This is a genomic window from Aeromonas sp. ASNIH2 (assembly GCF_002934795.1).
GTDB classification, from domain to species: domain Bacteria; phylum Pseudomonadota; class Gammaproteobacteria; order Enterobacterales; family Aeromonadaceae; genus Aeromonas; species Aeromonas caviae.
On the sequence record NZ_CP026406.1, the window covers coordinates 3,531,799 to 3,587,611 of the forward strand.

The following is a 55,813-nucleotide window of genomic DNA, read 5'->3' on the forward strand; positions in this document are numbered from 1 at the left end:
ACCGGATCCATCTCGCCGAGCACCTGTCCGGCCTTGACCTGGTCGCCTACATGCACCTCCAGGCGTTTGACGCGCCCGGCAAACGTCGGCCCGATCTTGTAAGTGTAGCGCGCCTCCACCGTACCGATGCCGAACAGCGCCGGTGTGATAGCCCGTGATTCCACACTTGCCACCGTCACAGCGACCGGGGCGAGCGGCCCTGATCGGAGACCGACATAAATAAAAAGCACCAACAAAGGAATGATGACGGCAAGCAGCGCCAGGGTGCGGCCTTGCAAGGGTAACTTTTTCATTGCGCACTCCTTATGCCACGCCGATAAATTGCAAAGACGCGCGGCGCATCGCGGTGCATACGTCCCACATCACCCGCCAGCAGCGATTGCATGACCAAGCCCTGGATCGTGCCAATGAACAGCGTTGCCGCCGCCTCGTTGTCAAGCGAGGGAGACAACTCGCCGCTGGCCTTGCCTTTCTCGATGAGACGATGCAAACGTTCGCCGTAGCGCTGAATCAAGGTTTGCACCATGCGCTTGGCCGGTGTCGATTCGGCACGCTGAAGCTCACCAAACATCATTCTTGGCACGCCTGGGTGCTCAGCTACGAATTCGATATGACTCATGAACATCGCCTCCATGGCTGCCAAGGGCGACTCGATTCCTTGTGCGGATCGATCGATTCTGGCTAATAGGCGCTCTGCTACCCACTCCATGACCGCCTGCCAAATGGCTTCCTTGTTCGGGAAGTGCCGAAACAACGCTCCCTGGGTCAAGTTCATGTGTTTAGCGATAGCCGCAGTGGTTATCTCGCTTGGGTTTTGTGAACCGGCAAGCGCCACGACGGACTCGACAGTTACGGCACGACGTTCATCGGCCGGCAGATGCTTTGGATGGGTGTCCACGAGCACTCCTTGTAAGATAGTAAATGATTACTATCTTACCACGAGAGGCAACTCAAACAAGAGAAAACCCGACGTACTCGTCAATATCTAGCGTCTGCAATGGGCTTAACGTGCTTTATTTTCCGTTTTCTGAGACGTCCCCTGGAAAGCCCTTCTGGATGAGTTCGCGCAGGCCTTTCCAAACTTCCATGAACTGGCCGAGCTGATGCGTGATCACTTCGCCTTGTCCAGTCTGGGCGATGGCCGGGTGTCCTGGCCTGCCGTGTTGCTGGTCGGCCCGGCGGGCATTGGTAAAACCGAGGCGGCACGCTGGCTGGCCGATCAGCTCGTGCTGCCGTTTCGGGTCTTCGATATGGCGAGCACGCAATCGAGTTCGCCGCTCGCAGGTTCCGAATCGTTCTGGAGCAATTCCGAGCCAGGCCAGCTTTTCGAGCTGCTGGCCTACCAGCCGCTGGCCAACCCGGTGGTGGTGCTCGATGAGCTGGATAAGGCCAGCAACGGGCGACCGCAATACGATCCGCTGGCGGCGCTCTATACCTTGCTGGAACCGCGCAGTGCGCGGAATTTCATCGACCTGTCGATCCGTGATTTCTCCATCGACGCCAGTCATGTCAATTGGATGGCGACCGCGAATGAGCTGGAAGCGATTCCAGGGCCGCTGCGCTCACGGCTGACGGTGTTGCACATTCAACCGCCCAGGCCGGAGCAGGTCAGAAGCATCGCGCAGTCGATTTACAACCGACTCCGCGACGAGTCGAGCTGGGGCACGGCCTTTGCCGAGCGACTGGATGATGATGTCCTGTCCCGCCTGCAAGCCTTGCCACCGCGCAGTGTGCGTCTGGTTCTGCAGCGGGCCTTGGGTTCGGCAGCTCGTGATGACCGAGGAATCGTCCAGGTGCAAGACATCAGACCGCTGGTCGAGATCAGCCGCCGTGGCGTTGGCTTTGTCAGCGAGGGATGGAATTGAGGTTGCTCAGCGTTGTCCGGATAGCCAGGCCGCACCGGCGGCCAGTGCATCGGCCTCGCTGGGGTAAGTGGTCGATGGGCCGCTGATGATGCAGGGCTGGGTTTCGCCGTCGCCTTCCACCGTCCACAGCTCCCAGGTTCCATCGTTTTTCCAGCTGGGGATGGCGGTGTAAGGTTTGTCTTTCAGCGCAGCCAGCGCGGCATCCACTTCGGGGCGAATCTGCAACTCACCCGAGTAGATATAGGGTGTCGCGCAGCGGGCATCAGATCGGCTCATGTTCCTTGCTCCAGAAAAGATCCAGTAGCGCGCTCGCCTGCAGGTAAATACCGGGGTTGCGTGCTTCACTCGGGCCAGCAATGTTGAGAATAGCGACGGGATGGCTAAGCAACCAGTCTTGCCATGCCGCCAACAGCTCTTCTGCAGGGTCATGCAAATCGCACAGCAGTAGCGGCTTGCCGTGTCCCGTCGCCAGATCGCGAGTGAGCAGGCTGCCACCTTCGATCCTGTCCCGGTAAATGATCAGTGTGGCATCAGCGTCCAGCACATTGCGTTTGGTGCGCTGGCGATAACCGCTGGATTCGGTCTCCATCAACTGGTAGCGAGCATCCAGTACGCCATCAGCGGCCCGTCGGCCTGCCGGGCACCAGCCGCCGTGCGGAATCTGCCGGGCAATGGCGAAATCAAGCGCCGCCCGGTCTACGCCGGTCTGGCCGCCGGAGAGGATGCGCTGAATGCTCACCCTTGCTCCGTTGCGGCGACCGTGCAAGTCACTTGAACCTCTGCGCTGGGCTGATCTGCCGAGAGCTGGCCGATGCGCCCGCGCTGGCTGGCAAGCTTCAGTTGCTTGCGCACCTGTTCCAGGCTGCGCTTTTCGATCACTGCGGTATAGCTCGCACCCAATTCACCATCCGGGTCGATGAACAGCTCGATACGCGTCACCGGCAACCCGAACACTGTGAAGCTGCGTGCCGGTGTCAGCGACCAACTGCCGGGAGCATTGGGCGCAATGCCGTCCAGTACGTGCAACGGCAAGGCTTGACGGCATTCCACGGCGGCGACGATGGCTGGCTCGATCCGCAACCAGTGGTTGAGGTCTGGGGCAGTGCCATCCATCAGCACCACCGGCATGGCTGCCAGTAGCAACGCTTTCATCCCTTGATGTTCCTGATCCAGAAGCGGCGGTCATCGACCGTGAAGTTGGGGTCATAGCCGACCAGCGTCAGCAACGAACCGACATAGTAAAGGCCGAACTGATTCATCAGCCAGCGCTCCATCGCCGGGTCGCTGGGCAGCTTGCTGTACGGTGGGGTTGGCCCGTCGCTGCGAACCTGACCGCTGGTCTTGCCGGAGATGGAAAAGCTCTTCCAGGTCAGCACGAAGTTGTTTGACTGTTTCGGCAGCTCCGGCGCGCAAAGCGACAGATTGCTGAAGCGCTCGGAGCGCTTGGCGTCGTGCCAGAGCACGGCGTCAAAGCGAATGCAATCACTGGCTTTGAGCGTGAGGCTACGGGTCAGGGTCATCTGATCCGCCGGAATTTGCAGATTGCTGATCACCACCTTGGGCCACTCTGGGGCGCGACCGTCGGTAGACAGATTCTGGCGCAAGGCGTTATGCAGTGGAGTGCCCAGCAAGCTGTTGCGGGTTGCCGCGCTTGCGGGCGTAGCCGCTTGCGACAGACTGGTTCCAATGGAGTGTCCTAGTCCGTTCAGGGAATCCAGCGCCCCCTGCATGTCGGTTGTGGCACAACCCGTCAATACAAAAGGCAGAAGCAGCAAGCTCCGGTAGTGTTTCATCGCAGTTCCTCGCGAGGTTATCCGTTGAAGAGGGCATTGAGCCGAGCACACCAGGTTTCCGCCGCCCGGCGGCTCATGGGAAAGCTGAGCTGCGGTCGTTGCGGGTCGGCGGTTTGCAGCTCGATGGCGAAGTCTTTCGCGCGTACCGTGCGCTCGAAGGTCGGCACGCTCATGCCACTGGCGTTGACCTGACGGCTACCGCCGTTCATCTCCATGCTCTCGACCTCGCGCCAGGTCATCCGCCACCCAAGCAGCCAGGAGAAGTCGTGGATACGCCAGGCTTCATCCACGATTGAGCAGACAGCCAGTTTGCGATGCTGCCGGTCAAACACCAGAAAGGCCGGCGCGGGGTAGCCCAAGAGATGTCCAGCATCGAATGACAGGCCCTGCTGGGCGTTGATTTTGGCGACAAGGGCCTGACAGCGAGCCTGCAAACGTGCCAGAAAGCGGAAGGACAGCGTGAAGATCGCCAGCGAAATCAGCAGATAGAGCATCAACTCACCGGTCAACAGCCCCCACAGCGATGGCTGTGACAGGCGCGCAGGCCCCACGCCGAACATCGCCAGTACAAGAATCAGCGTAAGACCAGCGGCAGCGAGCCCTGAAAGCCCAGCCACCGGAACAGCCAGCCCCGCAGCCGCTCCCATCCCAGCAGTCTTCCAGACGCTTGCCATACGTCATGATCTCCATTTTGTTACTCATAGAGGTCATTCTATGGCGCTTGAGTTAAATTGTCACTTATAGTGCGGGCACTCATCGGGCGTAGCCCTATAGAGGGGGTACTCATAGAGTCATTTCTCTTTAAGAAGAGAGAAATATGGCCCTTGATCCCCGACTACGCTTCGGCCTGAAGCTGATAGAAATCAGAAAGACCAGAGGGTGGTCGCAAGAACGCCTGGCACTGGAAAGTGGCTTGGCGCGCAGCTATCTGGGGGGTGTTGAGCGTGGGCAACGCAACATCGCCTTACTCAACATCTTCAAGCTGGCCGAGGCGCTGGGGGTGGAGCCTTCAGTGCTGCTGGAGGCACCGGCGGCTGGACAGGAACCTGCACCCTAACATCGTAGCGTTACGATGCCAGATAGTTGTCTCCTCAGGCCACATGGTGTAGCACCGTGAGTGCGTGGAGGTGGAGTCGTCTTGCCAATCGCTGACTGCAGGTGGTTGATGCGTCCCAGATTCCGGTTTTTCCACAGAATGCAAGGCTTTTATAGGCTACTCATTTAAAGGAAAAGTACTAAAGGCAAGAACTACAGGTTTTGGGGGGTGCCGATTCAGCATGGTGCAGGGTTCCGATTCGGCACGCTTTCTGGGGGGCTTGGGGTTCCGATTCAGCACGCGACAGGGGTGCCGAATCGGCATGAATAAGTGCGTTATCCACAGGCATATCTGGCTCCTTGCTCACAACCTTTACTGCGCGGCCACGTTGTCGTGCAGGTATTTTTCAAAACTCGTTCTCTCTGATTTTCGTCTCCCGCCACTACTGTCGCCTCATTGGTTATTCAGGTTCAGTGGGGAGCACGATGGACGATCAGCAAGGGCAAGAGGTTGCCATTCTTCGCAGGCCGCAGGTTGAGAAGAGAACCGGCCTTACCAAATCAGGCATCTATTTTCTAATCCGGGAAGGGGACTTTCCTCGCCCTGTACGACTGGGGAAGCGGGCTGTCGGGTGGATTGAGTCGGAGATCACGACTTGGCTGCGCGAGAAGACCAGCCTCCGCTCGATTGTCGTTCGGGGTTGAGTTGTTTCCGTATGCCGAACCCATCCTCCAACAGTGCTCGTCTTGCGCTGGCAGAGCTACGACGGATTGTTTATCCGAATCCCAGTGGTCAAGTAGCGAGGATTGTGCCTTCTGGATGCAGCAAGGAGTGCGTCCTCTCGATTCGTGACCGCAAGCTGCTTGACTCTGCCGCCGACATTGCTCTCGGCTCAACGTCTGAGAACGCGGTGTTCATGCACACAGTTCTCTGCCAAGTTGGCTTGCCGCGCCGTGCTGTTGATGGCACTTCATTTGAGCGGCGATCTGGAGGGGCGGCACTCCTTATCGAGGCTGGGAAACTGTGGGATGGCGAAAAATTTGTGCAGCAGCCGGTTCCGTATGGCGCAAAACCCCGGCTCATACTTGCCTACTTGAATACCTATGCAGTTCGCCATCGAACGAGGGAAATCGATGTGGGGAAAAGTGCGTCGGCATTTCTCAAGATGCTTGGAGTTCAAGCAAATGGGGGAAAAAGAGGCAGCTACACCGAGTTCAAGAAGCAGATGACTGCGCTGGCTGCCTGCAAGATGACTCTGGGATTCAATGCGGGGAATACTCCTACTACACGCTATGCGAAACCGATAAATGAGTTTCAGGCGTGGGCATCGAATGATGGCTGCCAAAACAGGTTATGGCCAAAAAAAATCATCCTATCGCCAGAATACTTTGACGCTCTGGTAACTGATCAGCACGCCGTCCCTATCGACATTCGAGCTTTTCACGCGCTGTCAGGCTCCGCGCTAGCGATGGATATCTATGTCATGCTCGCGGAAAGGCTGCACAGAATATCAGGAGGCAGACCCGTGAGGTTGAATTGGGCAAATTTGCGTGAGCAGTTCGGGCAGGAATATGCGGCCGACGCCAATGGAAAGAAGAACTTCAAGACGAAGTTTTTGAAGGCGCTTGTTTCTGTTTTGGCTGTCTATCCCAAGGCGAGAATCAGTCAGGTTACGGGCGGGATTCTGCTGTTTCCTTCGCCGCCTCCGATCCCCAAGCTGGTATAAATTACGCCTGCCCAAGGCTGATTTCCAGCTCTGGGTAGCGCTTTCTCAGGGTGGCGTATGAAGCCATCAACTTCGCATGTTCACGCTGCTCAATTGCTTCCAGTGCAGAGAAGAAGCTCTGTTTGGCTGCATCGAGCAAGGCAAAGCACTTCCCAGACGGCAAAACCTCACAGAAAGCCTCCCACGCGTTGACCTGCGACCAAAGCGGCATCAAGACCATTTCATGTCTTAGCAAGGCCCTGACGAGTTGTCGGCCACGATTCTGCTCGTCATTGATTCTTGCTGCGTCTTCAAGTGCCTTTTGAATGAGTATCGCAGACCAGCGCTTTACTATTTCCCGCAATAATCCAAAGCTCATGGCTCGGCCATCATGGGGCAGTGCCTTCATCAACGGTCGATTTGGCTCGGAGGGGGGCGGCATTGGTGGCGCGGCTTCCGTCGGTGGCAGCGGCGGAGCCTGAATGCCGAAAGCATCTTCTACCGGTCTTGGAGGGATGGTGTCTTTCTTTCCATGTCTTCCGTACCATGTTCGCCACAGCCTTTTCTCCGTGACGCTGCGATGTCGGTGAGCCACGTAAGCGCGCCATTCTGCACCTGCGTGGTCGCTCCCTAGCAACATTCGCTCCAACTCATACTGAGAAGTTCCCGCCATCGAATTCTCGATATGTCGAAGAACTTCGGCAACCAGCGCTCCGGGTACGCTTTTGTGCAGTCGGCTACGGCCTTCGTTCAATAGGGCCTGCCCATAGCGCAAGCCCTCAAGGAACCGCGCGTCGTCATTTCCCATCATCGTCTGCGCTCTTGATGTCATCAGCAGCTCTCAGATAATCGGCCCATGCCTGCATGATCTCGCGCCGCTCATTCAGCAGCAGGGCCTTGTTGTAAGTAGCTCGCACCTTGTTGCTTTCGACGTGGGCGAGCTGGCGTTCAATGGCATCTGGCCTGAACCCCTGTTCATTGGCCCACGTCGAGAAAGTGGTACGCCAGCAGTGAGGTGTTGTGCGCTCTCCGAGCTTCATGTCACGCATGGCGTAAGTGAGCCTATTCGGCGTCGTGAACCCTTCCCCGCTGCGATGAGGGAAGAGGTAGCGTCCAGCCCCTGTGATTGGTCGCAGGGTTTCCAGCAGTTCCAAAGCCTGCTCTGACAGCGGTGACACGTGGTCGCGGCGTGCTTTCATCTTGGCCGCAGGCCGTCGCCAGAGCTTCGCCTCGATGTCGAACTCGCTCCACTCAGCATCGGCAGCTTCTCCGGGGCGGCAAGCTGTGAATGCGATCAGGCGCAGGCATATAGCGGTCTCGGGATAGCCGCGATAGGCGCGAAGAGCTCGGTAGAAGGCGCGGATTTGATCAGCGGTCAGTACGGCTTTGCTTTTGCTGACCGGAATTTTCAGCAGGCCGCGAAGTCCCGGAATCGGGTTGGAATCGACCAATCCGCGGATAACCGCATACTGGAAAATAGCCGATAGGTCGCCTTTGACGTGGATGCCTGCCCACGCCCCGTGGTCTTCGCACGCTTCTAAGATCGGGCGGATTTCCTTGGGACCGATCTCGGTGATCGGGAGCGTGTCGAGCTTGGGGGACAGGTACTTTCTGATCCGTGATTCCTTCGACCGATAGGAGCCGGGGGTGTAGTCGGGCTTCACCTTGGCCAGATAGGCTGCTGACACCTTGGCGAAGGACAACTCCTGAGCCAGTGCCTCTGCATGCTTTCGCGCTGCTGCGGCTTTGATGTTCCGCTGCCGTTCATCTTTCCGGTGCTGAGAGGGATTGATTCCTTGCTTGACGAGTTCGCGGGCTGCATCTCGGGCCGCTCTGGCTTCAGCAAGGCTTACTTCGGGGTAGGAGCCAATGGCAAAAAGGTTCTCTTTCCCGTCGAGTCGGAACTTCCAGCGCCAGAGCTTGCTACCCGTCTTTTCGACGGAGAGAAAAAGCCCGCCGCCATCGCCGAGTTTGTATCGGTTGGCTGCGGGCTTGGCTGTCCTGATCTTGGCGTCAGAGAGAAGGTCTTTGGGCATCTGGGTATCCTGCTAACGAGCGGGATACCCCCACTCATAACATCACATACCCCGAATCCTACCCCATGTTTTTCTGGAATTCCATGAACTCTACTGAACCACCACTGAACCACCATGAGCAACATGGCATCTCTCAATCCATTGTGCAGCCTAGGAAAATCATGGGCTGCGGCTTGTTGGTTGTTCACCATGGTTCAGTGAGGTTCAGGCGGATAAGTCAGACGTTGAACAGGAAGTTCATGATATCGCCATCCTTGACGATGTAGTCTTTCCCTTCCGCGCGCATCTTGCCTGCTTCCTTGGCGCCTTGCTCACCCTTGTAGGTGATAAAGTCGTCGAAGGCGATGGTCTGGGCGCGAATAAAGCCTTTTTCGAAGTCGGTGTGGATCTTGCCTGCGGCCTGCGGGGCGGTGGCGCCTACCGGAATGGTCCAGGCGCGCACTTCTTTCACACCGGCAGTGAAGTAGGTCTGCAACTTGAGCAGCTCGTATCCGGAGCGGATCACCCGGTTCAGGCCCGGTTCCTCGATGCCGAGATCCGCCATGAACTCGGCACGGTCTTCGTCGTCCAGCTCGGCGATGTCCGCCTCGATGGCGCAGCAGACGACCACGACAACGGCGTTTTCGGCGGCGGCTATCTCACGGACCTGATCCAGGTAGGGGTTGTTCTCGAAGCCATCTTCCGCCACGTTGGCGATGTACATGGTGGGTTTGAGGGTCAGGAAGTTGAGGTGGCTGACGGCGTCCAGCTCATCCTTGTCCAGCTTCATGCCGCGGATCATCTGGCCGTTTTCCAGGGCAACCTTGATCTTCTCCAGCACTTCCACTTCCAGCTTGGCATCCTTGTCGCCGCCCTTGGCACGCTTGGACTGGCGATTGATGGCGCGCTCGCAGGCATCCAGGTCGGAGAGGGCCAGCTCGGTGTTGATCACCTCGATGTCGTCGGCCGGGGAGACCTTGCCCGCCACGTGGACGATGTTCTCGTCCTCGAAGCAGCGCACCACGTGACCGATGGCTTCGGTTTCACGGATGTTGGCCAGGAACTGGTTGCCAAGGCCTTCGCCCTTGGAGGCACCGGCCACCAGGCCGGCGATGTCCACGAACTCCATGGTGGTCGGCACGACACGCTGCGGATTGATGATGGCCGCCAGCTGGTCGAGGCGGGGATCTGGCATGGGGACCACACCCGTGTTCGGCTCAATGGTGCAGAACGGGAAGTTGGCGGCTTCGATGCCGGCCTTGGTCAGCGCATTGAACAGGGTGGATTTGCCTACATTGGGCAGGCCCACGATACCGCATTTAAAACCCATGGATTGTTACCTTGTTGATGGATGCTTCAAGGGGCCGCGCGGGCGGCCCGTGTCGTGTTGCTTGACCCCGAGGCGAGGGATCTCGCCAGGGGCCGGTCATCTTGAACTGCCTGGCGATGCAGGCTGAAGGCCTAGACTTTCTCGGCCTTGAAGCTGTGCAGGCGATTCATGGCCTTGGTCATGTCCTGCTTGAACAGAATGTCGGTGGCGCGCAAGGATTCGTCCAGTGCGGCCTCGATCAGACTCTGCTCACTGCTGGGCGCCTTGGTCAGCACGAAGCCGGCGACCAGCTCCTTGGCGCCCGGATGGCCGATGCCAAGGCGCAGCCGGAAGAAGTTATTGTTGTTGCCCAGTCTGGCGATGATGTCCTTGAGGCCGTTATGGCCGCCGTGACCGCCCCCTTGCTTGAACTTGGCGATGCCGGGAGGCAGGTCCAGCTCGTCGTGGGCCACCAGGATCTCTTCCGGGGCGATCTGGTAGAAGCGCGCGAGCGCCGCCACGGCCTTGCCGGAGAGATTCATGTAGGTGTTCGGGATGAGCAGCCGCACATCCTGCCCGTCCACCAGGAAGCGGGCGGTGTGGCCGAAGAACTTGGGCTCTTCGCGCAGGCTGACATTGTGCCAGCGTGCCAGTTGCTCCACATACCAGGCCCCCGCATTGTGGCGGGTCTTGGCATATTCGGGGCCGGGATTACCCAGCCCGACAATCAGTTTGATTTGACTTGTCACGCTTGATGTCTTCACTCGCTACTTGCCATGGGCGGATGGCCCGGGGCAATGGGACGCAATATTCTAGCCGCCGAGTGGCGATCACTCAACCAAAGTGCGGCAAGGTCGGGGAAAAGCCGGACAGAAGGGCTCGGGTGGGGTGGCTCGTCCGAGGTTTTCGTCTCTTGCCGAGTGAAGGCTGGCGGTTGGCGCCAGGCACCCAAAAAAACAAAAACCGCCATTCGGCGGTTTTTGTCACGACAGGGTCTATCAATGCTCGAACATGGCAGAGATGGATTCTTCGTTGCTGATGCGGCGAATCGCTTCGGCCAGCACGGAGGAGAGGGTCAGCTGCTTGACCTTGCCGACTGCCTTCATCTCCGGGGTGAGCGGGATGGAGTCGGTGATGATCAGCTCGTCGATGACCGAATTCTTGATGTTTTCAACGGCGGTGCCGGAGAAGACTGGGTGGGTCGCATAGGCGAACACGCGCTTGGCACCACGCTCTTTCAGCGCTTCGGCCGCCTTGCACAGGGTGCCGCCGGTGTCGATCATGTCGTCGACGATGACGCAGTCACGACCGGCCACGTCGCCGATCAGGTGCATGACCTGGGAGACGTTCGGACGGGGACGACGCTTGTCGATGATGGCGATGTCGGTGTCGTCCAGCAGCTTGGCGATGGCACGGGCACGGACCACGCCGCCGATGTCCGGTGACACGACCACGGGGGATTCGAGGTTCTTGGCCTTCATGTCTTCCAGCAGCACCGGGCTGCCGAACACGTTGTCGACGGGGACGTCGAAGAAGCCCTGGATCTGCTCGGCATGCAGGTCAACGGTCAGCACACGGTCCACACCCACGCTGGAGAGGAAGTCGGCGACGACCTTGGCGGTGATGGGCACACGGGCGGAGCGGACGCGGCGGTCCTGACGGGCATAACCAAAGTAGGGGATAACGGCAGTGATACGGCCAGCTGAAGCACGACGCAGTGCATCCACCATGACGATCAATTCCATCAAATTGTCGTTGGTCGGGGCACAGGTGGATTGAATGATGAAGATATCGCCACCGCGTACATTCTCGTTGATCTGTACGCTGATCTCGCCGTCGCTAAAGCGACCTACGGCAGCATTGCCGAGTTTGATAAACAGGCGATCTGCGATCTTCTGGGCTAGTTCCGGCGTTGCGTTACCAGCAAACAGCTTCATGTCAGGCACGGTTTGAAACCTCGGGGTTGCATCCAGTATGTGGGGAGTCTGATTTTAGACCCGTATCGTTTGGGGGCAAACGATTTAGCAAGATGACGGACAAGGTCTCTGGGCGATGTCGAGGATGGCGTCTCATCACCCGCGGGGTGGGTGGACGGGAATCCACCTTGAGCGCCATCGCGTCAGATTGGCCCAAGACACATCGACGAGGTCAACACCTCCCGATGCGGCCTCAACAAGGAGAGAGTTGGCTGGGGTACTAGGATTCGAACCTAGGAATGGCGAGATCAAAACCCGCTGCCTTACCGCTTGGCGATACCCCAATCACTCACTTGTTGCAAAGTGACGAAGAGTGGTGATATGTTCTCGCCCTTGGCGACAAACCCATCCCAGCCTTCCGGCACTCTTGCCAACACCTTCCGAGCAGCCATTTCGTCTTCAAATCGAGCAAAGACGCAGGCGCCAGTGCCCGTCATTCTTGACGGCGCGTATTCTAGCAACCAGCCGAGCGCATTGGCAACCTCGGGGTGGCGCTTTTTCACCAGCAGTTCGCAATCGTTTTTCCACTCTCCTGCCAGCAGATTGTCCAGGGTCATCTTGGGGGTGTTGCGGGGCAGGTCGGGATCCTGGAACACGGCGGCGGTGGCCACATGGCAATCCGGCTTGAGTACCAGGTACCAGGCATCCGGTACCGCGATCTGTTGCAACCGCTCCCCCACGCCCTCGGCGAAGGCGGCCTTGCCCCGCACGAACACCGGCACGTCGGCGCCCAGCTGTACGCCGAGCTCGGCCAGCTCGTCTTCACTCAAGCCGGCTTGCCAGAGGTGGTTCAAGGCCACGAGGGTGGTGGCCGCGTCCGACGAGCCGCCCCCGATGCCACCGCCCATGGGCAGTACCTTCTCCAGCCGGATATGGGCTCCCTGCGGACTGGCCAACCGGCTCTGCAACAGTCGCGCAGCCCTGATGATGAGGTTTTGTTCATCGGGCACGCCGGGAATGGCCGGGCTCAAGGTGAGCTGGTCGCTGCCGGGGATCGGCTCGAATTCGAGCCAGTCGCCGTGGTTGAGAAAGATGAAGAGGGTCTGCAGTTCGTGGTAGCCATCGGGGCGGCGGCCGTTGACGTGCAGGAAGAGGTTGAGCTTGGCCGGGGCTGGCCAGCGGATCGGCGCCTGGTCGTGCATCATGGTGCCAGGATCCACTCGTTGATCTGCAGCTTGAGACGGCTCTCCTGCCCGGTCATAGTGAGCAGGTGGGGCAGGCGATAGCCGTCTTGATCCCGATAGTCCCCGTAGACGATCTGCCACTGGCCGTCGCGCACGCTGGCGAGGCTGGCATCGGGGTTGAGCTCGAATTCGGCCTGCCCCGGCAATCCCTTGATCCACTCAGGCAGCCCGGCCACCGGAATGTGCCAGCCGGTGAGCTGATAGACCAGGAGCTCGGCATCCTGGCTCTGGTGCTGTTTTCCGTCGTTGTCGAGCAGAGTCACCTCGCCGCCGGTGCGGGAGAGTTCCAGAATATGGGTGCCGATGAGGCTGGTGAGGTTGAGGCGATAGTCGTCGCCGTTTTGCTGCCAGTTGAGGCGAGCGCTGCCCTTCTGGCGGGCGGTGATGATGGCCATTTTGCCCGACAACTGCCAGTGTGTGAGGCGTTCGAGGCGGGCGCGCTCCTGCTGCCAGTTGACCTGATCCCGCTGGGGTTGGGTGGTGGTACAGCCCGCCAGCACCAGCAGGCAGGCGAGGGAGAAGATACGCAACAACAAGGTGGAGCTCCGCAGATGAGGTTTGCGACAGTATAAGGGGCGGCCGTATTGCTTTTAAAGACTTACCCTTTCTCGTACAATTGTCGGCCTCTACACCCTGTGCATGAAACGATCATCACCCACCCATGAGTCTGCTTGCCCTCGGAATCAACCACAACACCGCCAGTGTCGCCTTGCGGGAGCGGGTCGCCTTTGGCCCGGACCGCATCGATCGCGCCCTGCGTGAGCTGGTGGAGCAGCCTGGCGTCAGCGAGGCGGTGATTGTCTCCACCTGCAACCGCACCGAGCTCTATTGCAGCCTGGAGCAGGGGCAGGGGGAGCAGGTGCTGAACTGGTTGCAGCGGTTCCACGCGCTGGAGGCGAGCGAGGTGCTCTCCGCCATCTACCGGCACCAGGACGAGGAAGCGGTGCGGCACCTGATGCGGGTGGCCTGCGGCCTCGACTCCCTGGTGCTCGGGGAGCCGCAGATCCTGGGGCAGATCAAGCAATCCTACGCCCACGCCCAGCAGGCGGATGCGGTGAAAGGATCCCTGGAGCGCCTGTTCCAGAAATCCTTCTCGGTGGCCAAACGGGTGCGCACTGACACCGAGATCGGCGCCAGCGCGGTGTCGGTGGCCTTTGCCGCCGTGAGCCTGGCCCGCCGTATCTTCTCCGATCTCTCCCAGACCAAGGTGCTGCTGGTGGGCGCCGGCGAAACCATCGAACTGGTGGCCCGCCACCTGCGCGAGCAGAGCGTGACCCGGATGATGGTGGCGAACCGCACCCTGCAACGGGCCCAGTTGCTGGCAGAGGAGTTCGGTGCCCAGGTAATGACGCTCGAAGAGATCCCGGACTACCTGCACGAGGCGGACATCGTCATCAGCTCCACGGCAAGCCCCCTGCCCATCATCGGCAAGGGCATGGTGGAGCGGGCGCTCAAGGCGCGTCGTTTCAAGCCCATGTTCCTGGTGGACATCGCCGTGCCCCGCGACATCGAAGCCGAGGTGGACGAGCTCTCCGATGCCTATCTCTACACGGTGGACGATCTGCAGGGCATCATCGAGCAGAACCTGGAGACCCGCAAGCGGGCGGCCGCCGAGGCGGAACTCATCGTGCAGGAAGAGCGCGACGAGTTCATGGGCTGGTATCGCAGCCAGCACTCGGTGGATCTCATTCGCGATTATCGCCATCAGTCACAGCAGGTCGCGGACGAAGAGTTGCAGCGGGCCCTGCTGGCCCTGCAACAGGGTGAAAATGCCGAGCAGGCGCTCAAGGCCATGGCCCATCGCCTCACCAACAAGCTGATCCACGCACCGACCCAGGCCCTGCGCCAGGCCGCCGCCCAGGGGGACAGCCACAAGCTGGCCCAACTGCGTCAGGTGCTGGGATTGTCACAAGAATCATAGTGTTGGGACGGCCCTTTGCCGTCCCGTCCTCCATCGAGAATCCAAGAGTCATGAACCCCTCATTGATCAGAAAGCTGGAAGGCCTCATCGAGCGCCATGAAGAAGTACAGGCCCTGCTCGGGGAGCCCGGGGTCGCCTCGGATCAGGACAGATACCGCGCCCTGACCCGGGAATACGCCCAGCTGGAAGATATCGTTCACGCCTTCCAGCGTTTCCGCCAGGCCGAAGAGAACCTCGAGACCACCCGGCTGATGCTGGAGGAAGAGGATGCCGAGCTGCGGGAGATGGCGCAAGAGGAACTGCAGCTCGCCAAGGCGACCTTCGAGGAGCAGGAGCAGGCGCTTCAGGTGATGCTGTTGCCGCGCGACCCCAAGGATGACAACAACTGCTATCTGGAGATCCGCGCCGGTGCCGGTGGCGACGAGGCGGCCATTTTCGCGGGGGATCTGTTCCGCATGTACTCCCGCTACGCCGAGCGTCAGGGGTGGCGTGTCTCCATCGTCAGCTGCAATGACGGCGAACACGGCGGCTACAAGGAGGTGATCGCCAAGGTGGACGGCGAGCACGTCTACGGCCGCCTCAAGTTCGAGTCCGGCGGCCACCGGGTGCAGCGAGTCCCCGAGACCGAATCCCAGGGCCGGGTGCACACCTCCGCCTGTACCGTGGCCGTGCTGCCGGAAGTGCCGGAAGCCGAGCAGGTGGAGATCAACCCCTCCGAGCTGAAGATCGACACCTTCCGCGCCTCCGGTGCCGGCGGCCAGCACGTCAACAAGACCGACTCCGCCATCCGCATCACCCACCTGCCCACCGGGCTGGTGGTGGAGTGCCAGGACGAGCGCTCCCAGCACAAGAACCGCGCCAAGGCGATGTCGGTGCTCTCCGCTCGCCTGCAGGCGGCCGAGGACGAACGCCACCGCGCCGCCGAGCAGAGTACCCGCCGCAACCTGGTGGGCTCCGGGGATCGCTCCGAGCGCATCCGCACCTACAACTATCCCCAGGGGCGTCTCTCCGAGCACCGGATCAACCTCACCCTCTATCGTCTGGGCGACATCCTGGAAGGGGATCTGGACTGCGTGATCACCCCCCTGGTGCAGGAGTATCAGGCGGATCAGCTCGCCTCCCTGGCCGAGAGCAACTGATGCAGATCCAGCAGGCCCGCGCCCATATCATGGCGACCCTGGCCTCCGGGGAATCCCCCCGTGCCGACGCCGATGCCCTGCTCTGTCATCTGCTGGATTGTCGGCGCAGCTATCTGATGACCTGGCCGGAGCACGAGCTCGATGCCGCCCAGCAGGCGACCCTGGCGGGCTGGCTTGCCCGTCGCCTCAATGGTGAGCCCATTGCCCACCTCATCGGCGAGCGGGAGTTCTGGTCGCTGCCGCTGAAAGTGAGCCCGGCCACCCTGATCCCGCGCCCCGATACCGAGGTGCTGGTGGAACAGGCGCTGGCCCGCCTGCCGGGCGGCCCCTGCGCCCTGCTGGATCTGGGCACGGGCACCGGTGCCATCGCCCTTGCACTCAAGTCTGAGCGACCGGATGCCGATGTATGGGCGGTGGACAGGATGCCGGCCGCGGCCGCGTTGGCCCGCACCAACAGCGCCGCCCTGGGGCTGCCCATCGAAGTGCGCGACGGCAGCTGGTTTGCGCCGCTCTCGGATGCACCGCGCTTTGCGATGATCGTCTCCAACCCGCCTTACATCGACGGGACGGATCCCCATCTTCACGAGGGGGACGTGCGCTTCGAGCCGCGCTCCGCCCTGGTGGCGGAGGAGCAGGGGCTGGCGGATATCCGCCTCATCGTCACCCAGGCGCCCGCCCATCTGGTGCCAGGTGGCTGGCTGTTGCTGGAACACGGCTGGGATCAGGGGGAGGCGGTGCGTCAACTCCTGCTGCAACAAGGCTACGTCCAGGTGGAAACCGTGCGCGATTACGGCGATAACGAGCGGGTGACCCTGGGGTGCCTGGCTCAGTGATATGACGGGCGGCCCGGTCTGCCCCTGTTCAAGGAAATCTTATGTATGTTGTTCTCAAGCATCTGCACCTCACCCTGATTGCCGGGGCCGTGCTGATGTTTATCCTGCGCTTTTACTGGTTGCAGACCGGCTCCGCGCTGGCAGGGGGCGCCCGCACCCTCAAGATCAGCGGCTGGCTCAACGGCCTGGTGGTGCTCTCCGGTGTGCTGCTCTGCATGGTGCTGGGTCTCAACCCCCTCAACAACGCCATCCCCTGGCTGGCCGAGAAGCTGACATCCATCCTGGTGGTGGCGTTTCTGGCCATGATGGCGCTGCGTCTGGCCCGCAGCAACGGCATCCGCTGGTTTGCCTTCCTGGGCGCACTGGGGTGGATCTTCTTTATCGCCAAGCTTGCGGTGCAAAAGCAGGCCAGCCTGTTCGGCTAGGAAGGATGACGATGATACGTGTGGATGAGTGGACCGACTTCGAGGCTCACGATCTTGCCGAGCTGGCGCTGTCGGTGAGCGACGAGATCCGGGGCCATGGCGGCACGGGAGAGGCCGAGCTTGCCCTCCTCGATGCCTGGCTGGACGAGACGATTGCCGAGGGAGACTGCGACGAGGTGCGCCGTCAGCTGTTGCAGGGTTTCTACCAGACCCTGGGCTTTCGTGGCGACTGGCAGGATTACTTCTCGTCCGCCAACTGCGATCTGGACCAGGTGCTGGCAAGGCGCAAGGGGATCCCGGTCAGTCTCGGCATCCTCCTCATCCAGCTGGGTCGCAAGATAGGGCTGGATGTGGAGGGGATCTGCTTCCCCGGCCATTTCCTCCTGAGTTTTGCCGGTCTGGACGGGGAGGTCTATGTGGACCCCTTCAACGGTGATGAACTGAGCCGGCACCGAATCGAACTGCTGCTGCGCGGTGCCCTCGGCAACCTGGCGAGTCTGAGCGATGATCATCTGCAGCCATCGGGGCAGTGGGAGATCATCGAGCGCTTGCTCAATGTCAGCAAGGGCGCCCTGCTGCGCGAGGAGCGCATGACGGAGGCGTTGCGCTGCAGCGAGCTGCTGCTGCGCATGAAGCCCGGCGATCCGCTGGAGACGCGGGATCGGGGCTTCATCTATGAGCAACTCGATTGCCCGCGCTTTGCCGCCGACGATTTCGAATACTTTATTGAACAATGCCCTGATGATCCCGTGGCCGATGTGCTGAAAACCCAGCTGGCCACCCTGGACCTCAGTCCCAAGCCCCTCCATTAAGGATCCCTGAGATGGAACAGAAGAATATCAAGGTCAACCAGATCGACGTCGCCAACGACAAACCTTTCGTGCTGTTCGGCGGCATGAACGTGCTGGAATCCCGCGACATGGCGATGGCGGTGTGCGAGAAGTACGTGGAAGTGACCAGCAAGCTCGGCATCCCGTTCGTGTTCAAGGCGAGCTGGGACAAGGCCAACCGCTCCTCCATCCACTCCTATCGCGGCCCGGGTCTGGAAGAGGGGATGAAGATCTTCCAGGAGCTGAAAGCGACCTTCGGCATGCCGGTGATCTCCGATCTGCATGAGCCCCATCAGGCCAAACCGGTCGCCGAGGTGGTCGACGTCATCCAGCTGCCCGCCTTCCTGGCGCGCCAGACCGATCTGGTGGAGGCCATGGCCCGCACCGGCAACGTCATCAACATCAAGAAGCCGCAATTCCTGAGCCCAAGCCAGATGAAGAACATCACCGACAAGTTCGAGGAGTGTGGCAACGATCGCCTGATCCTCTGCGAGCGCGGTGCCAACTTCGGCTATGACAACCTGGTAGTGGACATGCTGGGTCTGGGCGTCATGAAGAAGAGCACCGGCGGCTATCCGGTCATCTTTGACGTCACCCACTCCCTGCAGTGCCGTGATCCCCTGGGGGCGGCCTCCGGCGGTCGCCGCGAGCAGGTGACCGAGCTGGCTCGTGCCGGCATGGCGGTGGGCCTGGCCGGTCTCTTTATCGAATCCCACCCGGATCCGAAAATTGCCCGCTGCGACGGCCCGAGCGCCCTGCCGCTGGAGAAGCTGGAAGGCTTCCTCAAGCAGATGAAGGCCATCGACGATCTCGTCAAGGGCTTCGAGCCCCTCGATACCTCCGCCTGATCGCGATTTTTACTATCAAAAATGCCCCGCCATGCGGGGCATTTTTATTTCCGTCATTTTCATTTGGTGCTCTTCGGCGTCCATTGCGACCATGTTTCCGTGGTGTTAATGATGTTAAATATGTTGTGTGATTGATGTCTCTTATTTGCTTCTTATGACATGCAAAAGTAGCGACCGTCAGGATGGCAAAAAGGTATGAAGCGGGTGAGATAACCCTATTTCTCGCCGCAGACTGCTGCATGCGTTATTTGCTGTCAGTGGAGTCACACTTATTAACAGGACGTTGAACATGCACAAGAAAATTGTCAGTAGCCTCTATTTTCAGGTGATATTGGCAATCACCATCGGAATATGTCTGGGACATGTCTATCCGAGTCTGGGCGCAGATATGAAACCCCTTGGTGATGGCTTCGTTAAATTAATCAAGATGATCATCGCCCCCGTCATTTTCTGTACCGTGGTCACCGGCATTGCCGGCATGGAAAGCATGAAGGCGGTGGGCAAAACCGGTGCCATTGCGCTGATCTATTTTGAAGTGGTGAGCACCCTGGCCCTGATCATCGGTCTGTGCGTGGTCAACGTGCTGCAGCCCGGGGCCGGTATGAACGTGGATCCCTCCTCACTCGACGCCAGCGCCATCTCCGTCTATGCGGATCAGGCCCAGTCCCAGGGGATAATTCCCTTCCTGCTGGATGTGATACCGGCCAGCGTCATCGGTGCCTTTGCCGGCGGCAATATACTCCAGGTGTTGCTGTTTGCCGTCCTGTTCGGATTTTCCCTGCATCATATCGGGGAGAAGGGAAAACCCATCTTCAATATCATCGATGGTTTCTCCCAGGTTATTTTCGGCATCATCAACATGATCATGAAACTGGCGCCGATCGGGGCATTTGGTGCCATGGCATTTACCATAGGGAAATACGGTATTGGTTCTTTGGTGCAGCTGGGGAAATTAATTGCTAGCTTCTATCTGACCTGCCTGCTGTTTATTTTCCTGGTGCTCGGCAGTATCGCCAAAGCCAATGGCTTCAGCATTGTGCGCTTTATTGCCTATATCCGGGAAGAGCTGTTGATCGTGCTCGGAACATCCTCGTCGGAATCCGTATTGCCGCGCATGCTGGTGAAAATGGAGGCGCTGGGCTGCAAGAAATCGGTGGTGGGTCTGGTGATCCCGACCGGTTACTCATTCAACCTGGACGGCACCTCCATCTATCTGACCATGGCCGCCGTCTTCATCGCCCAGGCGACCAACACCCCGCTGGACCTGTTCCATCAGTTCACCCTGCTGGTGGTGCTGCTTATCTCCTCCAAGGGGGCGGCCGGAGTCACGGGGAGTGGCTTCATCGTGCTGGCAGCCACCATCTCGGCGGTAGGGCATCTGCCGCTGGCCGGGCTGGCGCTGATCCTCGGGATTGATCGCTTCATGTCGGAGGCGCGCGCCCTGACCAACCTCATTGGCAACGGGGTGGCGACCCTGGTGGTGGCCCGTTACTGCGATCAGCTCGACGAGGCCACCATGCAGGACGCCCTGGCGAAACCCGTGGCGGTCATGCCGGTGGACCTGCGAAGCTGACCCAGGTTCCGGCGGCGATCATCACCCATGAAAAAACGGCCCGAGGGGGCCGTTTTTTTAATCTCTTTACGCAGGGCGCCTTACAGGCTCTGGGTGAAGGTGCGGGTTACCACGTCACGCTGCTGCTCCGGGGTCAGGGCGTTGAAACGCACAGCGTAACCGGAGACGCGGATGGTGAGCTGCGGGTATTTTTCCGGGTTGGCGATGGCGTCTTCCAGGGTTTCGCGGCGCAGTACGTTGACGTTCAAGTGCTGACCCCCTTCGACCACAGGCTCTTGCTGAACCGGCAGTTCACGGTATTCGAATTGACCCAGGTCGGAGAGGCTGACTTCCTGATCGGCGGCAAAGCTGTCGCCCTTGGCGCAGATGCAGCGAGCCTGTTGTTTCTCTTCGTCCAGCAGCCAGAAAGAGTTCAGCAGAGCGGCGTTAGCGGACTGGGTGATTTGGATGCCCTTGATCATGATATGACTCCTCATAGGAAAGCGGATTCAACGGTAAGCACATTACCCTGATGTTTTTAAACCACCTCTTGGAAGGAATGATTTAACGGGGCCTTGCCTTACACCTTTACGTCGTTGGGGCCATATATACCACGACGGTAATATTGCGAAAATTGATCCAAATCAATAAAATCCCATTTTGCGTGCATTGAAAGGGATTAAATCATTGAGTTGAATCAAAAACAGATCATTTTTCTGTTTTTGTAAGATATATGAATTATGCATTTTTTATTATTCATATCTAGTAATTTAACTACACCTTTAGGGTTTATTTCTGGCGTCAGCGAAAACCGGCCTGTCCGAAGGACGTCCTGTTATTCCTGTGTCGACGCAGTACCGGTCATTGCCCGTGAACGCCGCCGCCACTTCCCAGGCTGGCAAGGCTGAGCCTGACCTCCATGCGGTTGCGTCTTGGGGGCGAGGACCCTATCCTGAGCCCCTTGCTCTATTGACCGAGGAGATAGCGGTGCCAAGCTGGACAGAAGGCGGGGAGTGGGGAGAGGGAGAGGCTGGCATGCCAGCCAGGATGGAAGGAGTGGATTCGCAACGAGAGGAGACGGGTGTGCTGACCTGGAAAGATGTGATTGGTTCGGAGAAAGAGCAGGCGTATTTCATGGACACCCTGGCCACCGTCAGGACCGAGCGGGAGGCGGGCAAGGTGATCTATCCCCCGGCGACCGAGGTATTCAATGCCTTCAAACTGACCGAGCTGGATGACGTCAAGGTGGTGATCCTGGGGCAGGATCCCTATCACGGCCCGGATCAGGCGCACGGCCTCTGTTTCTCCGTCTTGCCCGGAGTGCGCACGCCGCCGTCCCTCGTCAACATCTACAAGGAGATGCAGCGGGATCTGCCGGGTTTTGTCACACCCAATCACGGCTTCCTGGAATCCTGGGCCAGACAGGGAGTGCTGCTGCTCAATACGGTGCTGACGGTACAGGCGGGCATGGCGCACTCTCACGCCCACCTGGGGTGGGAGACTTTTACCGATCGAGTCATCGAGCGGATCAATGCCCATTGCCAGGGAGTCGTCTTCCTGCTGTGGGGCGCTCATGCCCAGAAGAAAGGGCGCTTCATCGACCGGTCGCGCCACCATGTGCTGAGCGCCCCCCATCCCAGCCCGCTCTCTGCCCATCGCGGTTTCATCGGTTGCGGCCACTTCTCCGAGGCCAATCGCCTGCTGGTCCAGCAGGGACGCAGTCCCATCGACTGGCTCTCGGTCTGCGCCGATCCGGCGGCCTGACGCCGCGCATGCACAGGGGAAATGGTGTCCCCTGTGCCCCCTGTGGTGAGAGGCTGGTGCAGCCGCGGTCTGCATCCGACTTGATTGAGTGCAAAGTTCAGGCAATAAATGACCGTATACTCGAGACAGACGTTTTCTCATTTCAGTGCAAGGAGTGCCCATGTTATCCAGTCTGCATAAGGACCACCTCAACATCACCCGGTTGCTGACGCTGCTCAAGCAAAAGCTGGCGGCCATTCGCAATGAGCAGCCGGTAAGCTACTTCCTGCTGCGGGATGTGGTGGATTATCTGCGCGAGGTATCCGACAAGTATCACCACCCGAAGGAAGACATGATTTATGACTACTACCTGAAATACAGGGTGGTGGAGGGGGAGGTGGCCAACCGGCTGCACGAGGAGCACGCCCGTCTGCTGGATGCAGGGACCGAGCTCAAGGAGATGGTGGAGATGATCCTGATGGATGCGGTCATCCCGCTGGATCAGTTCGTGGCCCGTCTGGAGCAGTTCATCGAGCAGCAGGAGGCGCACATGAACTATGAGGAAGGGGTCATCTTCCCCCATCTGCGCGACTCCCTGACCGAGGATGACTGGCGTCATCTCGAACAGCTCTGGCAGAACCGGGCCATCAATGATCCCCTGTTCGGGGCGGAGGTAAGCCAGCACTTCCAGGCGCTGGCCAAACAGCTCTCGCTGCCTGCAGCCTGACAGGAGGTTCACCCATAAAAACAGCGCCCCGGTCAATCCGGGGCGCTGTTTTTATGGCTCCACTCGCTGGAGTGAAACATGGGCGACGTGGGCGTATCAGAGCTCCAGGTCGTCCGATCCTTCATAGGCGATGTCGATGGCCTGCAGCTCCTTTTGCAGGCGGTGCTTGTCTTTAAGCGCCTCAATCTCACGCCATTTGCGTTTTTTTCCCGTTGTCCCGCGGCTACGTGAACCCAGCTCAACGACCTCGTCAAAATCGAAGTTGAACATGTCCATGGCTCCCTCCTTGGTTTTATGGTTTTCACCATCCGTATAACACGACGCCTTTGAAAATAAAACGTTTTTATGACGAAGTTGTGACAACCGGAAACAGGCACAAAAAAACCGGGCTGCCCTTTCGGGAGCCCGGTTTTTGCAGCGCCACTTCGCTCTGTGAGAGCCGTGTGGCGAGCGGCCTTACAGGTGGCTTGCCAGCATGGTTTCCAGCTTGCCCTGGTCGATGGCGAACAGGCGGATGCCTTCCCCCAGCTTCTCGACGGCCATGGCGTCCTGGTTCAGCTCCCAGCGGAATTCGGCTTCGGTCATCGGGGCCGGTTTGGCTGTGCGCTCGCCGGTGTAGTCCAGTTTGCGCACCACGGTGCCTTCGGCCTTGCTCAGCTCTTCCAGCAAAGCGGGGCCAATGGTCAGGCGGTCGCAGCCGGCCAGTTCCAGGATTTCGCCGGTGTTGCGGAAGCTCGCGCCCATGACCACGGTCGGGTAGTCGTGCTGCTTGTAGTAGTTGTAGATGGCGGTGACGGAGACCACGCCCGGATCTTCACTGGCGGTGTAATCACGGCCGTTTTTGGCCTTGTACCAGTCGAGGATGCGACCGACGAAGGGGGAGATGAGGAAGGCGCCGGCTTCGGCACAGGCACGAGCCTGGGCGAAGGAGAACAGCAGGGTCAGGTTGCACTGGATACCCTCTTTCTCCAGCACCTCGGCGGCACGGATCCCTTCCCAGGTGGAGGCCAGCTTGATCAGGATGCGATCATTGCTGATGCCGGCTTCGTTGTAGAGGCGGATCAGCTTGCGGGCCTTGGCGATGCTGGCATTGGTGTCGAAGGAGAGGCGTGCGTCCACTTCGGTGGAGATGCGGCCCGGGACGATTTTCAGCACTTCGAGGCCGATGTTGACCGCCAGCTTGTCGCCTGCGTCGATGATTTGCTGTGCCTTGTCCTGGCTCTGGGATTTGGCCCAGGCAATGGCGTCCTGGATCAGGGCTGCGTACTCGGGGATCTCGGAGGCCTTGAGTACCAGAGAGGGGTTGGTGGTGGCATCGATGGGCTGGTAGCGCTTGATGGCTTCGATGTCGCCGGTATCGGCAACCACTGTGGTCAGGGCTTTCAGCTGGGTCAATTTATCGGCCATGGCAAATATCATCTCTTTATGAGGGAGCAATCCCAGGGTGGTGGGCATGAGACGGCAGTTCTGAAATTAAATTACAAGATCCCGGCGGCTCAGGCTCAGAAAGGGGCGATGGGCAGGCCCCATCGTCATTGCCTGCCTAATTAATACGGATGTGGCGCATCCTGCAATAGGGGGGCTTGTATGCGAATCAGCCAGGTGGTGAAAGCGGTACCGGCTGTCGGGTGAAAGTATTTGATAAAAAAAGAGTTTTATTCATGGTGTGGCGGCTGGCTCCGACATGGAAAAGCGCAATTATTTTGGTGGATTCATGAATTTGTGCGGGAGGTCACACAAATAGTTCTGTCAGCTACTTGAAATTTAATTACGTGTAAAACGTTTTGCGTTACAACCCCTTGCCGATGAGGCATGAGAGGCAAACGCTTGTCTCCCTGATGTCGTTTCACTCAGCGGTTTTTACCCCCATGGGATGAGTTGTAAAATGGTTCTCTATTGGCTCTAATTTGTGAGGGGCTGGGTTGCACATCAATTTTTGTTGATTTATTGCGTGCTAAATGAAGCTTTTTTGCATCAAATTGCTCGTTTTTTGTCTCCCCAGTGAGCCCTGTCACTATTCTGAATTCCCTCGCTATGCTAGATTCCGCCCCTTCGGCGCAATGCTGGTTCGGAAATTGACAGAGAGCGGTCAGCGCAGACTGGCCATGGATGTGATAACAACGAGAGAATTATGGACACCTTGATTGCAATGATTAACGACCTGATGTGGGGAGCCGTGCTCATTTACCTGCTGATCGGGGTCGGTATCTTCTTTACCTTCCGCCTGGGCTTTATCCAGATCCGCCACTTCGGCCACATGTTCTCGGTCCTGCGCAATAGTCGCAAATCCGACAGCGCCGGCATCTCCTCCTTCCAGGCTCTGTGTACCAGCCTGGCGGCACGCGTCGGGACGGGCAATCTGGCCGGTGTGGCCGTCGCCATCTATCTGGGTGGCCCTGGCGCCGTCTTCTGGATGTGGCTGATCGCCTTCATCGGCATGGCCACCGCCTTCGTGGAAAGCACCCTGGCCCAGCTCTACAAGGTCAAGGATGAGGATGGCAACTACCGCGGCGGCCCCGCCTACTACATGGAGCGCGGCCTCGGCATGCGCTGGATGGGGGTGGTCTTCTCCCTCTGCCTGCTGCTGGCCTTCGGTCTGGTGTTCAACGCGGTGCAGGCCAACTCCATCAGCCTGGCCATGAACGTCGCCTTCGGCATCCCTGATTGGGTGAGCGGTCTGGCCCTGGTGGTGCTCTCCGGTCTCATCATCTTCGGCGGCATTCGCGGCATCGCCCGCTTTGCCGAGCTGGTGGTGCCCTTCATGGCGCTCGCCTACATCCTGATGGCGCTGTTCGTGGTGGCCATGAACATCAGCGAGCTGCCCGGCGTGCTGGCCCTGATCATCAAGTCTGCGTTCGGCATCGAGCAGGCGGGTTCCGGCGCCATGGGCTATGCCATCTCCCAGGCGATGATCAACGGCATCAAGCGCGGCCTCTTCTCCAACGAGGCGGGCATGGGCTCTGCCCCCAACGCTGCCGCCACCGCCACCCCCTATCCGCCGCACCCGGCCTCCCAGGGTTATGTGCAGATGCTGGGTGTCTTCCTCGATACCATCGTCATCTGTACCTGTACTGCCGCCATCATCCTGATGTCCGGCCAGTTCGAGCCGGGCTCCGGTGTGACCGGTGTCGAGCTGACCCAGCGTGCGCTCTCCTCCCAGGTGGGCGGCGGTGGCAACATCTTCATCGCAGCGGCCATCTTCTTCTTCGCCTTCACCTCCATCGTGGCGAACTACTCCTATGCGGAGACCAACCTGGTGTTCCTCGAGCACAACCACAAGGGTGGCCTGATGCTGTTCCGGATGTTCGTGCTGGGCATGGTGATGTTCGGCTCCGTGGGCGAACTGCCGACCGTGTGGGCTCTGGCGGATGTCTCCATGGGGCTGATGGCCATCGTCAACCTGGTGGCCATCCTGCTGCTCTCCGGCGTCGCCATCAAGCTGGCTAAGGACTACAACGACCAGCTCAAGGTGGGCCGCGTGCCGACCTTCGATGCCAACAAATACCCCGAGCTGCGCAGCCAGCTGGAAGAGGGGATCTGGGACAATCCGGGCAAGAAATAAGCCTGCGTTGCAAGGTGATTGAAGGGGAGCCATGGCTCCCCTTTTTCATGGGTAAAAAGAGGGGCGGCTTCACACTGACTTCACAGAGCCTCATCGGCAGCACACCTCGCGGGACTATGCTGGGTTCATCACTCGCCGCCATGGCGATACCTTGCTAACGACAGTCAGGAGACATGCAATGCAACAACGACAATCCATCCTGTGGGGCGCTCTGGCCACCCTGATGTGGGCCGGTCTGGCTCATGCCGGTGACAAGGCGGCGACCGATCCCCTGCGCCCCGTGGTGGATGCCAGCATCCGGCCGCTACTCAAGGAGCACAGGATCCCGGGCATGGCGGTGGCCGTGCTCAAGGATGGCAAGGCCCACTATTTCAACTACGGTGTGGCCGATCGGGAGCGCGCAGTCGGTGTCAGCGAGCAGACCCTGTTCGAGATAGGCTCCGTGAGCAAGACCCTGACCGCGACGCTGGGGGCCTACGCCGTGGTGCAGGGGAGCTTCGAGCTCGATGACAAGGCGAGTCTGTTCGCCCCCTGGCTCAAGGGATCCGCCTTTGACAACATCACCATGGGGGAGCTGGCTACCTACAGCGCGGGCGGCTTGCCGCTGCAATTCCCCGAGGAGGTGGATTCGCTCGAGAAGATGCAGGCCTACTACCGCCAGTGGACCCCAGCCTACTCGCCGGGTTCCCATCGCCAGTACGCCAACCCCAGCATCGGGCTCTTTGGCTATCTGGCGGCGAGCAGCATGAAGCAGCCGTTCGATCGCCTGATGGAGCAGACGATCCTGCCGGGGCTTGGCCTGTACCATACCTACCTCAATGTGCCCGAGCAGGCCATGGGGCACTACGCCTACGGCTACTCGAAGGAGGACAAGCCCATCCGCGTCACTCCCGGCATGCTGGCGGACGAGGCCTACGGCATCAAGACCAGCTCGGCGGATCTGCTGCGCTTTGTGAAGGCGAACATCAGCGGGGTGGATAATGCGGCCATGCAGCAGGCCATCGACCTGACTCACCAGGGCCAGTATGCGGTGGGGGAGATGACCCAGGGACTGGGCTGGGAGCGTTACGCCTATCCCGTCAGCGAGCAGACGCTGCTGGCGGGCAACTCCCCGGCGATGATTTACAATGCGAACCCGGCTGCGCCCGCGCCCGCTGCAACAGGGCACCCTGTGCTCTTCAACAAGACCGGCTCGACCAACGGCTTCGGGGCCTATGTGGCCTTCGTGCCGGCCAAAGGGATCGGCATCGTCATGCTGGCCAATCGCAACTACCCCAACGAGGCACGCATCAAGGCGGCTCACGCCATCCTGACGCAACTGGCCAGGTAATGGTGCGCCTTCGCTGAGCCTTGAGGGCACGTCGCATCGCGGCGTGCCCGTTACCTCGGACCCGACCCCTCAAGGGCGACCTGGCAGGGGGCGGGTCGATGAGCATGCCAGTCCGGGCCTCTCCTGCGGGAGATGTCCGGATTGGCATCCACCGAGTGCCATCTCGTCACTAGGCCCTGGTAGGCCGCCCGCTCTATAGTGCCCGGCATCTTCCTCTGCTTTTGCAGGATTGAGTTGTCAATCTCGCTGACAGCGCACCTGTGATGGTGAAACCTGCTGCTATGGAGCCTTCATGGGTTTGTTTCTGCTGTGTACTTTTCTGATGATCATCCTCTATCCCCTCGGGATCGATCTCTATCTGGTGGCCGTCCCCCGCATTGCGCAAACCCTGCAGGGGAGCGAGGCGCAGATCCACACCGCTTTTTCCATCTATCTGCTGGGCATGGCGGCTACCGTGCTGCCGGGGGGCATGCTGGCGGATCGCCATGGCAGGCGCCCCGTGGTACTGGGGGGCGCCCTCATCTTCGTGGTCGCCTCCCTGGTGGCGGCGGAGGCGACCGGCATCGCCCAGTTTTATCTGGGGCGTTTCTGGCAAGGGGTGGGCGCTGGAGCGCTCTACATCATGACCTTCACCGTGCTGCGGGATGTGCTGAGCCAGGCGCGCCTCGCGATGGCCCTCTCCCTCATCAACGGCGTGATCTGCGTCATTCCGGTGCTGGCTCCCGTACTCGGTTATCTCATCCTGTCGCACTTCGAGTGGCGCGGCATCTTCGTGGGCATGGCGCTGGTGGCCGCCATCAGTGCCATGGTCAACCTGCGACTGCTCAAGGAGACCCGCCCCGCCCGCCAGCCTGCGGGGGCATCGCCGCTGGCCCTGCTGGGCACGGCCCCCTTCATGCAGCGCGCCTTGCTGACCAGCGCCAGCGTGACCGCCATCCTGGTCTATGTGAGCGTCTCGCCCCTCGTCCTGATGACCACGTTCGGCCTGCCTCCCGAGCAGTACACCCGGCTGATGATGGCGATGGCCGGGGTGAGCATGTCCGCTTCCTTCCTGACCCCCTTGCTGCTGCGCTGGCTCGGCAAGGCAAGGGTGCTGGCGCTCTCCCACCTCGCCTACCTGCTGGCCTTGCTCGCCCTGTTGTGCAGCAGTGGGCCCGAAGGCGGCCTGTCCTGGCTGCTGGCGGGGTGTGCCCTGGTCTGCATCGGGTTTTCCTGCGGGTTCGGGGTGGCGATGGGGGAGGCGCTGGATGTGTGCGGGGATCGGGTGGCATCGGCCAGTGCCCTGCTCTGCATCATGCAGATAGGGTTGTCCGGGCTCTTCATCTGGGGGATGGGCCATCTGGGGATGCCTGCGCTCTGGATGCTGATCCTGGCACTCCTGCTGGCGCTGCTCGGTTACCTGGTGGTGAAGGTGCTGCTACCATGGCGTGCGATCCGGCGAGTACGGGCTCGGGGATAGGAGAGACGCGATGCGCAATCTGGGTGAACTCGATTTGAACCTGCTGGTGGTCTTCAGGCACCTGATGCAGGAGCGCAGCGTGGCGGGGGCGGCCAAGAAGCTGTGTGTCACCCCGTCGGCGGTGAGCAAGGCGCTCGGCAAGCTGCGGGACTGGTTCGGGGATCCCCTCTTCGTGCGCGTGCGCCAGGGCTTGCAGCCGACCAACCTCTCCCTGACCCTGGCAGAGGAGCTCAAGACCTGGTTCCAGCTCACCGAGAGCATCAGCACCCTCAACAGCGAGGCGATCCCCGAGGGGGCCCGCTTCAGTCTGGTGATGGAGTCCCCCTTCGGCATCAGCTTCCTGAGCGAGCTGCCCACGACCATCTACCAGAAGTACCCCCACTCCGTGGTCAGGATGCTGGGCTGGGATCACCACTCCCTCAACGACATCGTCAACGGAGAGGCGGATCTCGGCTTCTGCGCCCGGGAGACCCACGGCCGCTCCCATGCCAGGGTCAACCGGCTGCCCTATTACATCGATCACGAGGTGCTGTTCTGCGATCGTCCCGTGGTGTTCCTGCGCAAGGATCACCCCTTGCTCGGGCAGACGTGGTCGCTGACCCGCTTTCTGGCCTGCCCCCAGGTGAGCGTGGTGTGGGAGGCCAGCGACAGCTGGGCACTGGATGATCTGCTGGAGGACGAAGGCCACAGGCGGCAGGTGCCCATCATGGTGGCGAGCTTCGAGCAGGCGCTGCACATCGCCGCCCAAAAGAGCCATGAGCTGATCGCCGTGGTGCCTTCATATTGCGCGGACTATGCCGCCAGACATCACCCCGACCTCATCCCCATGCCGTTGCCGCTGGAAGAGTCTCTCTATGCCCAGCTGGAGATCGCCTTCATCCTGCTGTGGCACAAGCGCCACAATCAGGATGCCAAGGTGATGTGGTTGCGGGGGGAGATCCGGCGGCTCTATGGCCTGGCCGCGGCGGGGATGACGCGTTTTGCCTGGGGCGGGCCCATGGAGAGCGGGGCGGCGAAAGAGAAGCAAGGGGGAGGAGGCTCCCCGGTTTAGTCGTACTGCTCTTCCATCCAGGCTTCGACGATGAGCTGGGCGGAGACGCCGTCCACGCTCCCCTTGTCCAGCGCCTTGTAGCCGCCACGTTCAAACAGGCGGGCGCGGGCATCCGTGGTGGTGAGCCGCTCGTCCTTGAACTCCACCGGCTTGCCGAAGCGGCCGTGCAGGCGATTGCCGAACTTGCGGGCCCGCACCGTGATCTCCTGGTCCGTGCCATCCATGTTGAGCGGCAGACCGACGATCAGCAGATCCGGTTGCCACTCCTTGATCAGCTTCTCTATCTCGTCCCAGTTGGGGATGCCGTCGTTGGCCTTGAGGGAGCGAAGGGGGCGGGCGCTGCCCGTGAGCTCCTGGCCAATGGCGACACCGATGCTCTTGGTGCCGTAGTCAAAGCCCATGATGCTGCGTGATGACATGGGGTCTCCTCGAAATGGATGGATAAATGAAGGGGGAAGCCCCCCCCCTGTCTCCCCCTGCTCGTGGGGGAGGTGAGCGTGCCGCCTCCCCCGGAGGGGAGGGCCGGGGTGTCAGCTATGGCCCACCTGGCTGGAGAGGTGCAGGGGGTTGACCCCAATGCTCGCGGCGGCTTGCTGCCAGCGCAGGTGGATGGGGGTATCGAAGACCAGCTTGGGATTGGGGGGGATCACCAACCAGGCGCCATCCACCAGCTCCTGCTCGAGCTGGCCTGCACTCCAGCCGGCGTAACCGAGCGCCACCAGCCAGTGGTCCGGCGCCTCGTCGGTGCCCAGGGTCTCCAGGATGTCCTTGGAGGTGGTGACCATCATCTCGTCGCTCACCTGCAGGGTGGAGTTGAAGCCCGGGCGGAAGCTGTGCAACACGAAGCCGCGATCCCCGTGCACCGGCCCCCCCTGCAACACCGGCTGTTTCATCTCGGCGGTGGCGGTGGCGGGGGGGTTGAGGTTGAGCTTGGTCAGCATGGCGTCCAGGGACATGTCGACCGGAATGTTGACCACCAGTCCCATGGCGCCTTCGCTGCTGTGTTCGCACAGATAGACCAGGGAGCGCTGGAAATAGGCGTCCGTGAGGCTCGGCATGGCGAGCAGAAAGTGATTTTGCAGTGTTTGCATGGAGCGTATGTATCTCTAAGCGTGCAAAGGTATTTGGGGTGATTATGGCAGTTGATGGCGGCGGGCAAAACCGCTTTTTGCCGGCAGTCAAAGGGGCCTTCACGGCCCCTTGTGTGTGTTTCCTCGCTGCGGCAACGGGTCGCTGGGGAAGGGGTCAGCGGCCCAGTCGGCGCTCGATGGCGTCCATCAGCATGCCGGTAATGGAGACGTCGAAGGCCGCCTCAATCTCGCGGATGCAGGTCGGGCTGGTGACGTTAATCTCGGTCAGGCGATCGCCGATGATGTCGAGGCCGACGAAGATGAGCCCCTTCTCTTTCAGCGTCGGGCCCACCGCGCGGGCGATGGCCCAGTCCGCGTCACTCAAGGGGCGGGCCTCACCACGGCCACCGGCCGCCAGGTTGCCACGGGTCTCACCTTGGGCCGGAATGCGGGCCAGGCAGTAAGGTACCGGTTCGCCGTCCACCACCAGCACCCGCTTGTCGCCATCCTTGATGGCGGGCAGATAGGTCTGCGCCATGCAGTACTGGCTGCCGTGAGAGGTTAATGTCTCGATGATGACGCCGACGTTGGCGTCATCCTCCTTCATGCGGAAGATGGAGGCGCCGCCCATGCCGTCCAGCGGCTTGAGGATGACGTCCTTGTGCCTGGCGTGGAAGGCCCGTAGCTTGTCTGCTCTGCGAGTGACGAGCGTGGTCGGGGTGTGCTCGGCAAACCAGGCGGTGTAGAGCTTCTCGTTGGCGTCGCGCAGGCTCTGGGGCTTGTTGACGATGAGGCAGCCCTCATCCTCGGCCCGCTCCAGCATGTAGGTGGCGTAGATGAACTCCGTGTCGAAGGGGGGATCCTTGCGCATCAGGATCACATCCAGGCTGGAGAGCGGCTGATCCACCACCTCGCCGAGGCTGTACCAGTCGGCATAGTCATATTTGACGGTGAGCGGGCGCATGGTACCGAAGGCGCGACCGGCCTCCATGTAGAGATCCTTCATCTCCAGATAGAACAGCTCGTAGCCGCGCTTTTGCGCCTCTTCGAGCATGGCGAAGCTGGAGTCCTTCTTGATGTTGATGGCCGAGATGGGGTCCATCACGATGCCGAGTTTAATGGTCATCCGAGTTTCCTTCCTAATGGCTCGATGGGATGTGATGACCCCCTCCCTGCCTCCCCTTCACAAGGGGGAGGGGCCTGTTGCTCCCTCCCCTGCGAAGGGGAGGGTCGGGGTGGGGTCGGCTGTCAGGCCAGATCGCCAAAGCGGCACTGAAGCGCAGTAATTGCCGTCAGGGCGGCGGTTTCGGTGCGCAGCACCCGCGGCCCCAGCAGCATCTCCTTGAAATCTTCCTGCACGGTACGGGCGATCTCGTCGCTGGACAAGCCCCCTTCCGGGCCGATCAGCAGGCGCACGCCGTGCTCGGGGATGGGCAGGGTGTTGATGCTGTAAGGGGCGCGCGGGTGCAGGTTGAGCTTGAGCTCCTGAGTCTCTTCCGCCAGCCAGGCGTCCAGCTCCATCGGCATGCGCACCTCGGGCACGGTATTGCGGCCGCACTGCTCGCAGGCGCTGATCACCACTTTTTGCCACTGCTCGCGTTTTTTCTCCAGCCGATCGGCGGGCAGCTTGACGCCGCAGCGCTCGGAGAAGAGCGGCGTGATGCAGGTGACGCCGAGCTCCACGGATTTCTGGATGGTGAAGTCCATCTTGTCGCCGCGGCTGATCACCTGACCCAGGTGGATGGCAAGGGGGGACTCCACCGAGCGGGTCTCGCAACTGTCGATGGTCACTTCCACCGACTTCTTGCCGACGTTGGCGATGGTGGCGGGGTACTGGTGGCCGTCGCCGTTGAACAGCTCGAGCTGCTGGCCCGGCTGCATGCGCAGCACGCGGCCGATGTGATTGGCACCGTCTTCCGACAGGGCGAGGGTCTGGCCAACCTGCAGGCTGGCCGGTTCATAGATACGTGGAATGCGCATGGCTGATAGTCAGTCTCTTGCTTGGAAACCCTTCAATACCCTACTGCACGGCGGCGAGCAAGGCTCGCGAGACAGAGAGTGAAGGGATTCAGGAGGAGGGGGACGCTCCCCCTCCCTGGTCAAATGGGGTTATTGGCACTGCTTTTCAATGAAGGGATTGGTATTGCCCTGCAGCTTGCCGATACGGCGGTTGCGCTCGCACTCCCAGCGATCAGCCGGATACTGCCTGTCCCAGGCTTCGTAAAGCTTGCGCTGCTGGGCCGCCAGACGCAGTCCGTACTGCTGGCTCATGTAGAGGTAGGCGCGGGCGATCTGGCCACGCACCGGCCCCTTGGGCGGCTGCACCTGGCGCTCCTTGAAGTCCACCAGCATCTGGCACTTGCCGTACTGGTTCGGTTTGCCGTTCCAGTCGCTGAAGCGGAAGTTCGCCCGATCACCGTTCACCTCGCCGATGGCGGGGAAGAGGTTGTGCATGTCTCCCTCCATCCTGTTGAACTCGTCGCTCTTGCCGCAATTCTTGCGACCCCCGTCCTGCCAGCACTGGAGCTGGTGGCCGAACTCCCAGGCGGGCACCACGTGCTCCCATTCGATGCGGGAGGCCCGCTCGGCCTGTTTGCGCGGCAGGTAGCCGCAGCTCTCCCAGTCGGGGGCCATCTTCTTGCCGCTGAACTTGATGTTGCAGCCGCAGTAGAAGGTGACGGGGTGGCTCTGGTAGAGCTTGTTCAGATCCTGCTTGGCGGCGCGAAAGGTCTGGATGTTGTCGGCATGGGCCGGGGCGCTGACCAGCAGGGCCAGGCAGAGGGAGAGCAGAGGGCGAAACATGAATATCCTTGGCAATGAGACAGTTGAATGAAGTAAGCGCGCACCCTATCACAGGAGCGCGACACGGGGTGACTCAATCCGCCGTCGTGTCGCGCTGCCACACCAGGGGCTGGCGACAGCGGCGGCAGTGATAGCGGGCCTCGCCGCGCATCACCTTGTTGTGGCGGCGCACGGAGAGGGGATGCTGCTGGCAGGCGCAGGCATACACGAAGGTGCGCTGGGCCAGCACCCCCAGATCGAAGCTGTGGGTGGTGCTGGGTTCGAGGCCGAACAGCTCCCGCATCACCGACTGCCACTGGCGGCCATGGGGCAGTACCCGGCTCTTGCCGCGCCCCTCTCCCCAGAGCGCATAGACCAGCAGGTGCGCCACCTCGTGGGGCACCACTTCCCTGAGAAACGCCCGCTGATTGGCCTGATAGAGCGCCGGATTGAAACGCAGCTCCCAGGTTTGCAGCCGCGCAGACCCTGCCGCCCGGCCCCGCATGTTGCAGTGGACTTGCGGGCGGGGAAAGGTGCGGCCAAGGCGCGTTTCAGCCTGCACAAAGCAGGCCTCGACGCGCGCGCGCAGCGTCTCGATGAGGGCGGGGTCAAGCCGGGTGGCAGTGGCAGGCATGGGATCCTCGGGACGGACACAAAAGCAAAAGGGGAGCCAGGCTCCCCTTTTATCACAACCTCGAGCCTTACAGGCCAGCGGCAGCGCGCAGCAGCTCGGCCTTGTCGGTCTTCTCCCAGGGGAACTCGTCGCGGCCGAAGTGGCCGTAAGCGGCGGTTGCCTGGTAGATCGGGCGCTTCAGATCCAGCATCTCGATGAGACCATAGGGGCGCAGCTCGAAGAACTCGCGCACCAGCTTGACCAGCAGGGCTTCGGCCACCTTGCCGGTGCCGAAGGTTTCGACGCTGATGGAGGTGGGCTCGGCCACGCCGATGGCGTAGGAGACCTGCACTTCACAGCGATCCGCGAGACCTGCGGCCACGATGTTCTTGGCCACGTAGCGGGCGGCGTAGGCGGCAGAGCGGTCCACCTTGGACGGATCCTTGCCGGAGAAGGCGCCACCACCGTGACGGGCCATGCCGCCGTAGGTGTCAACGATGATCTTGCGACCGGTCAGACCGCAGTCACCCATGGGGCCGCCGATGACGAAACGACCGGTCGGGTTGATGAAGTACTTGGTGTCCTTGTTGATCCACTCGGCGGGCAGCACCGGCTTGATGATCTCTTCGCGCACCGCTTCCACCAGATCGCTGTGGCTGATGGAGTCGCAATGCTGGGTGGAGAGCACCACAGCATCGACACCCAGGATCTTGCCTGCGTCGTCGTAGGCGAAGGTCAGCTGGCTCTTGGCGTCCGGACGCAGCCACGGCAGGGTGCCGTTCTTGCGCACTTCTGCCTGACGCTTCACCAGCAGGTGGGAGTAGGTGATGGGCGCGGGCATCAGCACGTCGGTTTCGTTGGTGGCGTAGCCGAACATCAGGCCCTGGTCACCGGCACCTTGCTCCAGCGGGTCGGTACGGTCGACGCCCTGGTTGATGTCCGGAGACTGTTTGCCGATGGCGTTCAGCACGGCGCAGGAGTCGGCGTCGAAGCCCATGTCGGAGTGGGTGTAACCAATCTCGCGCACGGTGTCGCGCACGATCTGTTCGATGTCGACCCAGGCAGAGGTGGTCACTTCGCCGGCTACCATCACCATACCGGTCTTGACCAGGGTTTCGCAGGCGACGCGCGCCTTGGTGTCCTGCTGCAGGATGGCGTCCAGCACCGCATCGGAGATCTGGTCGGCGATTTTATCGGGATGGCCTTCGGAGACCGACTCGGAAGTAAACAGCTTTGCCATGTTTGGTTCTCGATTCGTAAGGGTTATCGCCTTGGCCATAACCGGATAATGACAGGATGACTGTAGAGGTATCTACATCTGGACGTCTATTTTAAATAGGTCATCCGGTGATTGCCAGCACTATTTGGGGGTGGAGCCGCCCGGGGCGGGATGGGGAAGGGATCCACCTCCATGGAGGTAAGGCAGGGGGCGGATTGAATCGTTTTCCCCGCCCAGAAAAGCGATTGTGCTCCCAAAGCCACTTTATTCGCCCAGATAATATTTGCACGCCGCGCCCCCTGCTGGGACAATAACGCGCCTTAATCTTGGCCATCAAATGAAGCAATCGCAGGAGATACAGATGCCTTCTCGTAAAGAGCTTGCCAATGCCATTCGTGCATTGAGTATGGATGCCGTTCAAAAAGCCAACTCCGGTCACCCGGGCGCCCCCATGGGAATGGCGGATATCGCTGAAGTGCTGTGGCGCAGCCACCTCAAACACAACCCGAACAACCCCAAGTGGGCCGACCGCGACCGTTTCATTCTCTCCAACGGCCACGGCTCCATGCTGCTGTACTCCCTGCTGCACCTCTCCGGTTATGACCTCTCCATCGACGATCTGAAAAACTTCCGCCAACTGCACTCTCGCACCCCGGGTCACCCGGAGTACGGTTATGCGCCGGGCGTTGAAACCACCACCGGCCCGCTGGGTCAGGGCATCACCAACGCCGTGGGCATGGCGATCGCCGAGAAGGCCATGGCCGAGCAGTTCAACCAGCCGGGTCACGACATCGTCGACCACTACACCTACGCCTTCATGGGCGATGGCTGCCTGATGGAAGGTATCTCCCACGAAGCCTGCTCCCTGGCCGGCACCCTGGGCCTGGGCAAGCTGATCGCGTTCTGGGATGACAACGGCATCTCCATCGACGGTCACGTAGAAGGCTGGTTCACCGACGACACTCCCAAGCGCTTCGAAGCCTACGGCTGGCACGTCATCCCGGCCGTTGACGGTCATAACCCGGAAGCCATCAACGCCGCCATCGAAGCCGCCAAGGCCGAGACCGGCAAGCCGACCCTGATCTGCTGCCGCACCATCATCGGCTACGGTTCCCCGAACAAGTCCGGCTCCCACGACTGCCACGGTGCACCGCTGGGCAACGACGAGATCGCCGCCGCCCGTGCCTTCCTGAAGTGGGACCACGCGCCGTTCGTCATCCCGTCCGACATCGCCGCCGAGTGGAACGGTCAGGAGAAGGGCGCCAAGCTCGAATCCGACTGGGCTGCCAAGTTCGCCGCCTATGAAGCCGCTCACCCGGCCCTGGCTGCCGAGTTCAAGCGCCGCTCCGCTGGCGAGCTGCCGGCCAACTGGGCTGCTGAATCCGCCAAGATCATCGAAACCCTGCAGGCCAACCCGGCCAAGATCGCGACCCGTAAAGCGTCCCAGAACTCCCTGGAAGCCTTCGGCAAGCTGCTGCCGGAATTCATGGGCGGCTCCGCGGATCTCGCGCCGTCCAACCTGACCATGTGGTCCGGCTCCAAGTCCCTGACTCCCGAGAGCGCCGCAGGCAACTACATCCACTACGGCGTGCGCGAGTTCGGCATGTCCGCCATCATGAACGGCATCGCCCTGCACGGTGGTTTCATCCCCTACGGCGCCACCTTCCTGATGTTCATGGAGTACGCCCGCAACGCCCTGCGCATGGCCGCCCTGATGAAGCAACGCGCCATCTTCGTCTATACCCACGACTCCATCGGTCTGGGTGAAGATGGCCCGACCCACCAGCCGGTGGAGCAGATCGCCTCCCTGCGTCTGACCCCGAACATGAGCACCTGGCGCCCGTGTGACCAGGTAGAGTCCGCCATCGCCTGGAAACACGCCATCGAGCGTACCGACGGCCCGACCTCCCTGATCTTCTCCCGTCAGAACCTGGCCCAGATGGACCGCACCGCCCAGCAACTGGCCGATGCCGCCAAGGGTGGTTACGTGCTGAAGGATTGCGCCGGTACCCCGGAACTGATCCTGATCGCCACCGGTTCCGAAGTGGAGCTGGCCGTGGCTGCCTATGAGCAGCTGACTGCCAAGGGCCGTGCCGTGCGCGTGGTCTCCATCCCATCTACCGACGTGTTCGACGCTCAATCTGCCGAGTACAAAGAGTCCGTCCTGCCGGCCGCCGTCACCAAGCGCGTGGCCATCGAAGCGGGCATCGCCGACTACTGGTACAAGTACGTCGGTTTCGGCGGCAAGATCATCGGCATGCGCACCTTCGGTGAGTCCGCCCCGGCCGAGCTGCTGTTCAAGGAATTCGGCTTTACCGTGGAAAACGTGGTTGCGACCGCAGAATCCCTGTAACAGCCCCTGTAATCGCTGAATATTGGGCCGCCCAGGCCCAATAGCCAGAACGATAAAACGCCCTCCATCGCAAGATGGGGGGCGTTTTTTATATTTTTTTCGTTGTTAACTTGAATGAGATCGGACTTTTAAGTAAAACGCATTTTCTGTAAGCAGAATTGCCTTTATATCAATTAACTCATTGAATTCATAAATTAATATTTTTCTCCATGAAATACATTTCAAATTCTGTGATTATGGTCACCATTGAGTCTTTTGGGATGGAGTAGTATTCCTGCTTATTTTATCAAGGAGAGATATATATGATTCGTGACTTGATTGATGCAATAAATAGCCGAAAAGAAATAGAATTTACATATAGTGGTTATGTTCGAAAAGCTAAACCTGTTGCTGTACAGGGCGGGATCGCACTTTGTTAATGAAATTTGAACAGGCAGATCGTCTGTGATCTAATCGCGTCTCCATGCAGGAGGCACGCGCTATGACGTTGATTGAACACCTTACCCTTGTCGAAGAAACTCGCTCTGAGATCAATCGTAAACATAACCTGGTTGATGTCATGTTCCTTGTCATCAGTGCCATCATGAGTGGTGCCGAGGGCTGGAATGACATCGAAACCTATGGCGATTCAAAGATCGATTGGCTCCGTCAGCATCGCCCCTTTGCCAACGGCATCCCGCGGCGTCACACGGTTGCCCGCATTCTGCGCTGCATTGTCATCGATACCTTGCTTGAAGCGTTGCTGTGCTGGGTCAATGAACAGCGCACTCATCAGGGCAAACCCATCATTGCCTTTGATGGCAAGGTGTTACGCGGCTCCTTTCGGGGAAATGCCAAGGATGCGCTTCAGTTGGTCACGGCTTACGATACCGAAAATGGGCTGGTGTTAAGCCAGAAAGCAACCCCTAACAAGAAGGGGGAAATCGAAACCGTCAAAGATATGCTGGACATTCTTGAGCTAAAAGGAGCCGTTGTCACACTCGATGCGTTGCATTGTCAGCGTGAGACACTGGAGAAAATCAGCGAGAAGAAGGCTCATGTAGTGGTACAGGTCAAGAATAATCAACCGAAGCTGTATCAAGCGGTTCAATCGCAATTCCAGTCACTGTTTGACGCCCAGAAAGAGAAGATTGTCGTCGAGCACAAAGAGAGTGGACATGGCCGCCAGGAAGAGCGTTATGTATTTCAATTAAAAGCCAAATTACCGCCAGAGTTGACGGAGAAATGGCCGACAATCCGCAGCATCATTGCCGTTGAGCGTCACCGCAGCGCCAACGGAAAAGGAACGGTAGATACCTCTTACTATGTCAGCTCGTTATCCCCCAAGCACAAGCTGCTAGGGCACTATATACGGCAGCACTGGCGGATAGAGAACAGCCAGCATTACATTCTTGATGTGGTGTTCAACGAGGATGCTTCCAGGATAGCGATGGAGGATGCGGTCGAGAATATGGCGCTATTCCGGCGGTTCGTATTGAATATCGTAAAACAGAGCAATTGTGGTGCTCGAAGTCAGAGAAACAAGCTAAAAAGAGCCGGCTGGAATGACGACTATCGGGCTCAGTTATTCTTTGGTTAAAATATCAACAAAGTGTGCTCCCGCCCTGGTTGCTGTAGGGGTGTCCCGTAAAGACAATGTCGTATTACGTTGCTACCAAACTGAGGGAATGCATGTAACTCCAGGGCATGAGTGGGATTTATGTCTGGTCGATGACATATCTAATCTCGTAGTTACAAACAATGTTTTTCATGTCGACCCTCCCGGCTATAAGAAAGGAGATAAGCACATGAAAGATATATACGCTGAGTTATGACACTATCAGTGTGCATGTGTGCATGTGTGCATGTGTGCATGTGTGCATGTGTGCATGAATGGGGAATAGAAAAAGACACCGGCCTGAAGCCGGTGTCTTTTTTACTATTAGCAACAACCCTTACACCTGCGGCGGGGTACTTTCCGCATTGGACATCACCGCATCAATCTGCACCAGGGCGCCGGCGGGCAGCTCGCTCACGCCAATCACGGTGCGGGCAGGCAGATAGCCCGGGAAATATTTGGCGTAGATGGCATCCACCTCCGCCAGATCCGCGATGTTGGCAAGCTGGATATTGACCTTGACGATATCGTCCATCACGTGGCCGATGCTCTCGACGATGGTCTTGATATGGCCGAGGCACTGGGCGGTCTGCTCACGGACGCAACCGGTCAGCACTTTGCCGGTGGCCATGTCGAGCGGCAACTGGCCCGCGATATGGTTGTAGTGGGAGAAGGCGACGCTCTGGCTGGAGAGCGGATCCTGCGGGGCGCGGTCGCTGTTTCGGGAGATCTTGAGCAGCGGGCAGGGGGCCTGGGGGAAGGTGCCTTCCCCGTTGGAGAGCAGGGCGTCCATCTGCACCCTGGCGCCGAGCGGCAGACTGGCGACGGCGAGCACTGTGCGGGTCGGCAGCGAGTGGGGGAAGAATGCCCGATAGACGGCGTTGACGGCATCGAGGTCGGCGATGTCCGCGAGGAACAGGGTCACCTTCACCATGTCCTCCATGCCGTGGCCAACGCTCTGGACGATGGCCTGGATATTGGTGAGACACTGTCTGGCCTGCGCCTGGATATCCCCTGCGACCAGCGCGCCCGTTTTCGGATCGACCGGGAGCTGGGCGGCAATATTGTTGTAGTGGGAGAAGGCCACGCTCTGGGTATAGGGCCCCAGATCCTGAGGGGCATTGGGGGTATTTCTGGCGGATTTGATGATGGTACCATTCATGACGATACTCCTTTTTCGTTTTTGATGTAGGGTCCGGGCCGCATTGTTCTTCCCTGGCCGAATACGGCACGCTGATGACTCGTGATATTGCGGCAACAGTTGCCCGTTCCCGCCGCAGGGCGACGGAGAAAAGGAGAACGATCATCACAGCGTCGAGCCCTGTTTCGATGCAGACAGCGCGTGCAACAGACAAGGGAGAGAAATTGGCCTGGTGATTCAGACGGGAGAATTCTAGGGGGCGGTTATCCGGGGATGCAAACCGGGATCCTGTTTCTATGAGGTGGCTCAACAGAGTGAAATATATTCATTTTGCGATTCAATTCATGACGGGCATGGCAAATAAAGGTGATGATGATCCCGCTTTACCATGAAAGTGGAACCAGATAGCGCCATATTGTCGCGCATCAGGGTTACAGCCTGTGAATCCTCCGTTAATACTTTTGGCGACATTGCAGCTTATTCTCCCGGTTTTGCATAGCTATCTATTTATCGCTCTCTCGACGCCCTGTTCAGCGCCGCCAAAATATGCTGCGGTGAGCACACTGAAATAACATTCACCCTCTTTGCATGGCCACAGGTCATGACATAAATACGGGAGAAAGAGAGGGCGCTTTTTAGCCCCTGCAGTGGAGGCTGACATGGGCGGGTCACCGCGCCGCCTATGCCATATCTTTTCAGCGGCGCGAGCGCAGCCCGCCAACAAGGCTCATACGCAAGGGGAGGGGGCCTTCCCCTTGCCTGCCCCGACTTGCCGCCCCCCGATGCATATCACTCCTGTCATGACCCTCCCTGTGAGGGGGCCCCGGAGTCCGCCCTGCTTTGCCGCCCTGGCGTATCCCGCACTCCTTGCGATGCAGCCGGCTCATCTTCCCCGTACCACCCTTATTTGTGTTCTTTGTCATCAACTGTCGTTATTGCGACCTGGGTCGGGGTTTGGGTGGATTATTAACTGTATGATTAATAATGAAATCAGGGACCCTGCCGACGAGCAGCACGGATCGGCACTCATCTGCCCGGGAGTGGCACATGCGATCGCATCGCGATCCCCGTCATCTGACTTCGGAGGTTTTATGCTTGGATTCATTCTGGGTGACATGTACAGCCGCACCAGCGGGTTTCGGCCACCCCCCCACCTAGGCAAGCACTTCCCCCTCGCCCCCGACTATCAACTGCGCGGTCGCACCGGTGCCGCCATCCTGACCATGGAGACCCTGCTCGATACCCCCTATCCCCAGAAGAAGTTCAGGGCTCTGATCTATGGCGCCTTTATCGAGCGCCAGCGTCGCCTCTTTGCCGAGCAGGTGGTCATTGGCCGGATGGAGGAGGGCCAGGACCTGGCGATCGCCATCGATCTCGCCTTTATCAGTACGGCGGTGCCCATCGGTCTGCTCGCCATCTCGGAGGAGATCGCGCTGCTGACCACCCCCCGTCCCACCCAGACCCATCCCCATCAGGCGGCCTTGAGCCAGGCGCTCGACTGCACCGCCATGCTGATGTTCTATGCCAAGGTCATTCGCCAGCGCAATGCGGTGCTTGAGCACATCGGCCACCAGTTCGGCTACAGGCCGCAGGCCGGGCTGGTGGCCAGGGTGGGCCACGGCGGGGAAGATGACTATGCCGCCTTCATGGTCAATGTGATGACCTGCATCGCCCATTCGGGCTCCTTCAAGGAGGCGCTGGAGAATGGCGTCAGGATGGGCATGCACGAGCCCGCCTTCTTCTGTATCGTCGGCGCCCTGGCCTCGACCCTGTGGGGAGTGCCCAAACCCTGGGCCCATGAGATCTCTCGATTCATCCAGCGCCAGCATCCCCACTATCTCCAGATCCTGCTGCGGGGCGAAGCCAGGGTGGGCCGCAGACAGATCAACCTGGAGCCTCCCAAACCGCCGCGCTGTGCACCGGTCAAGCGCCAGGTAAACCGCTTCCTGAAGTGGGCCTTCTAGGGCCATGGGAGTGCTCTCGAGGTGCGGGCCCATGGTGCCATCCCATCGGCCCGCCCCTGCTGAGGGTCATCACGGGGCTGTTATCTCACTGACCCCTGATCCCCCGGCTACCTTGCCCAAGAGGGGATGGCCAGAAAAGCCAACGGCTGCACGGGGGACAAGGGGTGGGTAGAAGGTGATCCACCTCGCCTTTTGATGTGAACGTCTTTTGATGTTTGGCGCCATACGCATACCATGCGCAGCGTGTGTTCCTGTTGGGGGAGGTGTCGCCCATCGCCCCGTGGCTGGCCGCTGGTCCAGTCATGCCCTCGGGATGCACAACCCGGGGCCGCCACGGTAACCCCTTATCGCCATAGCCAACAGAACGGAGTATCAGGATGGCCATTGCCATTGAGCAGTCGGACAACACACTGAGGGTGAACAAGGATCGCTACGATCTGGGCCGCATCGTCGGCGTGCAGGTAAAAGCACTCGGCTGGATGGATAGGCTCAAGAAGACCTTGTTGCTGGGAGTGGTCACCTCCAGTGTGCTCTTTTACTTCACCCCTTCCTACGAGCAGGCGGGCAACTGGCTCATCGTGCTCTTCCTGCCCCTGGTGGGTTTTCTGTCTGGCGCCCTGATGGGGCTGCTCTCCAGCACGAAATATGAGTTTTGCATCGAATTTTCCCACGCCGACGAGACGGGCGTGCAGTGGATCACCGCCGCCAGGAGTCGGCATGTCGCCGATTATGAGACCTTCAAGGCGCAGGCGGCCAGGTTGAAAGAGCGGCTCGGGTAGGGAGCACAGAGTGACGGGTCTGCGCCATCTGGCGCCAGGCATAACAACAAGCCCGATCAGGTGCACCTGTTCGGGCTTGTTCCATTAGGGGGAGGGCGCTCGGGGAGCGGCTCAGGCGGGATAGAGGGCGCCCAGCACCGCCGGGCGGCTCGCCCCGGTCACCGCAGGCAGGTTGCCCGGCTTTCGCTGGATAAAGCGTTGTGCCAGCCAGGCAAAGGCGGCCCCTTCCACCCAGTCCGGTGCAAGGCCGAGCTGGGCGGTACTGGTCAGATGCCAGTCGGGCAGCAGGGTAGCAAGCTCCGCCAGCAGCGGGGCGTTGTGGGCACCGCCGCCGCAGACAAACAGCTCGGGCCGGGTTGGCGCGTCACGGTGGGCGGGCAACTGGCGGGCGATGCTGTGGCAGGTGAGGGATTGCAGGGTACGCTGCACATCTGCGGGGGCGTATGCGCAGCCGTCCAGCTCGCCGTCGAGCCAGTCGAGGGTGAACATCTCACGCCCCGTGCTCTTGGGGGCGGGGGCGGCGAAGTAGGGGTGAGCCAGCAACTGCTCCAGCAGCGCAGGAACAAGCCTGCCGCTGGCGGCCCACTGGCCACCGGCATCATAGCTGCCACCGTGGGGCTGGTGGCGGCGATACCAGCCGTCGAGCAGGGTGTTGGCGGGGCCGGTATCGAAGCCATATACCCCTGAACCAGCCCCCCCGTCGGTCTGGCCGGGCAGCACCGAGATATTGGCAATGCCGCCGAGGTTCAGCACCACTCTAAGGGCGCCAGGGCGGGCAAAGAGCGCCTGATGGAAGGCTGGCACCAGGGGCGCCCCCTGACCGCCGAGGGCCATGTCCATGGTGCGAAAATCGGCCACCACGTCGATGCCGGTCAGGGCCGCCAGCAGGGCCGCGTTGCCAATCTGCAGGGTAAAGCCGAGGGCTGGGCGGTGGCGTATGGTCTGGCCGTGACTGCCGATGGCGCGAATCTCCTTGGGAGTCAGCGCCGCCTTCGCGAGCAGGGCCTGGGTGGCGGCGGCAAATTCGCGGGCCACCAGGTTGTCGGCGACCCCCATGCGGTCGATTTCGTTCTCCCCCGGGGTGCAGAGTTCATGCAGGGTGCGAGCCGTATTGGCAGGCCAGGGATGGCAGAGGGCCGCCTCGACCCGCAGAGCATCCCCCTCGATCTGCACCAGCACGGCGTCGATACCATCCATGCTGGTACCGGACATCAAGCCTATATAGCGTTCAGTCATGACAACCCCTTTCAATGATGCGGGGGAACCGTCCGATACCGTGTTCCACCTTGGTCGACAGCGGTCAGCTGTCGTCGCCGTTGCCCTTGTTTCTGGCCAGTTGCAGCTCGGGGCTGTCCAGCTTGGCGAGCTGGGGCATGGCCTGGGCCTTGAAGCTGGCCAGCGCCCGTCCGCTGAGAGACTCCGCCTGGGGCAGGTTGAGTGTGCGCGGGTTCTTGTGCACGCCGCCCACCACGAACTCATAGTGCAGGTGCGGGCCTGTGACCCGGCCGGTGCCGCCGAGCAGGCCGATGGTCTGCCCCTGCTTGACTCGCTGCCCCTTGTTGACGGTGCGCTTGGAGAGGTGCAGGTACTTGGTCACGTAGTTGCCCGCGTGCTTGATGAAGACGTAGTTGCCGTTGAACTGGTTGTAGCCGGCGGCCACCACGCTGCCGCCGCCCGCCGCCATGATGGGGGTCCCCACCGGCGCTACGTAGTCGATGCCGTTGTGGGGACGCACCTTGCCGGTGACCGGGTGAAGGCGGCGCGGATTGAAGTTGGAGCTGATGTATTTGAAGTTGACCGGCGCGCGCAGGAAGCTCTTGCGCATCGCCTTGCCGTCCGGGGTGTAGTAGTTGCCATCCGTGTTCAGCACGGCGCGGTAGATGGCCCCCTGGTTGACGAACTCGGCGGCCAGGATGTCGCCGGAAGCAACCCGCTCGTCATCCTGGTATTTGTCCTGGTAGACCACCCGGAAGCTGTCCCCCGGTTGCAGGTCCTGGGCAAAGTCGATGTCCCAGCCGAAGATGGCGGCGAGATCCATGATCTGGTCTTCCGTCATGCCCGCTTCGACGGCGGCGCCCCAGAAGCTGGAGCGGATCTCCCCCTGGGCCACCTGTTCGCGGGTGTCGAGCTCGATCTTCACCGGCCTGGCCACGAAGCCGTCATCCCGGCGGTTCACCTTGAGCGCCTGCTCCAGGCTGTGGGGGTAATAGAGGCTGTGCAGCTCGCCGCCCTTGGTGAGCTTGAAGGTGAGCTCCTGACCGGGCTTGAGCAGGCGCAGGGTATCCGTGCCCTCGAGCTGGTCGATGAGGTGCAGATCCGTGGTGCTGAGGCCGAGGCGCTGGAAGATGACCCCCATGTTGTCGCCGCTGCGCACCTTCACCTGTCTGGTGACGTAGCGTGGTTTGGGCGGGATGACGGGCTCGGCCCGTGCCAGCTGCGCCTCCTCGTCGACCTGCTGCTCGACGGCCAGTTCGTTGTCGTTGTCATCGACCCGGGTGGCGACTGCCTGTTCGCTCGGCCAGGCCGCCAGCATCATCACCATGATGCTCAGGATCAGCACCATCTTGCGGTGCCAGTGAGGGAGAGAGTTGAAGGCGTGCCAAAGGACCATGAGAAGCAGACAAAGTTGAACCCGGAAGAAGGTCGGAGTTTACCGCCTTTCCAATTGGCCCGCCATTCCAGTAATATGTCTGGCCCTGTGGAATCGTGATTGGAGAGTCAAAAAATGTCCCAGCTCGAGGTGGCGCTAGCCGAGATCAAGCGCGGAGCGGAAGAAATTCTGGTTGAAGAAGAACTGATCGCCAAGTTGAAGGAAGGGCGCCCCCTGCGCATCAAGCTGGGGATGGACCCGACCGCGCCGGACATCCACCTGGGTCATACCGTGATCCTCAACAAGCTGAAGACCTTCCAGGATCTGGGCCATGAAGTGATCCTGCTGATCGGTGACTTCACCGCCATGGTGGGTGACCCCTCCGGCAAGAACGCCACCCGTCCGCCGCTCTCCGAAGAGGCCATCAAGCACAACGCCCTCACCTATGCCGAGCAGGCGTTCAAGATCCTCGACCCGGCCAAGACCCGCATCGAGTACAACTCCACCTGGCTGAGTGAGCTGGGCGCGACCGGCATGATCAAGCTGGCGGCCAAGCAGACCGTGGCCCGCATGATGGAGCGCGACGACTTCAAGAAGCGCTACAGCAACGGCCAGTCCATCGCCATTCACGAATTCCTCTATCCGCTGCTGCAAGGCTATGACTCGGTCGCGCTGAAGGCGGACGTCGAGCTCGGCGGTACCGATCAGAAGTTCAACCTGCTGATGGGTCGCGAGCTGCAAAAAGATGCCGGCATGGCGACCCAGTGCGTGCTGATGATGCCGCTGCTGGTAGGCCTCGATGGCGTCAAGAAGATGTCCAAGTCCGCTGCCAACTACATCGGCGTGCACGATGCCCCGGGGGAGATGTTCGGCAAGATCATGTCCATCACCGACGATCTGATGTGGAACTACTACGAACTGCTCTCCTTCCGTCCGCTGGCTGAAATCGAAGAGTTCAAGGCAGGTATCGCTGCCGGCACCCTCAACCCGCGCGACGTGAAGATCTGGCTGGCCAAGGAGATCATCGCCCGTTATCACGACGAAGCGGCGGCCGAAGCGGCCCACGAAGATTTCACCCAGCGTTTCTCCAAGAACGCCATTCCGGACGACATGCCGGAAGTCGAGCTGGCACTGGAAGGGGAAGGGCTGGCCATTGCCAACCTGCTGAAAGATGCCGATCTGGTGGCCACCACCTCCGAAGCGCTGCGGATGATCAAGCAGGGCGCGGTGAAGCGCGACGGCGAGAAGCTGGACGATGGCAAGGCCCTCATCGGTGCCGGTACCGCCGTCTACCAGGTCGGCAAGCGCAAGTTTGCCCGGGTGACCGTGAAGTAAGTCGCCACCTGTGGCGCCGCCATAAGAAAGGCCTCCCTTGCGGAGGCCTTTTTGTTGGCTCATGGCTGCAAAGAGGGATCAACCCTCGGTTTTCAGGAAGTTGCGATAGAGCATGTAGAGGTGGGCCGAGCTCCAGCTGAAGTTGCTGGCACCCTGCATGGCGCCGGTCTCCGGGTTGTAGTTCTCGCGGATGGGGCCGCTGCCCGCCAGCCCCTCGGCGTTGGCAAACAGCTTGTTGACGAGCTGTTGGGCATCGCTGCGATAGCCGTAGTTCTCCAGCCCCTTCACCCCGAAGTAGAACTGATCCAGCCAGACCCGGCCGCGCCAGTAGATGTCGGGGTCGTAGGCCGGGTTGGTCAGTGCCGCCGTGCCGAGCGGCACCTTGGTGTTGAACTCCTGGGCATTGAGCATCACCTCGCGCACCCGCGCCGCCTTCTCCTTGTCCGCTACCTCGGCCCAGAGCGGGCTCCACCCTTCCGGGCCACGGCCGCGGGCGGTCAACAGCTTGCCGACGCAGCCGTTGGCGTCGGGCAGATCCCCCTGGGCTATCTGGCGGTCGTAATAGAAGCCGGAGGCCTCATCGAACAGACAGCTGTTGATGTAATCGGCCAGCTGGGTCGCCCCTTCGCGATAGAGGCTCGCCTCGTCCGGCTTGCCGAGCAGCTCGGCCATGTCGGCCAGGATGCGCTTCTCCTTGGCGAGGAAGGCGTTGAGCTCCACCGACTCCTGATCGATGGAGAAGCCGATGAGGCTGCCGTCGTCCTGATGGTTTTCAAAGAAGAAGACGTTCCAGTCCTGGCGCGCCTTGGCCATGTCGCCGCCATAGGTCTTGTCGGCATAGCGCTTGAGCTGCTCCGGTTCGATAAAGCCGAAGCGGGCGGCGTTGTCCATGCCGGACTCCCAGCCTGCGCCGTGCTGGGCGCCGATATCCATGTCGGCGTAGCCGCCAACGCTCAATACCTGCTGATAGAGCGCCATGCCGGCGCAGCCATACCAGCCATCTCCCTCATTGGTACAGCTCGACAGATCCAGCCCGACCGGTGCCCCCGTCGGGTACTGCACCTTGAAGGTGATGTTGCCGAACTCGTCGTTGTGCTCGACGTGGCGGGTGGCGCCATATTCGATGATGCCGTTGCGGTTGTTGTCCCGCGCCCGATACCACCAGTCGTGATAGGCCTGGATCTTCGGGTACATCTCGGCGATGAAGGCCTTGTCCTGGGTGGCGCTGTAGATCTCCCAGATGGCCCAGGCGGAGAGGGGCGGCTTGGTGTCGCGCTCGTTCCAGTTGCCGCCGTCGCCACCGCGATCGGCGAGCTTGTTGTAGAAGACGGCGTCGATCACCATGCCGGCATCCTGCGGCCGAACCGGGTCATCGGCCTGGATCTGGTAGTCATACATGGCGCGCACGTTGTTCTTGGCTACCTCGGGGTTGAAGTGGGCCATGGCGTAAGCGTGCTTCCAGCTGTCCCAGGCCCAGACCCCGTCGAACCAGCGGGCGGTGTTGGAGGGGGTGACCCCGTCGTGCAGGATGGCACCGGCCGGCGAGCGCCAGTTGCCGTTGAGGGTCTCCATCGCCTTGACCGCGATGCGCCGCTCCGACTCCGGGATCCCCTGATTGGAGAGGCCGCGCGCCAGGTAATCCTCCCAGCGGCGGATGGAGTCGTCGAAATGGCTGGCGGGGTCGGCCAGCAGCGCCTGGCGGCTCTGCTCGAAGCGGCTCGCGTCAGCACTGCTGTGGACATAGCTCTGCAGGGTGTAGATATCCTGCTGGCCCTTGGCGGCCAGGGTGAGGCTGGCCTCGCTCACGTAGCCGAGCCCCTGCTCGTCGAGGGTGGTGCGACTGGGCAGGGTGCGATCGATGCGGTAGCTGGCGCTGCCGCTTTGCATGATGTTCCAGGTGCTGCGCAGTTTGCCGAACTGGAATGCCACGCCGCGCTCGGTCTGGCTGATGGTGCGGGTCCAGGCGGGGTACTGCTCGGCGACCGTCTTGTTAGCATCCCACTGGTTGAGCAGCTCCCCCTGCCAGTTGAGCTTGAGGGTGAGGGGGGCGTCAGTGTGGTTGATGAGGCGGGTACGAACCAGCGCAGTGCGGGCATCGCCGTAGCGCAGCTCCAGCTCCAGGGTGAAGGAGTCGAATTCGAAGCGCTGCACCAGCGCCCCCGGGATGGCGTACAGCGCCTGCTTGCTGGCGCTGGTGAGTGGGAAGCCGCGGCCGCTCTCGTCGCTCAGGGTCAGCTTGTCCAATTCCCTTGCGAAGAACAGGCTGTACTCCTCGGCGATGACCATGGGGCCGGTAAAGCCGCCCCATTCGCTGTCGCTGGCGGGCAGCAGGAAGCCGTGCCAGGCGCCGAGATCGAGCAGCGGGTTGTATTTGAGGTTGGCGTAGCTGTCAAAGTCACGGAACTGGAGCGGGGTGCCGCTGCGGTCGATCACGTTTTGATACTGGTTCGCCAGGGTGGCGCTGGGGGCGGCCGGGCTGCTGGAGTCATTGCCGTTGCAGGCAGTGAGGCCGAACAGGGCGACGCTCAGGGTGATGGAAAGTAAATTTTTACGAAACATCTCTCGCTCCAATGACAGTTTTTGTAGGTTAAGGAAGGTGTTTTTTAGTGATTATTTTAGTGAAAGCGTTTGCGAGAGCCATTATAGGGCGATTATGACGGGATTATTGGCGCTGTGTCACAGTGCAGGAGGGGCGAGTGTGAGCCGGATCACCCGGTTACACGAGGTTACATAATCTTATATTTTAGTAATTATTTACTTTTGTGGTGGCAGTCAGTGAGAGAGAGGAGGGGCAGGTACGCAGGTATTGGTGGGGGGTCAGGCCGAACTCCTCCTTGAAGCGCGCGGCAAAGCGGCCGGGGGAGTCGTAGCCACAGGCGAGGGCGGTCTGAAGCGGAGTGAGCCCCTGTTGCAGCAGGGTGAGGGCGTGCCCCAGGCGTACCTGGGTCAGCACCTGGCGAAAGCTGCGCCCCTCGGCGGCCAGCTTGCGGACCAGGGAGGCGCGGCTCATGGCGAAGTGGGTCGCTACCGTCTCCAGCCGGTGATCAAGACCAGGCTCCACGCTGAGGTAACGGGCCAGCCGTTCCCCCAGGGTCATGGTGGTGGCAGGAAAGAGCAGGCCAAGGCCCCCCGCTTCCCTGAGCTCGCCATAAAACCCTTGCAGCAGCTGGGTCTGGGCCGTCTCGCAGAGCTGCCGCTGCGCCATGGTGGTGACGAGATCGAAGCAGAAGGCGAGGGCCGACGTCACCCTGATGGCCGGTGGCTTGAGGAGATCGAGGGGGCTCTCTGCCAGCCACTCGGCCGGTGGCGGGGCCAGCAGGGTGAGCGCCTGGGAGCGAAACGTGCCCTGCTCCGGCTGGTTGACGAAGGTGAGCCGGTGACCCGCCGGGATCAGCAGCCAGCTCTCCTTGTCAAAGGAGAGGCGCTGCTCCCGCCACCACAGCTGCTTGCGGCCCTGCTGCACCCAGATGAGGGTCGGCGCGTAGATGAGCACCCGGCGCAGGGGCTGCTGGCGGATCCCGAAGTAGTGATTCAGTTGCAGCAGGGGCGTGCTCATCGGGCGGGCTCCTAGGGGGTGGTGAAGGTGGCGGTCAGGGTGGCCTTGCCAAGGGCCAGGCTGTTGAGCATGTAGCCTACCATGGCGGGCGGGGTGTTGGCCTTCACCTCCAGCGCCTTGGGCAGGGCCCAGACGGTGAACTGGTAGCGGTGCATGCCGTGACCGGCGGGCGGGCAGGGGCCGCCATAACCCTGGGTACCGTAGTCGGTGCCAAGCTCCAGCCCCTGCTTGATCTTGCCGGAGGCATTGCTCGGCAGCTCGCTCTGGCTGGCCGGCAGGTTCACCACCAGCCAGTGCCACCAGCCGCTGCCGGTGGGGGCGTCCGGGTCATAGGCGGTGATGGCGACGCTCTGGGTGCCGGCGGGCAGGCTCTGCCAGCTCAACTGGGGGGAGCGGTTCTCGCCGCTGCAACCAAAGCCGTTGAAGCTGAAGACCTTGTCCATGGGTTCACCCTCGCGGATGTCGGTACTCTTGAGGGTCATGGCGCCGGCGGGCAGGGCCGCGAGGCAGAGCAGGGGCAGCAGCGGGATAATGGGGGATCTCATGATGGGCACTCCTTTGTGTGAATATGGCATTCACTCTAAGGGGGTTGGCTCAAAACAGAGTGCCCATATGGCTCAAATTATGCCATGGAGACGGCTTTTGTGAGCTGTTTGGGGCTTTTGAAGGGGCATAAAAAAACCGGCATCCTGGGATGCCGGTTTTTGGGAGAGGCGAGGGGCCTTAGCGCAGGATCATCTCGTCACGGCCCGGGCCGACGGAGACCATGGGCACCGGCACGCCCAGCAGGGCTTCGATGCGCAGCACATAGTCCTGGGCAGCCTTGGGCAGCTCGGCGAAGGTGCGGCAGCCGCTGATGTCTTCGCTCCAGCTCTCCATCTTCTCGTAGACGGGGGTGAGGGCGGCGGTCTGCGGCCAGATCGGGTTCTCGGTGTGGGCACCTTCGTAGGCCACGCAGATCTTCAGATCCGGCAGACCGGTCAGGCAGTCCAGCTTGGTCAGGGCCACTTCGGTGGCAGCCTGCAGCTCGACGCCGTTCTTGGTGGCGACGGCATCGAAGTAACCCACGTCACGGGGACGGCCGGTGGTGGCGCCGAACTCGTTGGTGATCTTGCGGAACTCGTCCTGGTTCTCCATGGCGGTCAGCAGGGTGCCGGTACCGACGGAGGAGCTGAATGCCTTGGCCACGGCGATGACGCGCTCCGGGCGCAGGCCCGGCAGACCGCCACCGATGCCGGCGTAGGCGCCGGAAACGTGGGAGGAGGTGACCCAGGGGTATTCGCCGTAGATGAGATCACGGCCGGCACCCAGCTGGGCTTCGAACAGCAGGGTCTTGCCTTCGGCTTGCAGTGCCTTGAGGGGCATGCTGACGTTGCAGACGGCGTCCAGCCAGGGAGCAGACACTTCCAGCAGCCAGTCGGCCATCTCCTGGGCGGTCTGGGTGAATTCGAAGTCCGGATAGAGAGCCTTCATCTGCGGCAGTTTCCAGTCCAGCATGAACTGGATGCGCTCGACCAGCACGTCCGGCTGTTTCAGCCAGCCCACCAGGATCGCCTTTTTCATGACCCGATCACCGTAAGCCGGGGCGATGCCCTGACGGGTGGAGCCGTAGGCGCCGTCACCCAGGCGTTGCTCTTCCAGGGTGTCTTCCAGCGCATGCAGCGGCAGGCAGAGGGTGGCACGGTCAGAGATGGCGAGCTTGGGAATGACGCCGGAGGCCTTGACCTCTTCCAGCTCGACGGTGAGCTTCTCGGGGCTGATCACCATGCCGGGGCCCAGCACGACCAGGCAATCCGGGTTGAAGACGCCGCTCGGCACCTGGTGCAGCTTGAAGGTGCCCAGATCGTTGACCACGGTGTGGCCGGCGTTGTTGCCGCCCTGGAAACGAATACTGGCGCCAGCCTGGCCTGCCAGATAATCGACGATGCGGCCTTTGCCTTCATCACCCCAGTTAGCACCTACGACTACGATAGACGACATGACTCTTTCTCCTAAGACGTTAGGCGTCCATCCTAGGAGCCCCGTGAGGATTAGAAAAATTAATTATCTTTATAATTCCGATAAGGAAGTCATATAATTCCGGTGCAATTATCGACACCGCGCTCCCTTTTGTGGTGACCGTGCCCTGGCGGCGCTGGCCCTGCCACCGACCCGGGAGAAGAGGAACCCCATGCTGGACATTCACTGGCTGCACACCTTCGTCACCCTGGCCCGGTTGCAGCACTTCGGCCAGACGGCCACCGAACTGCACATGACGCAACCCAATGTGAGCCTGCACCTCAAGAACCTGGAGCAGGCGACCCGGGTCAAGCTGGTGGAGCGCAGCCCGTTTCGCCTGACCCAGGCGGGGGAGCGGCTGCTGCAAAGCGCCGAGCGCGCCATCAACGAGTTGCAGCTCTGCCAGTCCGATCTCAATGCCCTGAGCCAGTTGAGCCAGGGGACGCTCGCCATCGCCGCCAGCGACATCATCTCGCGCCTGCTGCTCATCCAGCCGTTCCAGCGCTTCAAGCAGGCCTTCCCCGGCATCGACCTCACCCTGTTCAACACCACCTCGGATCAGGCGGCGGATCTGGTGCGGGCGGGCAAGGCGGATCTGGGCTTCGTGATGGCACAAAAGCGCAGCGAGCCGCTCTTCTACACCGAGTTGCAGCAGGTGACCTGGTGTGCCCTGGGGCACGGCCTGGCCCGCTGGCAGGCGCGGGCCAGCTCGGGGGAGAGCGATCCTCTGGACGAGCCGACCCTGATCCTGCTGGGGCACGACACCCGGACCCGGGCATTGATCGACCCCTCCCTGCCCCTGCTCGGCCTGCCGAGCTGCCGCATCATGGAGGTGGGGAGCGTGGATGCCCAGCTCGACTGGGCCGAGGCGGGCTTTGGCGTCGCCATCGTGCCGGATTTCTCCCTTCACCCCAGGCTCAAGCTGACCGCCCCGGTGACCCGGCTCACCGATTTTCCCGGTACCAGCCTGGGGTACGTGGTGCGCCAGAACCAGGTGCTGTCCCGGGCCATCAAGCAGCTGCTGCACTGGGTGGAGGAGGAGATCCAGAATCCGGCGCTGCTGCTGGCGCCGTGACAGGCCAGGCGCCCGTTCCCGATAACCAAGAGGCCACCCCTGGGGTGGCCTCTTGGTTGGTGTTCATTGCCCGGCGGGGGCTGTGGTCTCCACCGCGTGGCTGGGCGGGCTGGCCGGCATGGCCTCCGGTGATGGCGCCTCCAGCGGCGTTGCCGACGAGGCGGGCGCCTCAGGCGGGGTCAGGGGATGGCCTGGTGCCAGGGTTGCGCTGCCCGGTGTGGGCGGCTCGGTCAGTGCCGGGGCCTGGTTGGTGGAGGCCGCCCCCGAACTGGTTGAGAGGGTCGCGGCGGCCGGCTGCTCCGGCAAGGTGTCGGACCCCTCCAGTGGCGCGGTGCCTTCCAGGGGGCCTGTCCCATCGGTCGGTGTGGCCGCGCTGCTCGCCGGGGACAAGGTCGGCAAGGCACCCGATGTCGCCCCGGCACCGGATGCCGTGAGGGTGTCCGCCGGGAGGGTGGGCACGGCATCCAGCATGCCGGGATGGAGCAGGGCGATGCTACCCGCCTGCATGCCTTCCCAGGTGAGGGTGGTCAGTGCCGGATGCAGCCGGGTGAACTGCTTGAGCCGCTCGTTCAGCACGTCCCGCAGGGTGTGCACCTCGCTCTCGGGCAGACTGGCCAGCGCCACCAGTTCGGCGGTGACGGCGAAGGTATTGACGCCGCTTGTCTGCCCCGGATAGAGGTTGGCGCCAATGCGGCTGCGATCATAGTAGGGGTGCTGCTTGAGCAGCTTGTCCACCTGTTCCCCCTCGATGGGAATGAGGCGGGCCTGACAGCGGCCGGTGAGATCGCCGATGGCCTGATTGGGGTGACCGGCGACCACGAAGGCGGCATCCAGGGTGCCGTCACAGAGCCCCTCCAGCCGGTTGCCCGCGGAGATCACGGGCGGGCGGCTGAAGTCGGCGATCCGCCACCCCATGGCATCGAGCAGGGCCCGGCTGGTGACCCTGTCCCCGGAGTTGGGGGCGCCGACATCGACCCGCTTGCCCTTGATGTCGGCCAGGGTGGTGATGTTGCTGGTGGCGCTGGCAATCAGGGTCAGGGACTCCTTGTGGAGCCGCAAGAGGCTGCGCAGCTGATCGTCCGGGGCCTGGCCCGCGAAGGGGCCGCTGCCGTGCACCGCATGGTAGAGCACATCCGACTGCATCAGGGCGAGCTGTACCTCTCCCTTGGCGAGCGCCGCCAGATTGGCGAGGGAGCCCGAGGTACTCTGCACCGTGCAGTGCAGGCCGTGGCGGGCACTCTCCTCGTTGAGCAGGCGGCAGATGGCCCCCCCTGTGGGGTAGTAGACGCCGTTGAGGGCTCCCGTACCGATGGTGACATAGGCGGGGGAGGCGAAGAGGGAGGGCGCCAGCACGGCCGCAAGCCAGGGCAGGGCGGTACGTGGCAGACGCAACAGGGCAGAGAAGGCGAATGGGCGCATAGTGGACCGAAACCGTGGCT

The 55,813-nt window shown here is 61.1% G+C and carries 55 protein-coding genes and 1 tRNA gene (1 of these 56 cut by a window edge); 23 read left to right on the plus strand and 33 right to left on the minus strand.

The genetic code is table 11. From position 1 onward, the window contains the following. Together C3F36_RS16920 and C3F36_RS16925 are read right to left on the minus strand one after the other, a co-directional pair. Positions 1–293: the 5' portion of an efflux RND transporter periplasmic adaptor subunit gene (locus C3F36_RS16920; RefSeq protein WP_011733940.1), read on the minus strand. The gene continues 859 nt to the left of window position 1, outside the view; only the first 293 of its 1,152 coding nucleotides appear in the window; it begins with the start codon at positions 291–293; the stop codon falls past the left edge of the window. Next, on the minus strand, positions 290–898 hold the full coding sequence (locus tag C3F36_RS16925) for a TetR/AcrR family transcriptional regulator (RefSeq protein ID WP_004393990.1): 609 nt from the start codon (positions 896–898) through the stop codon (positions 290–292). Before C3F36_RS16925 ends, C3F36_RS16920 begins: the two co-directional genes overlap by 4 nt. A gap of 205 nt (positions 899–1,103) precedes the next feature. Here C3F36_RS16925 and C3F36_RS16930 point away from each other — a divergent pair, with 205 nt between their 5' ends. After that, positions 1,104–1,865, plus strand: a complete 762-nt coding sequence (locus C3F36_RS16930) for an AAA family ATPase (protein WP_199769609.1) — start codon at positions 1,104–1,106, stop codon at positions 1,863–1,865. A gap of 6 nt (positions 1,866–1,871) precedes the next feature. Here the strand turns inward: C3F36_RS16930 and C3F36_RS16935 are convergent, their stop codons facing one another. The 5 genes from C3F36_RS16935 to C3F36_RS16955 are packed head-to-tail and all read right to left on the minus strand — an operon-like array spanning position 1,872 to position 4,332. After that, entirely contained in the window at positions 1,872–2,141 is a 270-nt protein-coding gene (locus C3F36_RS16935; RefSeq protein ID WP_066918456.1) for a hypothetical protein, read from the minus strand. Further along, entirely contained in the window at positions 2,128–2,604 is a 477-nt protein-coding gene (locus tag C3F36_RS16940) for a putative molybdenum carrier protein (RefSeq protein ID WP_103243560.1), read from the minus strand. The genes C3F36_RS16935 and C3F36_RS16940 overlap by 14 nt, the downstream gene beginning before the upstream one ends. After that, complete coding sequence (locus C3F36_RS16945; RefSeq protein WP_023446986.1) at positions 2,601–3,017, minus strand: hypothetical protein; 417 nt, start codon at positions 3,015–3,017, stop codon at positions 2,601–2,603. The genes C3F36_RS16940 and C3F36_RS16945 overlap by 4 nt, the downstream gene beginning before the upstream one ends. Next, positions 3,014–3,658, minus strand: a complete 645-nt coding sequence (locus C3F36_RS16950) for a hypothetical protein (protein WP_104455500.1) — start codon at positions 3,656–3,658, stop codon at positions 3,014–3,016. Before C3F36_RS16950 ends, C3F36_RS16945 begins: the two co-directional genes overlap by 4 nt. 17 nt (positions 3,659–3,675) lie before the next feature. Beyond that, positions 3,676–4,332: a hypothetical protein gene (locus C3F36_RS16955; RefSeq protein WP_104455501.1), complete on the minus strand. Its 657-nt coding sequence runs from the start codon at positions 4,330–4,332 to the stop codon at positions 3,676–3,678. A gap of 143 nt (positions 4,333–4,475) precedes the next feature. On the opposite strand from C3F36_RS16955, the gene C3F36_RS16960 reads away from it, so the two are divergent. From C3F36_RS16960 to C3F36_RS16970, 3 genes are all read left to right on the plus strand, one after another. After that, the gene (locus C3F36_RS16960) at positions 4,476–4,715 is read left to right on the plus strand and encodes a helix-turn-helix domain-containing protein (RefSeq protein WP_011806687.1); all 240 of its coding nucleotides are present in this window, start codon (positions 4,476–4,478) and stop codon (positions 4,713–4,715) included. A gap of 464 nt (positions 4,716–5,179) precedes the next feature. After that, positions 5,180–5,398, plus strand: coding sequence for an AlpA family phage regulatory protein (locus tag C3F36_RS16965; protein ID WP_069953367.1), 219 nt, complete (start codon positions 5,180–5,182; stop codon positions 5,396–5,398). 11 nt (positions 5,399–5,409) lie between these two features. Beyond that, positions 5,410–6,420, plus strand: coding sequence for a replication protein RepA (locus C3F36_RS16970; RefSeq protein WP_104455502.1), 1,011 nt, complete (start codon positions 5,410–5,412; stop codon positions 6,418–6,420). 1 nt (position 6,421) lies between these two features. On the opposite strand, the gene C3F36_RS16975 is transcribed toward C3F36_RS16970, so the two are convergent. From C3F36_RS16975 to lolB, 8 genes are all read right to left on the minus strand, one after another. Beyond that, positions 6,422–7,210, minus strand: a complete 789-nt coding sequence (locus C3F36_RS16975; protein WP_104455503.1) for a hypothetical protein — start codon at positions 7,208–7,210, stop codon at positions 6,422–6,424. Next, positions 7,197–8,435, minus strand: coding sequence for a tyrosine-type recombinase/integrase (locus C3F36_RS16980; RefSeq protein WP_104455504.1), 1,239 nt, complete (start codon positions 8,433–8,435; stop codon positions 7,197–7,199). Before C3F36_RS16980 ends, C3F36_RS16975 begins: the two co-directional genes overlap by 14 nt. Before the next feature lie 217 nt (positions 8,436–8,652). Continuing rightward, positions 8,653–9,744: a redox-regulated ATPase YchF gene (ychF, locus tag C3F36_RS16985; RefSeq protein ID WP_010673843.1), complete on the minus strand. Its 1,092-nt coding sequence runs from the start codon at positions 9,742–9,744 to the stop codon at positions 8,653–8,655. 131 nt (positions 9,745–9,875) lie between these two features. Further along, positions 9,876–10,472 (minus strand): aminoacyl-tRNA hydrolase, encoded by a 597-nt coding sequence (gene pth / locus C3F36_RS16990; RefSeq protein ID WP_048207164.1) that lies wholly within the window; start codon positions 10,470–10,472, stop codon positions 9,876–9,878. 249 nt (positions 10,473–10,721) lie between these two features. Further along, positions 10,722–11,669, minus strand: coding sequence for a ribose-phosphate pyrophosphokinase (locus C3F36_RS16995; protein ID WP_010673845.1), 948 nt, complete (start codon positions 11,667–11,669; stop codon positions 10,722–10,724). A gap of 239 nt (positions 11,670–11,908) precedes the next feature. After that, positions 11,909–11,983, minus strand: a tRNA-Gln gene (locus C3F36_RS17000). Further along, entirely contained in the window at positions 11,963–12,841 is an 879-nt protein-coding gene (ispE, locus tag C3F36_RS17005; RefSeq protein WP_052130472.1) for a 4-(cytidine 5'-diphospho)-2-C-methyl-D-erythritol kinase, read from the minus strand. Before ispE ends, C3F36_RS17000 begins: the two co-directional genes overlap by 21 nt. Further along, a complete protein-coding gene (lolB, locus tag C3F36_RS17010) occupies positions 12,841–13,419 on the minus strand; it encodes a lipoprotein insertase outer membrane protein LolB (protein WP_199769610.1) in 579 nt (192 codons plus the stop codon). The genes ispE and lolB overlap by 1 nt, the downstream gene beginning before the upstream one ends. 125 nt (positions 13,420–13,544) lie before the next feature. Here lolB and hemA point away from each other — a divergent pair, with 125 nt between their 5' ends. The 7 genes from hemA (at position 13,545) to C3F36_RS17045 (ending at position 20,452) form a co-directional block, all read left to right on the plus strand. After that, on the plus strand, positions 13,545–14,804 hold the full coding sequence (hemA, locus tag C3F36_RS17015) for a glutamyl-tRNA reductase (protein ID WP_041212583.1): 1,260 nt from the start codon (positions 13,545–13,547) through the stop codon (positions 14,802–14,804). Between the two features lie 50 nt (positions 14,805–14,854). After that, positions 14,855–15,943, plus strand: coding sequence for a peptide chain release factor 1 (prfA, locus tag C3F36_RS17020; protein WP_104455506.1), 1,089 nt, complete (start codon positions 14,855–14,857; stop codon positions 15,941–15,943). Further along, positions 15,943–16,776, plus strand: a complete 834-nt coding sequence (prmC, locus tag C3F36_RS17025) for a peptide chain release factor N(5)-glutamine methyltransferase (RefSeq protein WP_069651507.1) — start codon at positions 15,943–15,945, stop codon at positions 16,774–16,776. Before prfA ends, prmC begins: the two co-directional genes overlap by 1 nt. 41 nt (positions 16,777–16,817) lie before the next feature. Next, positions 16,818–17,201, plus strand: coding sequence for a SirB2 family protein (locus tag C3F36_RS17030; RefSeq protein ID WP_039039603.1), 384 nt, complete (start codon positions 16,818–16,820; stop codon positions 17,199–17,201). An 11-nt stretch (positions 17,202–17,212) separates the two neighbouring features. Beyond that, the gene (locus C3F36_RS17035) at positions 17,213–18,013 is read left to right on the plus strand and encodes a SirB1 family protein (RefSeq protein ID WP_042015581.1); all 801 of its coding nucleotides are present in this window, start codon (positions 17,213–17,215) and stop codon (positions 18,011–18,013) included. 11 nt (positions 18,014–18,024) lie between these two features. Continuing rightward, positions 18,025–18,879 carry a 3-deoxy-8-phosphooctulonate synthase gene (kdsA, locus tag C3F36_RS17040; RefSeq protein ID WP_039039605.1) on the plus strand — a complete coding sequence of 285 codons (855 nt, stop codon included), beginning with the start codon at positions 18,025–18,027 and terminating at the stop codon, positions 18,877–18,879. Between the two features lie 289 nt (positions 18,880–19,168). Continuing rightward, positions 19,169–20,452 carry a dicarboxylate/amino acid:cation symporter gene (locus C3F36_RS17045; RefSeq protein ID WP_104455507.1) on the plus strand — a complete coding sequence of 428 codons (1,284 nt, stop codon included), beginning with the start codon at positions 19,169–19,171 and terminating at the stop codon, positions 20,450–20,452. A gap of 80 nt (positions 20,453–20,532) precedes the next feature. On the opposite strand, the gene grcA is transcribed toward C3F36_RS17045, so the two are convergent. Continuing rightward, entirely contained in the window at positions 20,533–20,913 is a 381-nt protein-coding gene (gene grcA, locus C3F36_RS17050) for an autonomous glycyl radical cofactor GrcA (RefSeq protein ID WP_010673855.1), read from the minus strand. Between the two features lie 601 nt (positions 20,914–21,514). On the opposite strand from grcA, the gene ung reads away from it, so the two are divergent. Further along, positions 21,515–22,195, plus strand: a complete 681-nt coding sequence (gene ung / locus C3F36_RS17055) for a uracil-DNA glycosylase (RefSeq protein WP_104455508.1) — start codon at positions 21,515–21,517, stop codon at positions 22,193–22,195. 160 nt (positions 22,196–22,355) lie between these two features. Then, positions 22,356–22,901, plus strand: coding sequence for a hemerythrin domain-containing protein (locus tag C3F36_RS17060; RefSeq protein WP_041212588.1), 546 nt, complete (start codon positions 22,356–22,358; stop codon positions 22,899–22,901). A gap of 96 nt (positions 22,902–22,997) precedes the next feature. Here the strand turns inward: C3F36_RS17060 and C3F36_RS17065 are convergent, their stop codons facing one another. Next, a complete protein-coding gene (locus tag C3F36_RS17065; protein WP_010673858.1) occupies positions 22,998–23,177 on the minus strand; it encodes a DUF3545 family protein in 180 nt (59 codons plus the stop codon). Positions 23,178–23,357: 180 nt separating this feature from the next. After that, complete coding sequence (gene tal, locus C3F36_RS17070; protein WP_158656136.1) at positions 23,358–24,308, minus strand: transaldolase; 951 nt, start codon at positions 24,306–24,308, stop codon at positions 23,358–23,360. A 724-nt stretch (positions 24,309–25,032) separates the two neighbouring features. On the opposite strand from tal, the gene C3F36_RS17075 reads away from it, so the two are divergent. The 4 genes from C3F36_RS17075 (at position 25,033) to yidZ (ending at position 30,303) form a co-directional block, all read left to right on the plus strand. Further along, entirely contained in the window at positions 25,033–26,463 is a 1,431-nt protein-coding gene (locus tag C3F36_RS17075; protein ID WP_104455510.1) for an alanine/glycine:cation symporter family protein, read from the plus strand. 178 nt (positions 26,464–26,641) lie between these two features. After that, the gene (gene blaMOX / locus C3F36_RS17080) at positions 26,642–27,793 is read left to right on the plus strand and encodes a CMY-1/MOX family class C beta-lactamase (RefSeq protein ID WP_052815126.1); all 1,152 of its coding nucleotides are present in this window, start codon (positions 26,642–26,644) and stop codon (positions 27,791–27,793) included. 292 nt (positions 27,794–28,085) lie between these two features. Next, positions 28,086–29,252 carry an MdtL family multidrug efflux MFS transporter gene (locus C3F36_RS17085; RefSeq protein ID WP_052815125.1) on the plus strand — a complete coding sequence of 389 codons (1,167 nt, stop codon included), beginning with the start codon at positions 28,086–28,088 and terminating at the stop codon, positions 29,250–29,252. 10 nt (positions 29,253–29,262) lie between these two features. After that, positions 29,263–30,303, plus strand: a complete 1,041-nt coding sequence (gene yidZ / locus C3F36_RS17090; protein WP_104455511.1) for an HTH-type transcriptional regulator YidZ — start codon at positions 29,263–29,265, stop codon at positions 30,301–30,303. Here yidZ and ruvX read toward each other — a convergent pair. The 7 genes from ruvX to metK form a co-directional block, all read right to left on the minus strand. Next, complete coding sequence (ruvX, locus tag C3F36_RS17095; protein WP_010673863.1) at positions 30,300–30,722, minus strand: Holliday junction resolvase RuvX; 423 nt, start codon at positions 30,720–30,722, stop codon at positions 30,300–30,302. The genes yidZ and ruvX overlap by 4 nt on opposite strands. 111 nt (positions 30,723–30,833) lie before the next feature. Next, positions 30,834–31,394, minus strand: a complete 561-nt coding sequence (locus C3F36_RS17100; protein WP_104455512.1) for a YqgE/AlgH family protein — start codon at positions 31,392–31,394, stop codon at positions 30,834–30,836. A 154-nt stretch (positions 31,395–31,548) separates the two neighbouring features. Continuing rightward, positions 31,549–32,499: a glutathione synthase gene (gene gshB / locus C3F36_RS17105; RefSeq protein ID WP_010673865.1), complete on the minus strand. Its 951-nt coding sequence runs from the start codon at positions 32,497–32,499 to the stop codon at positions 31,549–31,551. Positions 32,500–32,621: 122 nt separating this feature from the next. Further along, entirely contained in the window at positions 32,622–33,353 is a 732-nt protein-coding gene (gene rsmE, locus C3F36_RS17110; protein WP_104455513.1) for a 16S rRNA (uracil(1498)-N(3))-methyltransferase, read from the minus strand. A gap of 129 nt (positions 33,354–33,482) precedes the next feature. Further along, entirely contained in the window at positions 33,483–34,175 is a 693-nt protein-coding gene (locus C3F36_RS17115; protein WP_039040144.1) for an endonuclease, read from the minus strand. A 73-nt stretch (positions 34,176–34,248) separates the two neighbouring features. After that, positions 34,249–34,788: a SprT family zinc-dependent metalloprotease gene (locus C3F36_RS17120; RefSeq protein ID WP_104455514.1), complete on the minus strand. Its 540-nt coding sequence runs from the start codon at positions 34,786–34,788 to the stop codon at positions 34,249–34,251. Positions 34,789–34,855: 67 nt separating this feature from the next. Beyond that, entirely contained in the window at positions 34,856–36,007 is a 1,152-nt protein-coding gene (gene metK / locus C3F36_RS17125) for a methionine adenosyltransferase (protein ID WP_010673869.1), read from the minus strand. Positions 36,008–36,347: 340 nt separating this feature from the next. Here metK and tkt point away from each other — a divergent pair, with 340 nt between their 5' ends. After that, positions 36,348–38,339 carry a transketolase gene (gene tkt, locus C3F36_RS17130; protein ID WP_104455515.1) on the plus strand — a complete coding sequence of 664 codons (1,992 nt, stop codon included), beginning with the start codon at positions 36,348–36,350 and terminating at the stop codon, positions 38,337–38,339. Positions 38,340–38,820: 481 nt separating this feature from the next. Continuing rightward, on the plus strand, positions 38,821–39,918 hold the full coding sequence (locus C3F36_RS17135) for an ISAs1-like element ISAs1 family transposase (protein WP_010676219.1): 1,098 nt from the start codon (positions 38,821–38,823) through the stop codon (positions 39,916–39,918). A gap of 355 nt (positions 39,919–40,273) precedes the next feature. Here the strand turns inward: C3F36_RS17135 and C3F36_RS17140 are convergent, their stop codons facing one another. Further along, positions 40,274–41,098 carry a RidA family protein gene (locus C3F36_RS17140; RefSeq protein WP_104455516.1) on the minus strand — a complete coding sequence of 275 codons (825 nt, stop codon included), beginning with the start codon at positions 41,096–41,098 and terminating at the stop codon, positions 40,274–40,276. Between the two features lie 1,070 nt (positions 41,099–42,168). On the opposite strand from C3F36_RS17140, the gene C3F36_RS17145 reads away from it, so the two are divergent. After that, positions 42,169–43,041, plus strand: a complete 873-nt coding sequence (locus C3F36_RS17145; RefSeq protein WP_104455517.1) for a hypothetical protein — start codon at positions 42,169–42,171, stop codon at positions 43,039–43,041. A 377-nt stretch (positions 43,042–43,418) separates the two neighbouring features. Continuing rightward, positions 43,419–43,820: a hypothetical protein gene (locus tag C3F36_RS17150; RefSeq protein ID WP_233466622.1), complete on the plus strand. Its 402-nt coding sequence runs from the start codon at positions 43,419–43,421 to the stop codon at positions 43,818–43,820. Between the two features lie 111 nt (positions 43,821–43,931). Here the strand turns inward: C3F36_RS17150 and C3F36_RS17155 are convergent, their stop codons facing one another. Further along, entirely contained in the window at positions 43,932–45,056 is a 1,125-nt protein-coding gene (locus C3F36_RS17155; protein ID WP_104455518.1) for an anhydro-N-acetylmuramic acid kinase, read from the minus strand. A 64-nt stretch (positions 45,057–45,120) separates the two neighbouring features. Then, positions 45,121–46,431, minus strand: a complete 1,311-nt coding sequence (locus tag C3F36_RS17160; RefSeq protein WP_104455519.1) for a peptidoglycan DD-metalloendopeptidase family protein — start codon at positions 46,429–46,431, stop codon at positions 45,121–45,123. A 114-nt stretch (positions 46,432–46,545) separates the two neighbouring features. Between C3F36_RS17160 and tyrS the strand changes: the two genes are divergently transcribed. After that, positions 46,546–47,745: a tyrosine--tRNA ligase gene (tyrS, locus tag C3F36_RS17165; protein ID WP_041215604.1), complete on the plus strand. Its 1,200-nt coding sequence runs from the start codon at positions 46,546–46,548 to the stop codon at positions 47,743–47,745. Positions 47,746–47,823: 78 nt separating this feature from the next. Here the strand turns inward: tyrS and ygjK are convergent, their stop codons facing one another. The 4 genes from ygjK to C3F36_RS17185 all read right to left on the minus strand — a co-directional run bounded on the left by ygjK (position 47,824) and on the right by C3F36_RS17185 (position 53,281). Beyond that, positions 47,824–50,304, minus strand: coding sequence for an alpha-glucosidase (gene ygjK / locus C3F36_RS17170; protein WP_104455520.1), 2,481 nt, complete (start codon positions 50,302–50,304; stop codon positions 47,824–47,826). 184 nt (positions 50,305–50,488) lie between these two features. After that, a complete protein-coding gene (locus tag C3F36_RS17175) occupies positions 50,489–51,301 on the minus strand; it encodes a helix-turn-helix transcriptional regulator (protein WP_042015603.1) in 813 nt (270 codons plus the stop codon). An 11-nt stretch (positions 51,302–51,312) separates the two neighbouring features. Continuing rightward, on the minus strand, positions 51,313–51,846 hold the full coding sequence (locus C3F36_RS17180; RefSeq protein ID WP_039040154.1) for a YbhB/YbcL family Raf kinase inhibitor-like protein: 534 nt from the start codon (positions 51,844–51,846) through the stop codon (positions 51,313–51,315). Positions 51,847–52,024: 178 nt separating this feature from the next. Then, positions 52,025–53,281, minus strand: coding sequence for an adenylosuccinate synthetase (locus tag C3F36_RS17185; protein WP_010673886.1), 1,257 nt, complete (start codon positions 53,279–53,281; stop codon positions 52,025–52,027). 190 nt (positions 53,282–53,471) lie between these two features. Here C3F36_RS17185 and C3F36_RS17190 point away from each other — a divergent pair, with 190 nt between their 5' ends. After that, positions 53,472–54,374 carry a LysR family transcriptional regulator gene (locus C3F36_RS17190; protein ID WP_041212603.1) on the plus strand — a complete coding sequence of 301 codons (903 nt, stop codon included), beginning with the start codon at positions 53,472–53,474 and terminating at the stop codon, positions 54,372–54,374. A 63-nt stretch (positions 54,375–54,437) separates the two neighbouring features. Here C3F36_RS17190 and C3F36_RS17195 read toward each other — a convergent pair whose 3' ends face one another. After that, positions 54,438–55,793, minus strand: a complete 1,356-nt coding sequence (locus C3F36_RS17195; RefSeq protein ID WP_104455521.1) for a TAXI family TRAP transporter solute-binding subunit — start codon at positions 55,791–55,793, stop codon at positions 54,438–54,440. Between the last annotated feature and the right edge of the window lie 20 nt (positions 55,794–55,813).

Excerpts from the sequence above, each read along its gene's own strand:
- gshB (WP_010673865.1), bottom strand. The coding sequence starts at position 32,499 with ATGACCATTAAACTCGGCATCGTGATGGACCCCATCTCGGCCATCAAC.
- C3F36_RS17185 (WP_010673886.1), bottom strand. The coding sequence starts at position 53,281 with ATGTCGTCTATCGTAGTCGTAGGTGCTAACTGGGGTGATGAAGGCAAA.
- ygjK (WP_104455520.1), bottom strand. The coding sequence starts at position 50,304 with ATGTTTCGTAAAAATTTACTTTCCATCACCCTGAGCGTCGCCCTGTTC.
- C3F36_RS17065 (WP_010673858.1), bottom strand. The coding sequence starts at position 23,177 with ATGGACATGTTCAACTTCGATTTTGACGAGGTCGTTGAGCTGGGTTCA.
- grcA (WP_010673855.1), bottom strand. The coding sequence starts at position 20,913 with ATGATCAAGGGCATCCAAATCACCCAGTCCGCTAACGCCGCTCTGCTG.
- C3F36_RS16955 (WP_104455501.1), bottom strand. The coding sequence starts at position 4,332 with ATGGCAAGCGTCTGGAAGACTGCTGGGATGGGAGCGGCTGCGGGGCTG.
- C3F36_RS17150 (WP_233466622.1), top strand. The coding sequence starts at position 43,419 with ATGGCCATTGCCATTGAGCAGTCGGACAACACACTGAGGGTGAACAAG.
- C3F36_RS17085 (WP_052815125.1), top strand. The coding sequence starts at position 28,086 with ATGGGTTTGTTTCTGCTGTGTACTTTTCTGATGATCATCCTCTATCCC.
- C3F36_RS16970 (WP_104455502.1), top strand. The coding sequence starts at position 5,410 with ATGCCGAACCCATCCTCCAACAGTGCTCGTCTTGCGCTGGCAGAGCTA.
- hemA (WP_041212583.1), top strand. The coding sequence starts at position 13,545 with ATGAGTCTGCTTGCCCTCGGAATCAACCACAACACCGCCAGTGTCGCC.
- prmC (WP_069651507.1), top strand. The coding sequence starts at position 15,943 with ATGCAGATCCAGCAGGCCCGCGCCCATATCATGGCGACCCTGGCCTCC.
- C3F36_RS16930 (WP_199769609.1), top strand. The coding sequence starts at position 1,104 with ATGCGTGATCACTTCGCCTTGTCCAGTCTGGGCGATGGCCGGGTGTCC.
- C3F36_RS16960 (WP_011806687.1), top strand. The coding sequence starts at position 4,476 with ATGGCCCTTGATCCCCGACTACGCTTCGGCCTGAAGCTGATAGAAATC.
- C3F36_RS16975 (WP_104455503.1), bottom strand. The coding sequence starts at position 7,210 with ATGATGGGAAATGACGACGCGCGGTTCCTTGAGGGCTTGCGCTATGGG.
- C3F36_RS17100 (WP_104455512.1), bottom strand. The coding sequence starts at position 31,394 with ATGCAAACACTGCAAAATCACTTTCTGCTCGCCATGCCGAGCCTCACG.
- C3F36_RS17190 (WP_041212603.1), top strand. The coding sequence starts at position 53,472 with ATGCTGGACATTCACTGGCTGCACACCTTCGTCACCCTGGCCCGGTTG.
- C3F36_RS16980 (WP_104455504.1), bottom strand. The coding sequence starts at position 8,435 with ATGCCCAAAGACCTTCTCTCTGACGCCAAGATCAGGACAGCCAAGCCC.
- ruvX (WP_010673863.1), bottom strand. The coding sequence starts at position 30,722 with ATGTCATCACGCAGCATCATGGGCTTTGACTACGGCACCAAGAGCATC.
- tkt (WP_104455515.1), top strand. The coding sequence starts at position 36,348 with ATGCCTTCTCGTAAAGAGCTTGCCAATGCCATTCGTGCATTGAGTATG.
- C3F36_RS16950 (WP_104455500.1), bottom strand. The coding sequence starts at position 3,658 with ATGAAACACTACCGGAGCTTGCTGCTTCTGCCTTTTGTATTGACGGGT.
- C3F36_RS16965 (WP_069953367.1), top strand. The coding sequence starts at position 5,180 with ATGGACGATCAGCAAGGGCAAGAGGTTGCCATTCTTCGCAGGCCGCAG.
- kdsA (WP_039039605.1), top strand. The coding sequence starts at position 18,025 with ATGGAACAGAAGAATATCAAGGTCAACCAGATCGACGTCGCCAACGAC.
- C3F36_RS17135 (WP_010676219.1), top strand. The coding sequence starts at position 38,821 with ATGACGTTGATTGAACACCTTACCCTTGTCGAAGAAACTCGCTCTGAG.
- yidZ (WP_104455511.1), top strand. The coding sequence starts at position 29,263 with ATGCGCAATCTGGGTGAACTCGATTTGAACCTGCTGGTGGTCTTCAGG.
- ychF (WP_010673843.1), bottom strand. The coding sequence starts at position 9,744 with ATGGGTTTTAAATGCGGTATCGTGGGCCTGCCCAATGTAGGCAAATCC.
- C3F36_RS16945 (WP_023446986.1), bottom strand. The coding sequence starts at position 3,017 with ATGAAAGCGTTGCTACTGGCAGCCATGCCGGTGGTGCTGATGGATGGC.
- C3F36_RS17075 (WP_104455510.1), top strand. The coding sequence starts at position 25,033 with ATGGACACCTTGATTGCAATGATTAACGACCTGATGTGGGGAGCCGTG.
- C3F36_RS17155 (WP_104455518.1), bottom strand. The coding sequence starts at position 45,056 with ATGACTGAACGCTATATAGGCTTGATGTCCGGTACCAGCATGGATGGT.
- blaMOX (WP_052815126.1), top strand. The coding sequence starts at position 26,642 with ATGCAACAACGACAATCCATCCTGTGGGGCGCTCTGGCCACCCTGATG.
- C3F36_RS17060 (WP_041212588.1), top strand. The coding sequence starts at position 22,356 with ATGTTATCCAGTCTGCATAAGGACCACCTCAACATCACCCGGTTGCTG.
- metK (WP_010673869.1), bottom strand. The coding sequence starts at position 36,007 with ATGGCAAAGCTGTTTACTTCCGAGTCGGTCTCCGAAGGCCATCCCGAT.
- C3F36_RS17140 (WP_104455516.1), bottom strand. The coding sequence starts at position 41,098 with ATGAATGGTACCATCATCAAATCCGCCAGAAATACCCCCAATGCCCCT.
- C3F36_RS17145 (WP_104455517.1), top strand. The coding sequence starts at position 42,169 with ATGCTTGGATTCATTCTGGGTGACATGTACAGCCGCACCAGCGGGTTT.
- ispE (WP_052130472.1), bottom strand. The coding sequence starts at position 12,841 with ATGCACGACCAGGCGCCGATCCGCTGGCCAGCCCCGGCCAAGCTCAAC.
- tal (WP_158656136.1), bottom strand. The coding sequence starts at position 24,308 with ATGGCCGATAAATTGACCCAGCTGAAAGCCCTGACCACAGTGGTTGCC.
- C3F36_RS17175 (WP_042015603.1), bottom strand. The coding sequence starts at position 51,301 with ATGAGCACGCCCCTGCTGCAACTGAATCACTACTTCGGGATCCGCCAG.
- C3F36_RS17180 (WP_039040154.1), bottom strand. The coding sequence starts at position 51,846 with ATGAGATCCCCCATTATCCCGCTGCTGCCCCTGCTCTGCCTCGCGGCC.
- tyrS (WP_041215604.1), top strand. The coding sequence starts at position 46,546 with ATGTCCCAGCTCGAGGTGGCGCTAGCCGAGATCAAGCGCGGAGCGGAA.
- prfA (WP_104455506.1), top strand. The coding sequence starts at position 14,855 with ATGAACCCCTCATTGATCAGAAAGCTGGAAGGCCTCATCGAGCGCCAT.
- C3F36_RS16935 (WP_066918456.1), bottom strand. The coding sequence starts at position 2,141 with ATGAGCCGATCTGATGCCCGCTGCGCGACACCCTATATCTACTCGGGT.
- C3F36_RS17120 (WP_104455514.1), bottom strand. The coding sequence starts at position 34,788 with ATGCCTGCCACTGCCACCCGGCTTGACCCCGCCCTCATCGAGACGCTG.
- rsmE (WP_104455513.1), bottom strand. The coding sequence starts at position 33,353 with ATGCGCATTCCACGTATCTATGAACCGGCCAGCCTGCAGGTTGGCCAG.
- C3F36_RS17195 (WP_104455521.1), bottom strand. The coding sequence starts at position 55,793 with ATGCGCCCATTCGCCTTCTCTGCCCTGTTGCGTCTGCCACGTACCGCC.
- C3F36_RS17115 (WP_039040144.1), bottom strand. The coding sequence starts at position 34,175 with ATGTTTCGCCCTCTGCTCTCCCTCTGCCTGGCCCTGCTGGTCAGCGCC.
- C3F36_RS17030 (WP_039039603.1), top strand. The coding sequence starts at position 16,818 with ATGTATGTTGTTCTCAAGCATCTGCACCTCACCCTGATTGCCGGGGCC.
- C3F36_RS17160 (WP_104455519.1), bottom strand. The coding sequence starts at position 46,431 with ATGGTCCTTTGGCACGCCTTCAACTCTCTCCCTCACTGGCACCGCAAG.
- C3F36_RS17045 (WP_104455507.1), top strand. The coding sequence starts at position 19,169 with ATGCACAAGAAAATTGTCAGTAGCCTCTATTTTCAGGTGATATTGGCA.
- C3F36_RS17035 (WP_042015581.1), top strand. The coding sequence starts at position 17,213 with ATGATACGTGTGGATGAGTGGACCGACTTCGAGGCTCACGATCTTGCC.